This window comes from Streptomyces sp. NPDC031670, from assembly GCF_055580545.1.
Genome location: NZ_JBVILC010000005.1, coordinates 285,742 through 341,195 on the forward strand (window position 1 = coordinate 285,742; position 55,454 = coordinate 341,195).

At 71.8% G+C, this 55,454-nt stretch carries 52 protein-coding genes (1 of these 52 running past the window's edge); 21 read left to right on the top strand and 31 right to left on the bottom strand.

Annotation, left to right across the window (positions count from 1 at the left end):
* Window positions 1–233 precede the first annotated feature (233 nt).
* Window positions 234–857, top strand: coding sequence for a TetR/AcrR family transcriptional regulator (locus ACZ5ID_RS12760; protein WP_406552674.1), 624 nt, complete (start codon window positions 234–236; stop codon window positions 855–857).
* 389 nt (window positions 858–1,246) lie between these two features.
* Here the strand turns inward: ACZ5ID_RS12760 and ACZ5ID_RS12765 are convergent, their stop codons facing one another.
* Both ACZ5ID_RS12765 and ACZ5ID_RS12770 read right to left on the bottom strand, forming a co-directional pair.
* Window positions 1,247–2,233 (bottom strand): GDP-mannose 4,6-dehydratase, encoded by a 987-nt coding sequence (locus tag ACZ5ID_RS12765; RefSeq protein WP_468896725.1) that lies wholly within the window; start codon window positions 2,231–2,233, stop codon window positions 1,247–1,249.
* Window positions 2,230–3,393 (bottom strand): UDP-N-acetylglucosamine--N-acetylmuramyl-(pentapeptide) pyrophosphoryl-undecaprenol N-acetylglucosamine transferase, encoded by a 1,164-nt coding sequence (locus ACZ5ID_RS12770; RefSeq protein WP_468896727.1) that lies wholly within the window; start codon window positions 3,391–3,393, stop codon window positions 2,230–2,232. Before ACZ5ID_RS12770 ends, ACZ5ID_RS12765 begins: the two co-directional genes overlap by 4 nt.
* A 63-nt stretch (window positions 3,394–3,456) precedes the next feature.
* On the opposite strand from ACZ5ID_RS12770, the gene ACZ5ID_RS12775 reads away from it, so the two are divergent.
* Together ACZ5ID_RS12775 and ACZ5ID_RS12780 are read left to right on the top strand one after the other, a co-directional pair.
* A complete protein-coding gene (locus tag ACZ5ID_RS12775) occupies window positions 3,457–4,164 on the top strand; it encodes a response regulator transcription factor (protein ID WP_468896729.1) in 708 nt (235 codons plus the stop codon).
* Window positions 4,161–5,537, top strand: coding sequence for a sensor histidine kinase (locus tag ACZ5ID_RS12780; protein WP_468896731.1), 1,377 nt, complete (start codon window positions 4,161–4,163; stop codon window positions 5,535–5,537). Before ACZ5ID_RS12775 ends, ACZ5ID_RS12780 begins: the two co-directional genes overlap by 4 nt.
* A gap of 186 nt (window positions 5,538–5,723) precedes the next feature.
* Here ACZ5ID_RS12780 and ACZ5ID_RS12785 read toward each other — a convergent pair whose 3' ends face one another.
* From ACZ5ID_RS12785 to ACZ5ID_RS12795, 3 genes are all read right to left on the bottom strand, one after another.
* Complete coding sequence (locus ACZ5ID_RS12785) at window positions 5,724–7,424, bottom strand: acyl-CoA mutase large subunit family protein (protein WP_468896733.1); 1,701 nt, start codon at window positions 7,422–7,424, stop codon at window positions 5,724–5,726.
* 84 nt (window positions 7,425–7,508) lie between these two features.
* The gene (locus tag ACZ5ID_RS12790; RefSeq protein ID WP_468896735.1) at window positions 7,509–7,847 is read right to left on the bottom strand and encodes a DUF3817 domain-containing protein; all 339 of its coding nucleotides are present in this window, start codon (window positions 7,845–7,847) and stop codon (window positions 7,509–7,511) included.
* Between the two features lie 78 nt (window positions 7,848–7,925).
* A complete protein-coding gene (locus ACZ5ID_RS12795) occupies window positions 7,926–8,435 on the bottom strand; it encodes a MarR family winged helix-turn-helix transcriptional regulator (protein ID WP_468896737.1) in 510 nt (169 codons plus the stop codon).
* Between the two features lie 159 nt (window positions 8,436–8,594).
* On the opposite strand from ACZ5ID_RS12795, the gene ACZ5ID_RS12800 reads away from it, so the two are divergent.
* Complete coding sequence (locus ACZ5ID_RS12800) at window positions 8,595–9,635, top strand: glycoside hydrolase family 6 protein (protein ID WP_468896739.1); 1,041 nt, start codon at window positions 8,595–8,597, stop codon at window positions 9,633–9,635.
* Window positions 9,636–9,675: 40 nt separating this feature from the next.
* Here ACZ5ID_RS12800 and glxA read toward each other — a convergent pair whose 3' ends face one another.
* From glxA to ACZ5ID_RS12820, 4 genes are all read right to left on the bottom strand, one after another.
* Window positions 9,676–11,631: a radical copper oxidase GlxA gene (gene glxA, locus ACZ5ID_RS12805; protein ID WP_468896741.1), complete on the bottom strand. Its 1,956-nt coding sequence runs from the start codon at window positions 11,629–11,631 to the stop codon at window positions 9,676–9,678.
* A 3-nt stretch (window positions 11,632–11,634) separates the two neighbouring features.
* A complete protein-coding gene (locus tag ACZ5ID_RS12810; RefSeq protein ID WP_468896743.1) occupies window positions 11,635–13,464 on the bottom strand; it encodes a glycosyltransferase family 2 protein in 1,830 nt (609 codons plus the stop codon).
* A 166-nt stretch (window positions 13,465–13,630) separates the two neighbouring features.
* Window positions 13,631–13,924, bottom strand: a complete 294-nt coding sequence (locus tag ACZ5ID_RS12815; RefSeq protein ID WP_468896745.1) for an MTH1187 family thiamine-binding protein — start codon at window positions 13,922–13,924, stop codon at window positions 13,631–13,633.
* Entirely contained in the window at window positions 13,921–14,265 is a 345-nt protein-coding gene (locus ACZ5ID_RS12820; protein WP_344069882.1) for a DUF3817 domain-containing protein, read from the bottom strand. Before ACZ5ID_RS12820 ends, ACZ5ID_RS12815 begins: the two co-directional genes overlap by 4 nt.
* A 178-nt stretch (window positions 14,266–14,443) precedes the next feature.
* Here ACZ5ID_RS12820 and ACZ5ID_RS12825 point away from each other — a divergent pair, with 178 nt between their 5' ends.
* The 4 genes from ACZ5ID_RS12825 to ACZ5ID_RS12840 all read left to right on the top strand — a co-directional run bounded on the left by ACZ5ID_RS12825 (window position 14,444) and on the right by ACZ5ID_RS12840 (window position 17,123).
* Window positions 14,444–15,082 (top strand): AIM24 family protein, encoded by a 639-nt coding sequence (locus ACZ5ID_RS12825; protein WP_406556734.1) that lies wholly within the window; start codon window positions 14,444–14,446, stop codon window positions 15,080–15,082.
* Entirely contained in the window at window positions 15,082–15,732 is a 651-nt protein-coding gene (locus tag ACZ5ID_RS12830) for an AIM24 family protein (protein ID WP_406556735.1), read from the top strand. Before ACZ5ID_RS12825 ends, ACZ5ID_RS12830 begins: the two co-directional genes overlap by 1 nt.
* Complete coding sequence (locus tag ACZ5ID_RS12835; RefSeq protein ID WP_468896749.1) at window positions 15,729–16,511, top strand: AIM24 family protein; 783 nt, start codon at window positions 15,729–15,731, stop codon at window positions 16,509–16,511. The genes ACZ5ID_RS12830 and ACZ5ID_RS12835 overlap by 4 nt, the downstream gene beginning before the upstream one ends.
* 135 nt (window positions 16,512–16,646) lie before the next feature.
* Complete coding sequence (locus tag ACZ5ID_RS12840) at window positions 16,647–17,123, top strand: MarR family winged helix-turn-helix transcriptional regulator (RefSeq protein WP_406556737.1); 477 nt, start codon at window positions 16,647–16,649, stop codon at window positions 17,121–17,123.
* A 661-nt stretch (window positions 17,124–17,784) separates the two neighbouring features.
* Here ACZ5ID_RS12840 and meaB read toward each other — a convergent pair.
* Both meaB and ACZ5ID_RS12850 read right to left on the bottom strand, forming a co-directional pair.
* Window positions 17,785–18,741 (bottom strand): methylmalonyl Co-A mutase-associated GTPase MeaB, encoded by a 957-nt coding sequence (gene meaB, locus ACZ5ID_RS12845; protein ID WP_468896944.1) that lies wholly within the window; start codon window positions 18,739–18,741, stop codon window positions 17,785–17,787.
* A 52-nt stretch (window positions 18,742–18,793) separates the two neighbouring features.
* On the bottom strand, window positions 18,794–19,996 hold the full coding sequence (locus ACZ5ID_RS12850) for an acetyl-CoA C-acetyltransferase (RefSeq protein WP_468896751.1): 1,203 nt from the start codon (window positions 19,994–19,996) through the stop codon (window positions 18,794–18,796).
* A 137-nt stretch (window positions 19,997–20,133) separates the two neighbouring features.
* On the opposite strand from ACZ5ID_RS12850, the gene mce reads away from it, so the two are divergent.
* The 7 genes from mce (at window position 20,134) to ACZ5ID_RS12885 (ending at window position 30,018) form a co-directional block, all read left to right on the top strand.
* The gene (gene mce, locus ACZ5ID_RS12855) at window positions 20,134–20,562 is read left to right on the top strand and encodes a methylmalonyl-CoA epimerase (protein ID WP_468896753.1); all 429 of its coding nucleotides are present in this window, start codon (window positions 20,134–20,136) and stop codon (window positions 20,560–20,562) included.
* Window positions 20,563–20,731: 169 nt separating this feature from the next.
* Window positions 20,732–24,859, top strand: a complete 4,128-nt coding sequence (gene scy / locus ACZ5ID_RS12860) for a polarized growth protein Scy (RefSeq protein WP_468896755.1) — start codon at window positions 20,732–20,734, stop codon at window positions 24,857–24,859.
* Window positions 24,860–24,973: 114 nt separating this feature from the next.
* Window positions 24,974–25,912: a coiled-coil domain-containing protein gene (locus tag ACZ5ID_RS12865; RefSeq protein ID WP_369376280.1), complete on the top strand. Its 939-nt coding sequence runs from the start codon at window positions 24,974–24,976 to the stop codon at window positions 25,910–25,912.
* 104 nt (window positions 25,913–26,016) lie between these two features.
* Window positions 26,017–27,027 (top strand): ABC transporter ATP-binding protein, encoded by a 1,011-nt coding sequence (locus ACZ5ID_RS12870; protein WP_468896758.1) that lies wholly within the window; start codon window positions 26,017–26,019, stop codon window positions 27,025–27,027.
* A gap of 3 nt (window positions 27,028–27,030) precedes the next feature.
* Window positions 27,031–27,810, top strand: a complete 780-nt coding sequence (locus tag ACZ5ID_RS12875) for an ABC transporter permease (protein ID WP_468896760.1) — start codon at window positions 27,031–27,033, stop codon at window positions 27,808–27,810.
* 181 nt (window positions 27,811–27,991) lie between these two features.
* Window positions 27,992–29,185, top strand: a complete 1,194-nt coding sequence (locus tag ACZ5ID_RS12880) for an ABC transporter ATP-binding protein (protein ID WP_468896762.1) — start codon at window positions 27,992–27,994, stop codon at window positions 29,183–29,185.
* Window positions 29,182–30,018: an ABC transporter permease gene (locus ACZ5ID_RS12885; RefSeq protein WP_468896764.1), complete on the top strand. Its 837-nt coding sequence runs from the start codon at window positions 29,182–29,184 to the stop codon at window positions 30,016–30,018. Before ACZ5ID_RS12880 ends, ACZ5ID_RS12885 begins: the two co-directional genes overlap by 4 nt.
* Window positions 30,019–30,036: 18 nt before the next feature.
* On the opposite strand, the gene ACZ5ID_RS12890 is transcribed toward ACZ5ID_RS12885, so the two are convergent.
* Window positions 30,037–30,363, bottom strand: a complete 327-nt coding sequence (locus tag ACZ5ID_RS12890; protein WP_468896766.1) for an ATP/GTP-binding protein — start codon at window positions 30,361–30,363, stop codon at window positions 30,037–30,039.
* 216 nt (window positions 30,364–30,579) lie between these two features.
* On the opposite strand from ACZ5ID_RS12890, the gene ACZ5ID_RS12895 reads away from it, so the two are divergent.
* Complete coding sequence (locus ACZ5ID_RS12895) at window positions 30,580–31,611, top strand: LLM class flavin-dependent oxidoreductase (RefSeq protein WP_468896768.1); 1,032 nt, start codon at window positions 30,580–30,582, stop codon at window positions 31,609–31,611.
* A 108-nt stretch (window positions 31,612–31,719) separates the two neighbouring features.
* Here ACZ5ID_RS12895 and ACZ5ID_RS12900 read toward each other — a convergent pair whose 3' ends face one another.
* Window positions 31,720–32,112: an SCO5389 family protein gene (locus tag ACZ5ID_RS12900; protein ID WP_468896770.1), complete on the bottom strand. Its 393-nt coding sequence runs from the start codon at window positions 32,110–32,112 to the stop codon at window positions 31,720–31,722.
* Between the two features lie 214 nt (window positions 32,113–32,326).
* On the opposite strand from ACZ5ID_RS12900, the gene nucS reads away from it, so the two are divergent.
* Window positions 32,327–32,998 carry an endonuclease NucS gene (gene nucS / locus ACZ5ID_RS12905; RefSeq protein ID WP_468896772.1) on the top strand — a complete coding sequence of 224 codons (672 nt, stop codon included), beginning with the start codon at window positions 32,327–32,329 and terminating at the stop codon, window positions 32,996–32,998.
* A gap of 96 nt (window positions 32,999–33,094) precedes the next feature.
* On the opposite strand, the gene ACZ5ID_RS12910 is transcribed toward nucS, so the two are convergent.
* The 3 genes from ACZ5ID_RS12910 to ACZ5ID_RS12920 all read right to left on the bottom strand — a co-directional run bounded on the left by ACZ5ID_RS12910 (window position 33,095) and on the right by ACZ5ID_RS12920 (window position 37,431).
* Entirely contained in the window at window positions 33,095–35,809 is a 2,715-nt protein-coding gene (locus ACZ5ID_RS12910; RefSeq protein WP_468896774.1) for a P-loop NTPase family protein, read from the bottom strand.
* Window positions 35,810–36,099: 290 nt separating this feature from the next.
* Window positions 36,100–36,423, bottom strand: coding sequence for an STAS domain-containing protein (locus ACZ5ID_RS12915; RefSeq protein ID WP_067163978.1), 324 nt, complete (start codon window positions 36,421–36,423; stop codon window positions 36,100–36,102).
* Window positions 36,424–36,582: 159 nt separating this feature from the next.
* Window positions 36,583–37,431, bottom strand: a complete 849-nt coding sequence (locus ACZ5ID_RS12920) for a 3-hydroxyacyl-CoA dehydrogenase family protein (RefSeq protein ID WP_406555583.1) — start codon at window positions 37,429–37,431, stop codon at window positions 36,583–36,585.
* A 269-nt stretch (window positions 37,432–37,700) separates the two neighbouring features.
* Here ACZ5ID_RS12920 and ACZ5ID_RS12925 point away from each other — a divergent pair, with 269 nt between their 5' ends.
* Window positions 37,701–38,273 (top strand): cob(I)yrinic acid a,c-diamide adenosyltransferase, encoded by a 573-nt coding sequence (locus ACZ5ID_RS12925; protein WP_468896776.1) that lies wholly within the window; start codon window positions 37,701–37,703, stop codon window positions 38,271–38,273.
* A gap of 8 nt (window positions 38,274–38,281) precedes the next feature.
* Here ACZ5ID_RS12925 and ACZ5ID_RS12930 read toward each other — a convergent pair whose 3' ends face one another.
* The gene (locus tag ACZ5ID_RS12930; RefSeq protein ID WP_468896945.1) at window positions 38,282–38,833 is read right to left on the bottom strand and encodes a hypothetical protein; all 552 of its coding nucleotides are present in this window, start codon (window positions 38,831–38,833) and stop codon (window positions 38,282–38,284) included.
* Between the two features lie 174 nt (window positions 38,834–39,007).
* Here ACZ5ID_RS12930 and ACZ5ID_RS12935 point away from each other — a divergent pair, with 174 nt between their 5' ends.
* The 3 genes from ACZ5ID_RS12935 (at window position 39,008) to ACZ5ID_RS12945 (ending at window position 42,869) form a co-directional block, all read left to right on the top strand.
* Window positions 39,008–40,207 (top strand): sensor histidine kinase, encoded by a 1,200-nt coding sequence (locus tag ACZ5ID_RS12935; RefSeq protein ID WP_468896778.1) that lies wholly within the window; start codon window positions 39,008–39,010, stop codon window positions 40,205–40,207.
* Window positions 40,204–40,851, top strand: a complete 648-nt coding sequence (locus ACZ5ID_RS12940; protein ID WP_468896780.1) for a response regulator — start codon at window positions 40,204–40,206, stop codon at window positions 40,849–40,851. The genes ACZ5ID_RS12935 and ACZ5ID_RS12940 overlap by 4 nt, the downstream gene beginning before the upstream one ends.
* A gap of 161 nt (window positions 40,852–41,012) precedes the next feature.
* The gene (locus tag ACZ5ID_RS12945) at window positions 41,013–42,869 is read left to right on the top strand and encodes a glycosyl hydrolase family 18 protein (RefSeq protein ID WP_468896782.1); all 1,857 of its coding nucleotides are present in this window, start codon (window positions 41,013–41,015) and stop codon (window positions 42,867–42,869) included.
* A 209-nt stretch (window positions 42,870–43,078) separates the two neighbouring features.
* Here ACZ5ID_RS12945 and ACZ5ID_RS12950 read toward each other — a convergent pair whose 3' ends face one another.
* The 14 genes from ACZ5ID_RS12950 to ACZ5ID_RS13015 form a co-directional block, all read right to left on the bottom strand.
* Window positions 43,079–43,525, bottom strand: a complete 447-nt coding sequence (locus tag ACZ5ID_RS12950) for a DUF2550 domain-containing protein (RefSeq protein ID WP_358833297.1) — start codon at window positions 43,523–43,525, stop codon at window positions 43,079–43,081.
* A 138-nt stretch (window positions 43,526–43,663) separates the two neighbouring features.
* A complete protein-coding gene (locus ACZ5ID_RS12955; protein WP_406551625.1) occupies window positions 43,664–44,038 on the bottom strand; it encodes a F0F1 ATP synthase subunit epsilon in 375 nt (124 codons plus the stop codon).
* Window positions 44,039–44,157: 119 nt separating this feature from the next.
* Window positions 44,158–45,609 carry a F0F1 ATP synthase subunit beta gene (gene atpD, locus ACZ5ID_RS12960; RefSeq protein WP_468896785.1) on the bottom strand — a complete coding sequence of 484 codons (1,452 nt, stop codon included), beginning with the start codon at window positions 45,607–45,609 and terminating at the stop codon, window positions 44,158–44,160.
* On the bottom strand, window positions 45,610–46,527 hold the full coding sequence (locus ACZ5ID_RS12965) for a F0F1 ATP synthase subunit gamma (protein ID WP_468896787.1): 918 nt from the start codon (window positions 46,525–46,527) through the stop codon (window positions 45,610–45,612).
* Between the two features lie 20 nt (window positions 46,528–46,547).
* Complete coding sequence (gene atpA / locus ACZ5ID_RS12970) at window positions 46,548–48,143, bottom strand: F0F1 ATP synthase subunit alpha (RefSeq protein WP_406551628.1); 1,596 nt, start codon at window positions 48,141–48,143, stop codon at window positions 46,548–46,550.
* A gap of 139 nt (window positions 48,144–48,282) precedes the next feature.
* A complete protein-coding gene (locus ACZ5ID_RS12975) occupies window positions 48,283–49,098 on the bottom strand; it encodes a F0F1 ATP synthase subunit delta (protein ID WP_468896789.1) in 816 nt (271 codons plus the stop codon).
* Entirely contained in the window at window positions 49,095–49,640 is a 546-nt protein-coding gene (locus ACZ5ID_RS12980) for a F0F1 ATP synthase subunit B (protein WP_468896947.1), read from the bottom strand. The genes ACZ5ID_RS12975 and ACZ5ID_RS12980 overlap by 4 nt, the downstream gene beginning before the upstream one ends.
* A gap of 52 nt (window positions 49,641–49,692) precedes the next feature.
* A complete protein-coding gene (atpE, locus tag ACZ5ID_RS12985; protein ID WP_344069828.1) occupies window positions 49,693–49,926 on the bottom strand; it encodes an ATP synthase F0 subunit C in 234 nt (77 codons plus the stop codon).
* 81 nt (window positions 49,927–50,007) lie between these two features.
* Complete coding sequence (atpB, locus tag ACZ5ID_RS12990) at window positions 50,008–50,832, bottom strand: F0F1 ATP synthase subunit A (protein WP_468896791.1); 825 nt, start codon at window positions 50,830–50,832, stop codon at window positions 50,008–50,010.
* Window positions 50,833–51,057: 225 nt separating this feature from the next.
* Entirely contained in the window at window positions 51,058–51,492 is a 435-nt protein-coding gene (locus ACZ5ID_RS12995; RefSeq protein WP_468896793.1) for a hypothetical protein, read from the bottom strand.
* Between the two features lie 261 nt (window positions 51,493–51,753).
* Window positions 51,754–53,115, bottom strand: a complete 1,362-nt coding sequence (locus ACZ5ID_RS13000; protein ID WP_468896949.1) for an MraY family glycosyltransferase — start codon at window positions 53,113–53,115, stop codon at window positions 51,754–51,756.
* A gap of 93 nt (window positions 53,116–53,208) precedes the next feature.
* Complete coding sequence (locus ACZ5ID_RS13005; protein ID WP_468896795.1) at window positions 53,209–54,495, bottom strand: serine hydroxymethyltransferase; 1,287 nt, start codon at window positions 54,493–54,495, stop codon at window positions 53,209–53,211.
* A 133-nt stretch (window positions 54,496–54,628) separates the two neighbouring features.
* Window positions 54,629–55,276 carry an arsenate reductase/protein-tyrosine-phosphatase family protein gene (locus tag ACZ5ID_RS13010; protein WP_406551633.1) on the bottom strand — a complete coding sequence of 216 codons (648 nt, stop codon included), beginning with the start codon at window positions 55,274–55,276 and terminating at the stop codon, window positions 54,629–54,631.
* A protein-coding gene (locus ACZ5ID_RS13015; protein WP_365102388.1) for an L-threonylcarbamoyladenylate synthase crosses the window boundary here: on the bottom strand, window positions 55,273–55,454 show its end. 466 nt of this gene lie beyond the right edge of the window; the window shows 182 of its 648 coding nt (coding positions 467–648); the start codon falls outside the window, past its right edge — the gene reads right to left on this strand; it ends in the stop codon at window positions 55,273–55,275. Before ACZ5ID_RS13015 ends, ACZ5ID_RS13010 begins: the two co-directional genes overlap by 4 nt.

Below are 55,454 nucleotides of genomic sequence, written 5' to 3' on the forward strand. Positions count from 1 at the left end.
CGGCGCCCCGGGTCCCCACCCGGCGCCGCTCCCCTGCGGTCCTGCTGTCGCGTCGTCGTGCCGCGTGGTCTGTTCTGTGGTCTGTTCCGTGGTTGTCGCTCTGGGCCGCTGGAGCCTTTCGCTACGAGTCGTAGCGTAACTGGAGACGGTACGGGAGGGCCTCCCGAATGCCGTGATCTCCCCCACAGCGCGTTCCCCGGCGCTTTCCTTACTGGCCGGTATGGTCGTACGTCATGTGTGCCGAACCCAGCCCCGCCAGAGCCGTCCGCGGCCGACCTCGCAGCGCCGAGGCGGACGCGGCGATCCTGCTGGCGACCCGGCAGGCGCTGGTGGAGCTGGGCTGGTCGAAGCTGACGATGGGGGACGTGGCGACGCGGGCTGGGGTCGCCAAGACGACCCTGTACCGGCGCTGGGCGGGCAAGAACGAGCTGGTCGTGGACGCGGTGGCGGTCCTCTTCGACGAGCTCGAACTCCCCGACCTCGGCAGTCTCGCGGCGGACGTGGAGGGCGTGGTGCTCCAGTTCGCGTCCATCCTGGAGCGGCCGGAGACGAAGACGGCGCTGATGGCGGTGGTCGCGGAGTCCACGCGCGACGACGCGCTGCGCGGACGGATCCGCTCGGCGATCGTGGACCGGCAGAAACGGCTCGTACTGATCGGCCGGGAGCGGGCGCAGGTGCGGGGTGAACTGCCGTACGAGGACGACGCGGTCGCGTCCGCGCGCCACGCCGACCTCATCTTCGATGTGGTGGCGGGGGCGGTGGTGCATCGCGCTCTGGTGAGCGCGGAGCCGGTGGATCAGGAGTGGGCGCGGGAGTTCGCGGTCCTGATCTGCACGGGCCTGCAGTCGACCGCCTGATTCCCCCCTCGGTGGCTCCGCCCCCGAACCCCTGTTTGCGTTCCGTGTTCACCCGCGGCCCGGTGGGGGCTGGTCGCGCAGTTCCCCGCGCCCCTTCAGGGCCCGGACTACGTCTGCGGGTGCGTTGTGGTTGCTCGCGCAGTTCCCCGCGCCCCCAAAGGCCTGTGGCTGAGTTGAGTACCCCGGCTACGGAGGTCCCCTGAGGGGCGCGGGGAACTGCGCGAGCGGCCCCGCACGGTCCGCGGGCGAAAGAGGGGTTCGGGGCGCAGCCCGCAAGCGGGGTGCAGGGGCCGCAGGCCCCGCAACGGGGGCCCGGGGGCGCAGCCCCCGGCAGCCCCGCCTTCACCCACCCCCACCCCCGGAGGGTCTGGGGAAGGGGCGGGGCGGGGCTACACCACGTACCCCGTACCGAGCGCCCCCGCCCGCCCCCGCACCCACTCCGACGTCCGCCTCAGCCCCTCCCCCAGGGACACCTCCGGCTCCCACCCCGCCCACTCCCGCGCCCGGGAGTTGTCCGACAGCAGGCGTTCCACCTCGCTCCCGGACGGGCGCAGGCGTGCCGGGTCCGTCACGATCCGGGCCTCGCGGCCCGAGGCCGCGATCAGCGCGGCGGCCAGGTCACCGATGGCGATCTCGCGGCCCGAGCCGAGGTTCACCACCTCTCCCACCGCCCGCTCGCACTCCGCGACCGCCAGGAACCCCCGCGCGGTGTCCGTCACATACGTGAAGTCACGCGTGGGAGTGAGCGAGCCGAGCCGGATCTCGCGTACCCCCGCGTGGAGTTGGGACAGGATCGCCGGGATCACCGCCCGCGCCGACTGCCGCGGCCCGTACGTGTTGAAGGGCCGCACCACCGTCACCGGCAGCTCGAAGGCGTGCCAGTGCGACAGCGCCAGCATGTCCGCGCCGATCTTCGACGCGGAGTACGGCGACTGCGGCTGGAGCGGATGGGACTCCGGGATCGGTACGGTCCGAGCCGTCCCGTACACCTCGCTGGTGGACGTGTGCACCAGTCGCCGCACCGAGTGGCGCCGGCAGGCCTCCGCGACGTTCTCGGTGCCGACCACGTTCGTGGCCACGTACGCGCCCGGGGAGTCGTAGCTGTACGGGATACCGATCAGCGCGGCGAGGTGGAAGACCGTGTCGCACCCGGCGACCGCGTCAGACACCCGCCCGGCGTCGCGTACATCGCCCGCGATCGTCTCGACGGCCGGGTGGCCGAGCAGATGCGCGAGGTGGCCCTTCTCCGCGTACGGCTTGTAGTGCACCAGGGCCCGCACCCGTGCGCCCCGCTCGACCAGCAGGTCCACCAGGGTCGAGCCGATGAAGCCCTCTGCTCCGGTGACCAGGACGGTCCGGTTCTGCCAGCTGTTCATGCGGTGTGCTCCTCGCGGTACGCGTACGAAGGGGTGTGGGGGGTGGGGTGGGCGGCCAGTTCCAGGACCTTCGCCGCCAGCAGGTCCGCCGCGCGGGCGTGTGGTCCGGGGTCGGCCGCGCCCGTCATCGAGGCGAGCCGCGCGGGGTCGGACAGGAGCGGCTCGACCAGTTCGGCCAGCCGTTCGGGGGTGGCCTCTGCGTCCGGCAGCAGCAGCCCCGCCCCGGCGTCGACGAGCACCCGCGCGTTGTGCGTCTGGTGGTCGCCGGGCGCGTGCGGATACGGGACGAGGACCGCCGGCAGCCCCGTGCTGGCGAGCTCCGCGACGGTCGCGGAACCGGCCCGGCACACCGCCAGATCGGCTGCCGCGTACGCGAGGTCCATCCGGTCCAGATAGGGCACGGCCCGCGCGCCCCACAGCCCGGTCAGCCGCCGCCGGGTCTCCTCCAGGGCGGCGGGACCGGTCTTGATCAGCAGATGGACGTCCCCGCGGCCCTGCCAGCGCCGGGCGAGGCCGACCGCCGCCTCGGTGAGCCGGGCCGCGCCGAGGCTGCCGCCGTTGACGAGCACGAGCCGCGCCCCGGGCGGCACGTCCAGCGCCCGCCGCGCCTCGGCCCGCAGCGTCGGCCGGTCGAGCCGGGCCAGCGCCGAGGCGATCGGCATCCCGGTGGTGACGGCGTCGGCGCCGCCCGCGAGGTGGGCCCGGCTGCGGTCGAAGGCGACCGCGATGTTCCCGGTGAGCCGGGCCGCGAACTGGTTGGCCCGGCCCGGTACCGCGTTGGACTCGTGGATGAGGCTGGGCAGCCCGGCGAGTCTGGCCCCGACGATGACGGGCGCGCTGGGATAGCCGCCCATCCCCACGGCGACCTGTGCGCCCTGGGCCCGCAGGATCGTCCGGCACTGGGCGCCGGACCGCAGCAGCGCGGCGGGGAGCAGATAGCGGCGGGCGCCGAGCGCCGGGTCGAAGGGGATCATGCCGACGGTGTGCAGCCGGTAGCCGGCGGCCGGGATCAGCTCGCCCTCCAGGCCCCGTTCCGTACCGACGAACGAGATCACCGCGTCCGGGACGGCCCGGCGCAGCGCCTCGGCGAGTGCGAGTCCGGGGTAGATGTGGCCGCCGGTGCCGCCCGCACCGATCACGACAGACAGTGGTGTGCGCATGTCCCGAACGGTCGCGGGGTGGCTTAAGAGGGTTCTAAGAGCGGTGTTTGGCACGCTGTGCCCATGAGCACCAGCGCACACGCCCGGCCCCCGGCCCGCATCCTCGTCGTCGACGACGAGCCGGAGGTGCGGGCCGCCGTGGAGGACGGTCTGTCCGTGGAGGGGTACGAGGTGCGGGGCGCCGCCGACGGGCTGGCGGCGCTCACCTCGATCGCCGGCTGGCAGCCGGACGCGGTGGTCCTGGACGTGATGATGCCGGTCCTGGACGGGCTCGCCGTCTGCCGGCGGCTGCGGGCGCTCGGCGACCGCACCCCGATCCTGGTGCTGACCGCGCTCGACTCGGTGAGCGAGCGCGTCGACGGTCTGGAGGCGGGCGCCGACGACTATCTCGTCAAGCCCTTCGCCCTGGACGAACTCGTCGCGCGGGTACGGGCGTTGCTGCGCCGGGCCGCGCCCGAGGAGCCGGAGCCCGAGCGGCTGGTCTTCGCGGACCTGGTCCTCGACCCGGTGACGCGGACCGGCCACCGCTCGGGACGCCCGCTGGAGTTCAGCCGCACCGAGTCCGCGCTCCTGGAACTGCTGATGCGCCACCCCGGCCAGGTCCTGCCGCGCGAGATGATCCTGGAGCTCGTCTGGGGCCGCGACTTCGGCCCGGACTCCAACTCGCTCGCGGTGTACGTGGGTTATCTGCGCCGCAAGCTGGAGGCGGACGGCGAGCCCCGGCTCGTCCACACCGTCCACGGCGTCGGCTACCGGCTGGACACCGCATGAGCGCCCGCCACCGCCTCGGGGCCCGCTGGCGGCGCCACCGCCCGCTGCGCACCCGGCTGGCGCTGGCCGCCTCGGCGGCGGTGGCGCTGGTCGCGCTGGGCGTCTGCACGGCCGCGTTCTTCGTGATCCGCTACGAGCTGTTCCACCAGCTCGATCTGAACCTGACCCAGTCCGCGACGCTGGCCGCCCAGCAGAACCGGGGCGAGGCTCCCGGTGTGCTCAACGGCGAGTGCCGTTTCCTGGCCGCCCCGGCCTGCGCCCAGATCGTCCCCCGCGACCGCGCGGACGACCCGGCCAAGCCGTATCTGCTGCCCGTTCCGCCGCAGGCCCGGGAGGTCGCGGCCGGACAGCGCCGCCCGTACTTCACCAACATCCGGCTCTCCGGCCACCCGGCCCGGATGCTCACCACCACGCTGCCGCGCGGCGAGGCCCTCCAGGTCGCGCTGCGCGCGGACACGGTCGAGCAGGGCGTACGGCAGGCGGCCTGGTGGCTCGGCGGCGTCGGCGCGGCCGGGGTGCTGCTGGCCGCCGGCCTCGGCTACGGGGTCTCCCGCACCGGTCTCGCCCCGGTCGCCCGGCTCACCGCGACCGCCGAGCACATCGCGGCCACCCGGGACCCCGGCCACCGCATCGAGCTGCCGGCGGGCCCGGCCTACAAGGAGGACGAGGTGACCCGGCTCGCCGTGTCCTTCAACGCCATGCTGGGCGAGCTGGAGCAGTCGGTGACCGCCCAGCGCCGGCTGGTCGCGGACGCCTCCCACGAGCTGCGCACCCCGCTGACCGCGCTGCGCACCAACGCCGAACTCCTGGCCCGCGCCGACCGGCTGACCGAGGCCCAGCGGACCCGGGCGTCCTCGGCGCTGGGGCGGCAGATCCGGGAGGTGACGGTGATGGTGAACGATCTGATCGACCTGGCCAGGGACGAGGAGCCCGCCCCCCTCCTGGAGGAGGTGCGCCTCGCGCCCCTGGTCGCGCACACCGTGGACACGGCCCGCGCGCACTGGCCGGCCACGCCGTTCCGCCTGGACCTGGCGGACGCGTCCGTCACGCTCCCGGGCGTCCCGGCCCGCCTCGCCCGTCTGCTGTCCAACCTGCTGGACAACGCGGCGAAGTTCAGCCCGCCGGGCGCCGAGGTGGAGGTGGCGCTGTCGGGCGGGGCGCTGACGGTACGGGACCACGGGCCCGGCATCGCCCCGGAGGACCTCCCGTACGTCTTCGACCGCTTCTACCGCGCCGACCGGGCCCGCGCGCTGCCCGGCTCGGGCCTGGGGCTGGCGATGGCCCGCCAGATCGCCCGTGCGCACGGGGCGGAACTGGCGGTACGGAACGCCCCGGGCGGGGGTGCGGAGTTCCGGGTGACGTGGCCCGCGTAACCCCGCGGCGCGGGGAGTTCATCCGTTTTCGGCTGCGGACCGTGCGTGGCTGGTCGCGCGGTTCCCCGCGCCCCTGAATGCCTGGGGCCGAGCCGGGTTTCCCCGGTACGGCGGACTACCCGGGGGCGCGGGGAACTGCGCGAGCGACCCGCCACCGGCCCGCAGCCGGACCCCGGGCCGAGGGGCCTAGAACCCCGCCGGCTCCGTGTAGACGCCCCACTCGTCCCGCAGCACCCCGCAGATCTCGCCCAGCGTCGCCTCCGCCCGCACCGCCTCCAGCATCGGCACGATCATGTTGGACCCGTCGCGCGCGGCGGCGAGCATCGCGTCCAGGGACGCCCGCACCCGCGCCTCGTCCCGCGCGGCCTTGCGGTCGGCCAGGGCCCGCACCTGCTCCCGCTCCACCTCGTGGCTGACCCGCAGGATCTCCAGGTCACCGGTGACCGACCCGTGGTGCACGTTGACGCCCACGACCCGCTTCTCGCCCTTCTCCAGGGACTGCTGGTACTGGAAGGCGGACTCGGCGATCTCGCCGGTGAACCAGCCGTCCTCGATACCGCGCAGGATGCCCGAGGTCATGGGCCCGATGGGGTGCTGCCCGTCGGGGTGCGCCCGCCGTCCGCGCTCCTTGATCTGGTCGAAGATCTTCTCCGCGTCCGCCTCGATGCGGTCGGTGAGCTGCTCCACGTACCAGGCGCCGCCGAGCGGGTCGGCCACGTTGGCCACACCCGTCTCCTCCATGATCACCTGCTGGGTCCGCAGGGCGATCTCGGCGGCCTGCTCGCTCGGCAGGGCGAGCGTCTCGTCCAGGGCGTTGGTGTGCAGCGAGTTGGTGCCGCCGAGGATCGCGGAGAGGGCCTCCACCGCCGTCCGTACGACGTTGTTGTACGGCTGCTGCGCGGTGAGCGAGACACCGGCCGTCTGGGTGTGGAAGCGCAGCCACTGCGCCTTGTCGGACTTCGCCCCGTACACCTCCTTCATCCAGCGGGCCCAGATCCGGCGCGCGGCGCGGAACTTGGCGATCTCCTCGAAGAAGTCGAGGTGCGCGTCGAAGAAGAAGGACAGACCGGGCGCGAAGACGTCCACGTCGAGGCCCCGGCTGAGCCCCAGCTCCACGTACCCGAAACCGTCCGCCAGGGTGTACGCCAGCTCCTGCGCGGCCGTCGCCCCGGCCTCGCGGATGTGGTACCCGGAGACGGAGAGCGGCTTGTAGGCGGGGATGCCCCGGGCGCAGTGCTCCATCAGGTCACCGATGAGGCGCAGATGCGGCTCGGGCTGGAAGAGCCACTCCTTCTGGGCGATGTACTCCTTGAAGATGTCGGTCTGGAGCGTGCCGTTGAGGATGCCGGGGTCCACGCCCTGGCGCTCGGCGGCGACCAGGTACATGCAGAAGACCGGCACGGCGGGGCCGCTGATCGTCATCGACGTGGTGACGTCGCCGAGCGGGATGTCCTTGAAGAGGACCTCCATGTCGGCGGCGGAGTCGATGGCGACACCGCAGTGGCCGACCTCGCCCAGCGCGCGCGGGTCGTCGGAGTCGCGGCCCATCAGCGTCGGCATGTCGAAGGCGACGGAGAGGCCGCCGCCGCCCGCCTTGAGGATCATCTTGTAGCGCTCGTTGGTCTGCTCGGCGTTGCCGAACCCCGCGAACTGCCGGATGGTCCAGGTCCGGCCCCGGTAGCCGGTCGCGTGGAGTCCGCGCGTGTACGGGTACTCGCCGGGCCAGCCGATCCGCTCGAAGCCCTCGTAGGTGTCGCCGGGGCGGGGCCCGTAGACCGGGTCGACCGGGTCCCCGGAGAGCGTGGTGAAGTCCGCGTCCCGCTTGCGGGCCTTGTCGTAACGGGCCTGCCAGCGTCGGCGGCCCTCCTCGATGGCGTCAGCGTCCATACCCTCGAATTTACTAGGACGTCCTAGTAAATGTCGATGGCAGACCGCCCGCGGTTCTTCGCGGGCGGGGGGCCGGACCGGTTCCTACGCCTGGGCTCCGACCGGCGCCGAGTCCGTGACCAGGGGTTCCACCTCGCGGGAGACCTTGCGCTCGACGAAGAAGGCGGCGGTGGGAATCGTGCCGGCGATGAGCACCCACAGCTGCTTGCCGACCGGCCACTTCGCCTTGGAACCGAGGTCGAAGGCGCAGACGAGGTACAGGACGTACAGCCAGCCGTGCGCGATGCCCACGATCTTGGTGAAGTCGGCCGCGCCGTCCATGTCCAGCAGGTACTTGGCGATGACGCCGAGGGTCAGCAGGACGAGGAGGACGCCCGTGATGTAGGCCATCGCCCGGTACCGGGTCAGCACGCTCTTTTTCATGCCTACGAGCGTAACGGCCGCGAACCCGCGATCTTGGCCGGGCCACCCCTTCGGGGAGCGCGACGAACGGGCCGGGCCCTACTCGTCCTCGAAATCGCGCGCGGCCACCCGCAGCGGCCTCAGCAGGGCGAAGATCTCGCCGCACTCCTCAGCGTCGTACGCCCCGAGCCCGAAGTCCATCTCCATCAGGTCCCGCGTCGCGTTCTCCACGACCTCGCGCCCCTTGTCCGTGATGGAGGCGAGGGTGCCGCGCCCGTCGTTCGGGTTGGGCCGCTTGTCCACCAGCCCCGACCGCACCAGCCGGTCCACGGTGTTGGTCACCGAGGTGGGGTGGACCATCAGACGCTCGCCGATCTTGGACATCGGCAGCTCACCGGCCTTGGAGAAGGTGAGCAGAACCAGCGCCTCGTAGCGCGCGAAGGTCAGCCCGTACGGCTTGACCACCGCGTCGACCTCGGCGAGCAGGATCTGGTGCGCGCGCATGATCGAGGTGATCGCCCCCATGGAGGGGACCGGCCCCCAGCGCTGCTGCCAGAGCTCGTCGGCGCGGGCGATGGGGTCGAACGGGAGGCTGAGGGGCTTCGGCACGCGTCGACCTTACCGACTGGTCACATGCCGGTCAGCTCCGTCTCATACTTCGGCCCGCTCCGCCGTGCCCGGCCCGCCCGTGGCGCTCCCTCGCGGAGAGTGACCGATATGCCACGATTGCCCGCGTCCTGTGTTACGCCCGTGACCCCAGGGAGCCGCATGTTCCGGCACGGAAAGGCCCGGCCCGCGAACGCCCGGCACCGCGTCCTGCTCGCCGCCGCCCTGCTCACCCTGGCCGTCGGCTGCTCCTCCTCCCCCGAGGGCGCGACCTCCGCCTCCGCCGAGCGTCACTCCACCGGCGAGGGCGCCGAGCCGGCGGCCGGCGGCCCCTTCTGGGTCGATCCGGACAGCAACGCCGCCCGGCAGATCAGGATCTGGAAGGCACAGGGGCGCACCGCCGACGCCGAGGCGCTGCGGCGGATCGCGGACCGGCCCGTGGCCGACTGGCCCTCCGGGGACGACCCGGGGCCGGGGATCCGCCGGGCCGTGGCGGGCGCGGCCGGGGACCACCGCACGGTCCTGCTCGTCGCGTACAACATCCCGCACCGCGACTGCGGCGGCCTCTCGGCGGGCGGCGCTCCGGACGTGGCCGCGTACCGCACCTGGTACGGCAGGTTCGCCGAGGCGATCGGGGACGCGAAGGCGATCGTGGTCCTGGAGCCGGACGCGGTCGCCCACATGGTCGACGGCTGCACCACGCCCGAGCACCGGGACGAGCGGTACCAACTGCTCAACGAGGCGATCGACCACTTGAAGAAGCTGCCGAACACCAGGGTCTACCTGGACGCGGGCAACCCGGCCTGGGTGCCCGACCCCGGCCGGCTGGTCGAGCCGCTGACCCGGGCCGGGGTGGCCCGCGCGGACGGGTTCGCGCTGAACGTCTCCAACTTCCAGACGGACGAGTCCGTACGCGCGTACGGCGCCAGGGTCTCCCAGGGGCTCGGCGGCAAGCACTTCGTGGTCGACACCAGCCGCAACGGGGCCGGGCCGCTCCCGGAGGACCCCGAGCAGGCCTGGTGCAACCCACCCGGCCGGGCGCTCGGCATCCCGCCGACCACCGGGACCGGGGACCCGCTGCTCGACGCGTACCTGTGGATCAAACGGCCCGGCGACTCGGACGGGACCTGCCGGGGCGGGCCCCCGGCGGGCGCCTGGTGGCCCGAGTACGCCCTGGACCTGGCCCGCCGCTCCAGGGCCTGAGCCGCCGCCCTGCGCGGGCCGTTCGGTGGCTCGGGCCCGTCTAGTCGATCAGCAGCCACTTCGCCTCGGACGGCGTGCCCTGGGCGTCGGTGACGAACAGCATGTACCAGCCGGGCGGCACCAGCGCCTTGTCGCGCGGCACCTCGACGGTCACCGAATTGCTGTCCTTGGTCAGCCGTACGTCGATCGAGCGCTGCTCGACGTCGGTGGTGTGGGTGACCGCGCTCGGCCGCATCAGCCGGGCCCTGGCGATCCGCTCGGGGTGGGCGGCGGGGAAGGTGGCGCGGCGGTCCTGGCCGACCGCCTGCGGGCCGTCGCCCAGCGCCGGGCGCTTGTCCTTGTCGCGGTAGAGGTAGGGCGGGGTGTAGATCTCCATGCGCTGCTCGAACTTGCCGAGCTTGGTGTTGTTCTTGTCGCCGAAGAGCGAGTCGGAGCCGAAGGTGGCGACCCGGCCGTCGGGCAGCAGCAGCGCCTCCGAGTGGTAGTTGCGCCCGACCGTGGGGTCGGCGGCCTCGCGGAAGGCGTTGGAGGCGGGGTCGTAGAACTGGGCCCTGAGGATGTTGCTGGCGCCGCGGCCCCGGTAGTCCTTCGAACCGCCGCTGGTGAAGACGGAGTCGTCGGGCAGGATCACGCTGTTGAGGTAGCGGGTGCCCTGCGGGAGCTCGGGCCCGGCCCTGAAGACGGGGTTGTCCTGCGCGAGGTCGACCAGGGCGGTGCGGGGGGTGGACTTCTTGGACTCGCCGACCCCGCCGCCGCCCAGCAGCATGAACCGCTGGGCCTGGGCGGGCGGGAGCAGCAGCGAGCTCGCCGTCTCCAGCTGGTCGCCGTCGCCCAGGCCGCCGATCTTCTGGAAGGAGTTGGCCGTGATGTCCCACAGGCCGGGCTCGCGGCCCTTGTCGGCGGGTCCGTAGCCCGCGTTGGCGCCGGAGTAGAAGAGCTTGCCGCTCTTGGTGAGGAAGAGCGAGGGGTAGGTCGGGAAGTACCGGAACGGCCCCGTCGACCACTTCTTGGTCCTCGGGTCGTAGATCTCGTTGTCACCCGCGAGGATCGTGCCCACGTCGTCGAGTCCGGAGACGGCGAGCACCCGGCCGTCCTGGAGGGTGGTGAGCGTCGGGTACCAGCGGGCCTCGCGCATGGGCGGGACGGGGACGTACTTCTCCGCCTTCGGGTCGAACTCGTACGCCGACCGGATTCCCTGGAAGTCCTGCTTGTCCATGGTGATCTTCTCGGCGAGGCCGTACGTGTTCTCGGCGTCCTCGCCGGTGAGCCCTTCGATCGCGTACTGCGCCTGCCGGGTGGTCACCGACTTGGGCCCCTCGGCCACCGCCTCCACGAAGACCCGGGCCTCGGCCGGGGTGACCCTGGTCTTCCACGGCCTCATCTGGCCGGTGGCGTAGTAGCCGATCTCGAACTCGCGTTTGGCGGGGGGCACGGTCACGTCGAACCTCGACACGTACGCGACGCCCGTCGGGGAGCGGAAACGGGTGCCCTTCTTGAGGGTGACGGCCTTGTCCGGGTTCTCGTTCTTCACCCGCATCCCGCCGCCGGCCCGCTTCATCTGGGCGTCCAGCACCTCGTAGCGGGCGGTGCCGCCGGCCACCAGGAGACGGCCGTCGGGGAGTTGGGCGTGGCCGGAGCAGAAGAAGTCCTCGGGCGTGGGGACCTTCTTGAAGGAGTTGTCCTTGGGGTTCCACAGCACGGTGTCGAAGGAGCCCGCGTCGAACTTCTCCTGCTTGTTGCCGGACCCGGCGATGATCAGCACCTTGCCGGTGTGGAGCAGGGCCGCGTGGATCGCGTTGGTGCGGTACTCCGAGGGGATGTCGACGGTGTCCCAGGCGCCGTACTTGCGCATGTAGTCGGGTTGGCGGATCTGGTACGCGTGGTACTGCTCCTCGGCGAAGGAGAGCGCGGCCGGGGCGTTGAGCCCGGCGAGCAGCAGGACGGCGCCGCCGCCCAGGAGCGTCTTCTTGGTACGGGGGGAGAGCCGCTGGGCCATGGGTCAGTTCCCTCCGGTCGTCGAGGCGGCCGGTGCGGAGGCGGCGGCGAGCGCGGCCTCCGTCTCGGCGGGCTCGGCCGGCCGTGCCGGGGCCTGCCGCCGGACGGCCGCGCGCTCGCGCCGGACGGTGAAGGACCAGACGGCGACCGGGGCCAGCGCGATGGCGAGGGCGAGCACCGCCCAGGTCCGCATCGCCGCGTGGGTGTGGCCGTAGTGGACCGAGGCGCCGAGCGAGACGACGAGCACCGCGGCCCAGAACAGGTGGATGCGGAAGGTCCACAGCCGGTCGGGGCTGGCCGCGCCGCCCTTGGGGGTGACGACGAACCGGCCGCGGGTGCGCAGCACCGCCGAGAGGAGCGACTTGAGGTAGACGGGCGCGCAGAGCGCGGACATCCCCATGCCGGCGAGGCCGCCGGAGCCCTGCGGTTCGTGGGGCGAGACGTTGTGGCGGCGGTTCCAGAGGTAGAGCCCGATCTGGAGGGCGGCGGCGTCGCTGTAGAGCATCAGCCAGACGGAGGCGGAGACCTGGGTGCCGGAGGCCCCGAACCACAGGAACAGCACGCAGCTGACGATGCCGAGCAGCCAGTTGACGGCGGTCATCGGGTAGTAGACGAGCATCAGCGAGTACGACAGGAGCCGCCCGGGCGGCACCCGGAACAGGGCCTTCCAGTACTGCTTGAGGAGCGTCTCGTACGTACCGCGCGACCAGCGCGTCTGCTGGGTGAAGAAGTCGGTCCAGGACTCGGGGCCCTCGCCGACGGCGAGCACGTCCGGGGTGTAGACGGACCGCCAGAAGCGGCCGGTCCCGGGGTTGCGGTGGCGGTGCAGCTCGAAGCCGGTGGCCATGTCCTCGGTGACAGAGTCGTGGAGCCCGCCGACCTGGCGCAGCGCGCTGATCCTGACGATGTTGTTGGTGCCGACGAACATCGGGGCGCGGTAGCGGTTGCCGGCCCGCTGGATCAGCGCGTGGAAGAGGAACTGCTGGGACTCGGCGGCCTTGGTGACGGGCGAGTCGTAGTTGCCGTAGACCTGGGGGCCGACGACGAACGCCACGTCGGGGTCGCGGAAGTACCCCATCATCCGCTCCAGGAAGTTCGGCAGCGGTACGTGGTCGGTGTCGACGGAGGCGAAGAAGTCGTAGTCGGCGCCGTGCATGGCGAGCCAGGCGTTGTAGTTGCCGTGTTTGGTACGGGCCTTGTGCGGGCCCTTGCGGCGGTTCCACTCGGGGACGCCCCTGCGGGTGAAGTGGTGCACCCCCAGCTCCTCGCAGAGCGCCCTGGCCCGGTCGTCGTCGCCCTCGTCCAGGAGCCAGATGTCGAGGGGGCCCGCGTGGTGCAGGCGGACCGCGCCCTGGAGGGTGGCCCGGACCATGGACATCGGCTCCTTGCCGGGCACCCAGGTGGTGAGGAAGGCGACCCGGGTACCGGGCTCGGGATACACCGGTACGGGGTCCTGGGCGACCATCGTGGCGTGGGCGATCGAGACGACGTTGACGAGCATGAAGAGCTCGATCAGGCCGATCGCGACGAGCATCGCGATGTCCAGTGAGACCAGCCACTCGTCGCCGCCCTCGCGCTCCACCCAGTGGGTGGGCCACACCAGGTAGACGAGGAGGACCGCGGTGAGCACGGGCGCCAGTGCCATCAGCAGGACGGCGCGTATTCGGTGCGGTTCGGCGGAGAGGAGACTGCGGTACCGCACCCGGTAGCCCGTCCTGTCGGCCTCCGTGAGCGGTCCGGCGAGCCGGCTGTGGGCCTCGTAGTCGTAACGCTCCGACGGACTCTCCGACCGCACTGTGCCCTCCAGCTGATCGAGACAGGTAGATATCCCCACAGAAGTGGAGATTCTTCGGCGTGTCGACTGGAGTACTCCGAGCGAGCGGTTCTTGTTTGAAGCGGTGGCGGGCGGTCTTCTCGCCGCCCGGGGCACGACAGGGCCCCCGGTGCCGCGCGGGGCGGCCGGGGGCCTGGGAGGGGGCCTGAGGGGCCTGGGGGGCCGGTCAGGCGGAGAGGTGGCGCTCGACCGTCTCCACCTTGGCGGTGAGCCCGTCGGTGACACCCGGCCGGATGTCGGCCTTCAGGACGAGCGAGACGCGCGGGGCGCGGGACTCGACGGCGGCGACGGCGCGCCGGACCACGTCCATGACCTCGTCCCACTCGCCCTCGACGGAGGTGAACATGGCGTCGGTCCGGTTCGGCAGACCGGACTCGCGTACGACGCGTACGGCGTCGGCGACGTACTCCCCCACGTCCTCGCCGACGCCCAGCGGGGTGACCGAGAAGGCGACGATCACGCTCCGACCACGCCTTCCTTGCGGGCGCGCGCGGCGATCAGGGCGTCCTCGGCCTGGCGCTTGAGCCTGCGCTCGGCCACGAAGCCGCCGAAGGGCAGCACCGACAGGACGAAGTACAGGGCGGCGGTCTTCACCGGCCACTTCGCCTTGTTCCAGGCGTCGGCCCAGAAGATCACGTACAGGATGAAGAGGATGCCGTGGATCGCGCCCATCACCGGGACGGCGTTGACGTCGGTCGTCCGCTTCAGTACCGAGCACACGAGCAGCAGCAGGAAGGAGACGGCCTCCGGGGCGGAGACCAGCCGGAGACGGTGGAGGGCGGATGCGGTCTTGATGTCCACGGGGGCACCTTCGGTGGGAGGGTCGGAGGGTGTTGCTTGTGAACGCAAGCACAAACGTTCCCCATTGTGACACCGCCGGCGCCGGGATCTTGGCGGGGGTCCCGGCGGACCGCCGCGTCCGGGGGCCCGTGGTCCCGAAGCCTGGCCGGGGCCGCGGCCGGGCGGCTAACGTCAGCCCGTGGCAACGTTCCGACTCCAGGGCAGCAAAGTGCTTGCCGTCGACATGACCGGCGACGCCGTCAAGGCGAAGAACGGCTCGATGGTCGCCTACGACGGCCAGATGGCCTTCAAGAAGATGTCCGGCGGCGGTGAGGGCATCCGCGGCATGGTGACCCGCCGCCTGACCGGCGAATCCATGACCGTGATGGAGGTGAAGGGCAACGGCACCTGCTACTTCGCCGACCGGGCCTCCGAGATCAACCTCGTCTCGCTCCAGGGCGACCGGCTCTGGGTGGAGGCGAGCAACCTGCTCGCCACCGACGCGGGGCTGCGCACCGGTACCACCTTCACCGGGCTGCGCGGGGCGACCCAGGGCAACGGCCTGTTCACGACCACCGTCGAGGGCCACGGCCAGGCGGCGATCATGTCGGACGGGCCGGCGGTGGTGCTGCGGGTCTCCGCGCAGTACCCGCTCTCGGTGGACCCCGGCGCCTACATCGCCCACCAGGGCAACCTCCAGCAGCACTTCCAGTCCGGGGTGACCTTCCGCACCCTGCTCGGCGAGGGCTCGGGCGAGGCGTTCCAGATCCGCTTCGAGGGCGAGGGACTGGTGTACGTACAGCCCAGCGAGCGCAACACGATCGGAGGGGACGTCTGATGCCCTTCCGCGAGATCAACTCCAAGATGGTCGAGGCCGTGGTGGCCCCCGGCCAGAAGATGTTCAGCCAGCGCGGCGCGATGCTCGCGTACAAGGGCGAGGTGTCCTTCACCCCCAACATGCAGGGCGGCCAGGGCGGGCTGATGTCGATGATCGGCCGACGGGTGGCCAACGAGGCGACCCCGCTGATGACGGTCGAGGGCAGCGGTACGGTGCTGTTCGGCCACGGCGGCCACCACATCCAGGTCATCAACCTCGCCGGGGACACGCTCTACGTGGAGGCGGACCGGCTGCTCGCCTTCGACGGCACCCTCCAGCAGGGCACCATGTTCATGGGCTCGCAGGGCGGGGTCATGGGCATGGTCCGGGGCCAGGTGACCGGGCAGGGCCTGTTCACCACCACGCTGAAGGGCCATGGCGCGGTCGCCGTGATGGCGCACGGCGGCGTGATCGAGCTGCCGATCTCCCCGCAGCGCCCGGTCCACGTCGACCCGCAGGCGTACGTGGCGCACCACGGCGACGTACGCAACAAGCTGTCCACGGCGCTGGGCTGGCGGGACATGGTGGGCCGGGGCTCCGGAGAGGCCTTCCAGCTCGAACTGTCCGGCAACGGCGCGGTGTACGTCCAGGCCTCGGAGGAGAAGCTGTGAACGCCCCCGTGATCTTCGACCCGCACTCGCTGCCCGCCGACGACAACGTCAACAAGTACACCTTCTGCGTGGAGCTCAAGTCGAGCCAGTGGTTCCTGCAGAAGGGCAAGATGATCGCCTACTACGGGCGGATCGACTTCAACGGCATCGGCCACGGGCGTCTGGACCGGCTGCTGCGCACCAGCTTCCACTCGCCGCTGCACGCGAGCGACTGGGTGGTGGCGGAGGGGTCCGGGAAGATGCTGCTGGCGGACCGGGCGTTCGACGTCAACTCCTACGACCTGGACGAGGGCAACCTGACGATCCGGGCCGGGAACCTGCTGGCCTACCAGCCGACGCTGGCGCTGAAGCAGTCGATCGTGCCGGGATTCCTCACGCTGATCGGAACCGGGAAGTTCGTGGCCGCGTCCAACGGGCCGGTGGTGTTCATGGAGCCGCCGATCCGGGTGGACCCGCAGGCGCTGGTCGGCTGGGCCGACTGCCCGTCGCCCTGCCACCACTACGATCACGGCTACATGACGGGCGTACTGGGCGGAATCCGGTCACTGACGGGGCTCGGCGGGACGTCCGGCGAGGAGCACCAGTTCGAATTCGTGGGCGCCGGCACGGTGCTGCTCCAGTCCACCGAGGTCCTGATGGCCGAGCAGCCAACGGGGCAGGTGCCGGCGGAGCCGGGCGTTCCGGGCGGTGGGGCGGCGGGCGGGGCGCACGGTCCGGCGGGGTCGGCACCGCGTCTTCCCGGCCAGCTCGGGGACCTCCAGCGTCGCTTCGGCCTGTGAGCGGTAGTCTGCGGAGTGTGACGTCGAACGCGTGCACCCCTGCCGGGCGCTGACCACGACCCTTGTGCCGGTGCGTGCGGGGCGTCACATCCCGAGGCTTCGTTCAGAATTCAACTTCTTAGGTAGAATCCACATATGGAGACCGAGACGGCCACCAACTGGCTGACCGATAGCGAGCAGTGCGCCTGGCGTACCTATCTGGACGTCAACAGGATGCTGACGCACCAGATGGAAAAGGACCTGCAGCCGTTCGGCCTGACCAACAACGACTACGAGATCCTGGTCAACCTCTCGGAGGCCGAGGGGCAGCGGCTGCGCATGAGCGACCTCGCCGCCGCGACCCTTCAGTCCAAGAGCCGCCTCTCGCACCAGATCACGCGGATGGAGAACGCGGGGCTGGTGCGGCGGGAGAACTGCGAGTCCGACCGGCGGGGGCTGTTCGCGGTGTTGACCGAGGCGGGGGTGGAGACGATGGAGAAGGTGGCGCCGCACCATGTGGCGTCGGTGCGGAAGCACTTCATCGACCTGCTGTCGAGTGAGGCGCTGGCGGATCTGCGGGCTTCGCTGACGCCGGTGGCGGAACATCTGCGGGGGCACCGCGGCAAACTCTGATTCCCCCCACCCCGCCCCTTCCCTGAACCCTCCGGGGGTGGGGGAGGGCGAAGGTGGTTCTTTTCCGGGGGCTACGCCCCCGCCCCCCCATCCGCGGGGCCTGCGGCCCCTGCACCCCGCCACGGGGCTCCGCCCCGAACCCCGGCCTGGGACGTGCGGCCACCCTGCACCCCGGGCTGGGGCCTGCCTGCGGCCACCTTGTACCCCGAGCTGGGGCCTGAGCCCACCTTGCACCACCCCTGCACAGGGCCTGCGGCCACCTTGCACCCCGGCCTGGTACCTGAGCCCGCCTTGCACCCCGGGCTGGGGCCCGCGCCCACCCTGCACCCCTGTCGGGGCCTGCGGCTCCTGCACCCCGCTATGGGGGTCCGCCCCGGACCCCGCCACCCCGCTTCTCAAGCGCCGGAGGGGCCGTTTCCGCCGCCGGACCGGATTGGCGTCCGCCACCCCGAGCGCCTGCAAGGTGCGGCGGCCGGAGGTGCCTCAAGGGGCGCGGGGAACTGCGCGACCAGCCCCCCACCGGCCCGCAGGCGAAAGACTCACCGGGGCCCGGGGGCGCAGCCCCGAAGCGGGGCGCGGGGGCCGCAGGCCCCGGTGTCGGACCACCCGCGCCGGGTGCGGACCCCCGCGACACCCCCGGCCCGGGGCGGAGCCCTGGGGGCTACTCCCCCGTCAGCCCCGCCACCAGCTCGTCCGCCGCCGCGTACGGATCCAGCTCGCCCCCGACGATCCGGGACGCCAGCGCGTCCAGGCGGCGGTCTCCCCGCAGGTCCCCGATCCGCTCCCGCAGCGCCGTCACCGCGATCGTCTCCACCTCGCGCGAGGCGCGGGCCAGCCGGCGTTCCGCCAGGACGCCCCGCTCCTCCATCCACGCCCGGTGCTTCTCCAGCGCCTCCACCAGCTCCTCGATCCCCTCGGAGCGGGCCGCCACCGTCTTCACGATCGGCGGTCGCCAGTCACCGGGGCCCCGGGACTCGCCCAGGCCCAGCATGTGGTTCAGCTCCCGGGCCGTCGCGTCCGCGCCGTCCCGGTCCGCCTTGTTCACCACGTACACGTCGCCGATCTCCAGGATCCCGGCCTTGGCCGCCTGGATGCCGTCGCCCATGCCCGGCGCCAGCAGCACCACCGACGTGTCCGCCTGGGAGGCGATCTCGACCTCGGACTGGCCGACGCCGACCGTCTCCACGAGGATCACCTCGCAGCCCGCCGCGTCCAGGACCCGGATCGCCTGCGGGGCCGACCAGGCGAGGCCGCCCAGATGGCCGCGGGTCGCCATGGAGCGGATGTAGACACCGGGGTCGGAGGCGTGGTCCGACATCCGGACGCGGTCGCCCAGCAGCGCGCCCCCGGAGAACGGCGAGGACGGGTCGACCGCGAGGACGCCGACCCGCTTGCCCGCCCGCCGGTACGCCGTCACCAGCGCCGACGTCGATGTCGACTTGCCGACACCCGGCGAGCCCGTCAGACCCACCACGTACGCCCCGCCCGTCAGCGGAGCCAACTGCGCCATCACCTCGCGCAGTTGCGGGGACGCCCCCTCGACCAGCGAGATCAGCCGGGCCACGGCCCGCGGCCGGCCCTCCCTCGCCTGTGCCACCAGTTCGGGGACGTCCACTATTGCCGCTCCGTTCGGTTCAGGGGTCGTTGCGTACGTACAGCGGGAGCGGCCTCTACTTGCCGGGGACCTTGATGATCAGGGCGTCGCCCTGGCCGCCGCCGCCGCACAGCGCCGCCGCGCCCGTACCGCCGCCGCGCCGCTTGAGCTCCAGCGCCAGGTGGAGCACCACGCGCGCGCCCGACATGCCGATGGGGTGGCCCAGGGCGATGGCGCCACCGTTGACGTTCACCCTTTCCGGGGAGACGCCGAGGTCCTTCATTGACTGCACGGCGACCGACGCGAACGCCTCGTTGATCTCGATGAGGTCGAGGTCCTCGACGCCGATGCCCTCCTTCGACAGGGCGTGCCGGATCGCGTTGGACGGCTGCGACTGGAGCGAGTTGTCCGGGCCCGCCACATTGCCGTGCGCGCCGATCTCGGCGATCCACTCCAGGCCCAGCTCCTGCGCCTTGGCCTTGGACATGACCACGACCGCGGCGGCGCCGTCGGAGATCTGCGAGGAGGTGCCGGCCGTGATCGTGCCGTCCTTGGCGAAGGCCGGGCGCAGCTTGCCGAGGGACTCCGCGGTCGTCTCCGGGCGGATGCCCTCGTCCTTGGCGAAGACCACCGGCTCGCCCTTGCGCTGCGGGATCTCGACCGGGGTGATCTCGGCCTCGAAGAGCCCGTTCTTCTGGGCGGCGGCGGCGCGCTGGTGGGAGGCGGCGGCGAAGGCGTCCTGCGGGGCGCGCTCGATGCCCAGGCGGGTGTTGTGCTTCTCCGTGGACTCGCCCATGGCGATGTTCTCGAAGGCGTCGGTCAGACCGTCGTACGCCATCGCGTCGAGCATCTCGATCGCGCCGTACTTGTAGCCCTCGCGGGACTTCGGCAGCAGGTGCGGCGCGTTGGTCATCGACTCCTGGCCGCCCGCGACCACCACGTCGAACTCGCCGGCGCGGATCAGCTGGTCCGCGAGCGCGATGGCGTCGAGGCCCGAGAGGCAGACCTTGTTGATCGTGAGCGCGGGCACGTTCATCGGGATGCCGGCCTTGACGGCGGCCTGGCGGGCGGGGATCTGGCCCGCGCCGGCCTGGAGCACCTGGCCCATGATCACGTACTGCACCTGGTCGCCGCCGATGCCGGCCCGGTCCAGCGCGGCCTTGATGGCCACGCCGCCGAGGTCGGCGCCCGAGAAGGACTTGAGGGAGCCGAGCAGTCGGCCCATGGGCGTGCGGGCGCCCGCGACGATCACTGAGGTGGTACCGGTCGTTCCAGACATGAGGCACGGCCCCTTGGGGATGAGGAGTGAACGAGGGTTTACATGAATGTACTGAGCGGTACGCGGGGCGTCACCGGGCAGCCGGTGTGATCGCGCGCACGTTGCGTAACCACCTCCCGGAGCGGTGCACTGGTCCCATGCTGACGCGCATCGACCACATCGGGATCGCCTGTTTCGACCTCGACAGGACCGTCGAGTTCTATCGTGCTACCTACGGATTCGAGGTGTTCCACACCGAGACCAACGAGGAGCAGGGCGTGCGGGAGGCCATGCTCAAGATCAACGATACGTCGGACGGCGGCGCCTCCTACCTCCAGCTCCTGGAGCCCACCCGGGAGGACTCCACGGTCGCCAAGTGGCTGGCCAAGAACGGCGAGGGCGTGCACCACATCGCCTTCGGCACGGCCGACGTCGACGGGGACGCCGAGGCCGTCCGCGGCAAGGGCGTACGGGTCCTCTACGACGAGCCGCGCACCGGTTCGATGGGCTCCCGCATCACGTTCCTGCACCCCAAGGACTGCCACGGCGTACTGACCGAACTGGTCACCTCGGCGGCCGAGCACTGACCCCCGGATTCCGGGGCCGGTACAGTGGGCCCTTCCGGGCCGGGGTCGGGTCGGGGCCTGGGACCCACGCCCCCTTGTCGATCTGACACCATTCACCGGGGGCCCGTCCGTCGTCGGACGGTGCTCGTACGGGCAGTGTTCGCGACCAGGGGACGGATGGGACCGCGCAGTGCGGGGCTACGAACGCCAGGACAGCCACCGGCCTGACGACCACCTCTCGCGGTTCGAGGCCGAGATGGACCGGCTGAAGACCGAGCGGGAGAAGGCCGTCCAGCACGCCGAGGACCTCGGCTACCAGGTCGAGGTGCTGCGCGCCAAGCTGCACGAGGCGCGCCGCAACCTCGCGACGCGTCCTGCCTACGACGCCGCGGACATCGGCTACCAGGCCGAACAGCTGCTGCGCAACGCGCAGATGCAGGCCGAGCAGTTGCGCAACGACGCCGAGCGCGAGCTGCGCGAGGCCCGTGCCCAGACCCAGCGGATCCTTCAGGAGCACGCCGAGCACCAGGCCAGGCTCCAGGCCGAGCTGCACGCGGAGGCGGTCAACCGCCGCCAGCGGCTCGACCAGGAGCTGGCCGAGCGGCGCGCGACCGTGGAGTCGCACGTCAACGAGAACGTGGCGTGGGCCGAACAGCTGCGGGCCCGGACCGAGTCGCAGGCCCGCCGCCTGCTGGAGGAGTCCCGCGCCGAGAGCGAGGCGGCGCTCGCCGCCGCCCGCGCGGAGGCCGCGCGGCTGGCCGAGGAGACCCGTCAACGCCTCGGCGCCGAGGCCGAGTCGGCCCGTACCGAAGCCGAAGCGATCCTGCTGCGCGCCCGCAAGGACGCCGAGCGGCTGCTCACCGCCGCCTCCACACAGGCCCAGGAGGCCACCTCCCACGCCGAGCAGCTGCGCTCGTCGACCACCGCCGAGTCCGACCAGGCGCGCCAGCAGGCGGCCGAGCTGAGCCGGGCCGCCGAGCAGCGGATGCAGGAGGCCGAGTCGGCGCTGCGCGAGGCGCGCGCCGAGGCCGAGAAGGTGCTGGCCGAGGCGAAGGAGTCGGCGGCCAGGCAGCTCGCGGGCGCCGAGTCCGCCAACGAGCAGCGCACCCGTACCGCCAAGACCGAGATCGCCCGGCTGGTGGCCGAGGCGACCAAGGAGTCCGAGGCACTCAAGACGGAGGCCGAGCAGGCGCTCGCCGACGCCCGCGCCGAGGCCGAGCGGCTGGTCGCGGAGGCCGCCGAGAAGGCCCGTACCAGCGCGGCCGAGGACACCGCCGCCCAGCTCGCCAAGGCCGCCCGGGCCGCCGAGGAGGTGCTCTCCAAGGCCTCCGCGGACGCCCAGGAGACCACCCGCAAGGCGTCCGAGGAGGCCGAGCGGATCCGCCGCGAGGCCGACGCCGAGGCGGAGCGGCTGCGCGTCCAGGCCGAGGAGCGGGCCGACGAGCTCAAGGGCGCGGCCAAGGACGACACCAAGGAGTACCGCGCCAAGACGGTCGAACTCCAGGAGGAGGCGCGCCGGCTGCGCGGCGAGGCCGAGCAGCTGCGGGCCGAGGCGGTCGCCGAGGGCGAGCGCATCCGGGGCGAGGCGCGCCGCGAGGGCGTCCAGCAGATCGAGGAGGCGGCCAGGACCGCCGAGGAGCTGCTGACCAAGGCGAAGGCCGACGCGGAGGAGCTGCGCACCTCGGCGGGCGCCGAGTCGGAGCGGGTCCGCGGCGAGGCCATGGAGCGCGCCACGACCCTGCGCAAGCAGGCCGAGGAGACCCTGGAGCGCACCCGCGCCGAGGCCGAGCGGATGCGGGCGGAGGCCGAGGAGCAGGCGGAGGCCGTCCGGGCCGCCGCCGAGCAGGCCGCGGCGACGCTGCGCGAGGAGACCGACCGGGCCGTCGCGGCCCGCCAGGCCGACGCCGCCGCCGAGTTGACGCGGCTTCACACGGAGGCCGAGCAGCGGCACGCCTCCGCCGAGCGGGCGCTCGCCGAGGCGCGCGGCGAGAGCGAGCGGATCCGGCGCGAGGCCGCCGAGGAGACCGAGCGGCTGCGCACCGAGGCCGCCGAGCGGGTGCGTACGCTCACGGCGCAGGCCGAGCAGGAGGCCGAGCGGCTGCGTACCGAGGCCGCCGCCGACGCCGCGACCGCCCGCGCCGAGGCCGAGGGCGCCGCCGTACGGCTGCGGTCCGAGGCGGCGGCGGAGGCCGAGCGCCTCAAGTCCGAGGCGCAGGAGACCGCCGACCGGATGCGCGCGGAGGCCGCCGCCGCCGCCGAGCGGGTCGGTGCGGAGGCCGCCGAGGCGCTCGCCGCCGCCCAGGAGGAGGCCGCTCGCCGGCGCCGCGAGGCGGAGGAGACGCTGGACTCGGCGCGTACCGAGGCCGGTTCGGAGCGGGCCCAGGCCCGCGAGCAGAGCGAGGAGCTGCTCGCCTCCGCCCGTAAGCGGGTGGAGGAGGCGCAGGCCGAGGCGGTGCGGCTCGGCGAGGAGGCCGACCGGCGCGCCACCGAGCTGGTGGCCGCCGCCGAGCAGACCGCCCAGCAGGTCCGGGACTCGGTCGCGGGGCTGCGCGAGGAGGCCGAGCAGGAGATCGCCGGGCTGCGCTCCACGGCGGAGCACGTGGCGGAGCGTACGAAGACGGAGGCGCAGCAGGAGGCGGACCGGGTCCGCGCCGACGCGCACGCCGAGCGCGAGCGCGCCGCCGAGGACGCCCAGCGGCTGCGGGCGCGGGCCCAGGAGGAGACCGAGGCCGCCCGGGAGCTCGCCGAGCGGACCGTCGCGGACGCCATCGCGGAGGCGGAGAAGACGCGTTCGGACGCCTCCGAGTACGCGCAGCGGATGCGTACCGAGGCCTCCGACGCGCTGGCCTCCTCCGAGCAGGACGCCGCCCGCACCCGGGCGGACGCCCGCGAGGACGCCAACCGCATCCGCAGCGACGCCGCGAGCCAGGCCGACCGGCTGGTCGGCGAGGCGACCGCGGAGGCCGAGCGGCTCGCCGCCGAGTCGACGGCGACCGCCGAGCGGCTGGTGGCGGAGGCTCAGCAGCTGCGCGACGAGGGCCAGTCGGAGCACGACCGGCTGCTCGCGGAGGCCACCGCGCACGCCGAGCGCACCACCTCCGAGGCCGACACCTACGTCGAGCTCGTCACCACCGAGGCGCGCGCGGACGCGGGCGCGGTCCTGGCCGCCGCGGCGGCCGAGGCCGAGCAGACGGTCAGCGACGCCCGCGAGCAGGGCGAGGAGCTGCTGAGCGAGGCGCGTACGGAGGCGGAGCGGCTCCTCGACGAGGCGCGCAAGGCCGCCGACAAGCGGCGCGCGGACGCGGCGGCCCAGGTGGACCAGCTCGTCACGGAGACGACCGCCGAGGCCGAGCGGATGCTCGCCGAGGCGAACGGGGAGGCGGAGCGGCTGCGCGCCGAGGCCGCCGAGACCGTGGGCTCGGCCCAGCAGGCCGCCGAGCGGATCCGCGCGGAGGCCGAGAAGAGCCGCGCCCGGATCGAGGAGGCGGCCGAGCAGACCCGTACCGAGGCCCGCGAGGAGGCCGACCGGCTGCTCGACGAGGCGCGTACCGCCGCGGCCAAGCGCCGGGCGGACGCGGCCGAGCAGGCGGACCAGCTCATGGCCAAGGCCCAGGAGGAGGCGCTGCTCGCGGCCACGCTGGCCGAGGAGCAGGCCGACACGATGGTGGGCGCCGCCCGCAAGGAGGCCGAGCGGATCGTCGCGGAGGCCACCGTGGAGGGCAACACGCTGGTGGAGAAGGCGCGTACGGACGCGGACGAGCTGCTCGCCGGGGCGCGCGCGGACGCGACGGCCATAAGGGAGCGCATCGAGGAGATGCGCGCGCGGACCGAGGCGGAGATCGAGGAGCTGCACGAGCGGGCCCGCCGCGAGAGCGCCGAGCAGATGAAGACGGCGGGCGAGCGCGTCGACAAGCTGGTCAAGGCCGCCACCGAGCAGACGGAGCAGGCCGAGGCGAAGGCCAAGGAGCTGCTCTCGGACGCCAACTCCGAGGCGAGCAAGGTGCGGATCGCGGCGGTGAAGAAGGCCGAGGCGCTGCTCAAGGAGGCGGAGACCAAGAAGGCCGAGCTGATCCGCGAGGCGACCAAGCTGCGCGACGAGGCGGCGGCCGAGGCGCGGCGCACGGTCGACGAGGGCAAGCGGGAGCTGGACGTGCTGGTCCGGCGCCGGGCGGACATCAACGCGGAGATCTCCCGTGTCCAGGACGTCCTGGAGGCGCTGGAGTCGTTCGAGGCTCCGGCCTCCGGCGGCAAGGAGGCGGCCAAGGCGGGGGCGGCGGCCGGAGGAACCCGTTCGAGTGGCAAGTCTTCGGAGGGGTAGCCACTCAAAAGGCTGGACATTCTCCAGATCAAACGGGCATACGCTCGATGCCGCGCCGCCTGGGCCCCTAGGATTCCCCCTATCACCTCACCGGTCTCATTCGACAGGAACCCCATGAGCGACACTTCCTCCCCCTTCGGCTTCGAGCTCGTGCGGCGTGGTTACGACCGCGGTCAGGTGGACGACCGCATTACCAAGCTCGTCGCCGACCGTGACAGCGCTCTGGCACGGATCACTTCTCTGGAAAAGCGCATCGAGGAACTGCACCTCGAAACGCAGAACGCCCAGGCCCAGGTGAGCGACGCGGAGCCGTCGTACGCCGGTCTCGGCGCGCGGGTCGAGAAGATCCTGCGTCTCGCCGAGGAAGAGGCGAAGGACCTGCGCGAGGAGGCGCGCCGCGCCGCCGAGCAGCACCGCGAGCTGGCCGAGTCGGCGGCCCAGCAGGTGCGCAACGACGCCGAGTCGTTCGCCGCCGAGCGCAAGGCGAAGGCGGAGGACGAGGGCGTCCGGATCGTCGAGAAGGCGAAGGGTGACGCCTCCACGCTGCGCTCCGAGGCGCAGAAGGACGCGCAGTCCAAGCGCGAGGAGGCGGACGCCCTCTTCGAGGAGACCCGCGCCAAGGCCGCGCAGGCGGCGGCGGACTTCGAGACGAACCTCGCCAAGCGCCGTGAGCAGTCCGAGCGCGATCTGGCCTCGCGTCAGGCGAAGGCGGAGAAGCGTCTCGCCGAGATCGAGCACCGCGCCGAGCAGCTCCGCCTGGAGGCCGAGAAGCTGCGTACGGACGCGGAGCGCCGGGCCCGTCAGACGGTCGAGACGGCCCAGCGCCAGGCCGAGGACATCGTGGCGGACGCCAACGCCAAGGCCGACCGCATCCGTTCGGAATCCGAGCGCGAGCTGGCGGCGCTCACCAACCGCCGCGACTCGATCAACGCGCAGCTGACCAACGTCCGCGAGATGCTGGCGACCCTCACGGGCGCGGCGGTCGCGGCGGCCGGCTCCCCGGTCGACGACGAGCCCGTCTCGCGCGGCGTCCCGGCGCAGCAGTCCCGCTAGTCCTCCCGGTGCCGCAGCCCCTCCCCCGTGGGCTGCGTCGGTGACGTCGAAAGCCCCTCGCCACTCCGGTGGCGGGGGGCTTTGTCGGCCCCTATCGTGGCCGCATGATCGAGCTGGCCGGTCTCACCAAGCGCTTCGGTTCCAAGACCGCTGTCGACGACCTGTCGTTCCGGGTCCGGCCGGGCGTGGTGACCGGCTTCCTGGGCCCCAACGGCGCCGGCAAGTCCACCACCATGCGGATGATGCTCGATCTCGACAACCCGACCAGCGGTACCGTGCGCATCGACGGGCGGCACTACCGCGACCTGGACGAGCCGTTGAAGTACATCGGCGCGCTCCTGGACGCCAAGTCGATGCACGGCGGTCGCAGCGCGTACAACAACCTGCTGTGCCTGGCGCAGTCGAACCGGATCCCCGAGCGGCGGGTCGCGGAGGTCCTGGACACGGTCGGTCTGACGGCGGTGGCGAAGAAGAAGTCGAAGGGGTTCTCGCTGGGCATGGGCCAGCGGCTGGGAATCGCCTCCGCGCTGCTCGGCGACCCGGAGATCCTGATGTTCGACGAACCCGTCAATGGTCTGGACCCCGAGGGAATTCACTGGATCCGCAATCTCATGAAAGCCCTCGCGGCCGAGGGCAGAACGATCTTCGTCTCGTCTCATCTGATGAGCGAAATGGCGTTGACGGCCGATCATTTGATCGTCATCGGCCAGGGCCGACTGCTCGCCGATACATCGATGGCGGATTTCATTCGGCAGAATTCACGGAGTTACGTACGGCTGCGCTCCCCTCAATGGGAACACCTGCTCGATGTGCTGGCCGGGGCCGGGATCGCCGCCACCCAGACCGGCGACGGCGCCCTGGAGGTCGACAACGGCAGGATCGAGCGGCTCGGCGAGCTGGCCGCGCAGCACCGGATCGTGCTGCACGAGCTGTCGGGCCAGCAGGCCTCGCTGGAGGAGGCGTTCATGCGGATGACGGCCGGATCGGTGGAGTACCACGCGCACTCGGACACCCCCCACGGCCCGCCCCCGGCGGCGACCGCGCCGAACTGGGGCGCGGGCTACCGGGCGCGGACCCGGGGCGGCGCCGGGGACAGCACGGACCAGGGGGTCTGAGCCATGGCGTCGGTACCCGCGGTCCTCAGGTCGGAGTGGACCAAGATCCGTACGGTCTCCTCCACCTCCTGGACGCTGATCTGCGCGTTCGTCGTCACGGTGGCGGTGAGCGCGGCCCTGTGCGCGCTGATGAGGTCGCAGTTCGACGACCTCAAGCCGGCCGAGCGCATGACGTTCGACGCGACCTACGTCAGCTTCTCCGGGATGGTGCTCGGCCAGCTGGCGATGGTGGTGTTCGGTGTCCTGGTGGTCGGCACCGAGTACAGCTCGGGCATGATCCGCACCTCCCTGGCCGCCGTGCCGCAGCGGGCCACCTTCCTCTTCGCCAAGCTCCTGGTCGCCACCGCGCTCGCCCTGGTCGTGGGCATGGCGACCAGCTTCCTCTCCTTCTTCCTCGGCCAGGCGCTCCTGGGCCCGCACCGCACCACCATCGGTGAGCCGAACGTGCTGCGGGCGGTCGTCGGGGCGGGGCTCTACATGGCGCTGATCGCGCTGTTCTCGATGGGCGTGGCCACGATGCTGCGCAGCTCGATGCTGTCGCTCGGCATCCTGATGCCGTTCTTCTTCCTGATCTCGCAGATCCTCTCGGCGGTGCCGGGCGCCAAGAAGGTGGCCCGCTACTTCCCCGACCAGGCGGGCTCCAAGATCATGCAGGTGGTGCCGAACGCAATGAACAGCGAGCCGCCGCCGTACGGGCCCTGGGCCGGGCTCGGGATCATGGCGCTGTGGGTGGCGGCGGCGCTCGCGGGCGGCTACCTCGTGCTCAGGAGGCGCGACGCATGAGCCCCGAGGCGGGACAACCGACCTGCGAGAACCCCAGAACATAGAGGGCAAAAGGCGACGTAACCCAACTGTCATCGCTTGGCCGGAACCGTAAAGTCCTGGATAAGCTCCTCACTCATACGGGGGCACCCTGGCGATCGGCCACCGCCCCGACGACCCACACCGTCGATGGGGCTGGAGAATGATCGAGGCAGTCGGCCTGACGAAGCGCTACGGCGCCAAGACAGCCGTGTACAACCTTTCCTTCCAGGTGAGGCCGGGCGCCGTCACCGGCTTCCTGGGGCCCAACGGCTCCGGCAAGTCGACGACCATGCGCATGATCCTCGGCCTGGACCAGCCCACTTCCGGCCATGTCACCATCGGCGGCCACCCCTTCCGCTCGCTCCCCAACGCGCCCCGCCAGGTCGGCGCCCTGCTCGACGCCAAGGCCGTGCACGGCGGTCGCAGCGCCCGCAACCACCTGCTCTCGCTCGCCCAGCTCTCCGGCATCCCGGCCCGCCGGGTCGACGAGGTGCTCGGGGTCGTGGGGCTCCAGGAGGTGGCGGGCAAGCGCTCCAAGGGTTTCTCGCTCGGCATGGGCCAGCGGCTGGGCATCGCCGCGGCCCTGCTCGGCGACCCGCAGGTGCTGCTCTTCGACGAGCCGGTCAACGGCCTCGACCCCGAGGGCATCCTGTGGGTGCGCAACCTCATGAAGCGGCTCGCCGCCGAGGGCCGTACCGTCTTCGTCTCCTCGCACCTGATGAGCGAGATGGCGCTGACCGCCGACCACCTGATAGTGATCGGCCGCGGGCAGCTGCTCGCCGACATGAGCGTCAAGGACTTCATCTCCCACAACTCCGCCGACTTCGCGCGCGTGCGCACCCCCGAGCCCACCGGCCGGGAGAAGCTGACGGCCACGCTGACCGAGGCCGGCGGCCAGGTCATGCCGGAACCGGACGGCGCCCTGCGGGTGACCGGCCTCGCGCTGCCGCGCATCAGCGACCTCGCCCACGACGCGGGCGTACGCCTGTGGGAACTCTCCCCGCACCAGGCCTCGCTGGAGGAGGCGTACATGCGGATGACGCAGGGCGCGGTGGACTACCGCTCCACGGCCGACCAGAAGGCCGGTCTGATGCAGCCGCTGCCGCCCGGCCACCAGCCGCCCCCGGTGATCCCCGAGGTGCCGACGCAGGGCTGGTACGCCCCGCCGCCGCCCGGGCAGAACCCGTACGCGACCCCGCACGCCCCCGCGCAGGCCCCGGCGGCGCCCCCCGTGGCCCCCGCCGCCCCGGCGCAGGTTCCCGTGCCGCAGACGCCCGCCGCGGCCCCGCAGCAGCCCGCTCCGCCCGCCCCCGCGACCGCTCCCTCCCTGACCGAGCCCGAGGACGCCCGATGACCACCCCCTACCAGCAGCAGGCACCGGGCGCGCCCCTGGGGACGTACACCTCGCCGATCCCGGTGCGGCCCGCCTCCCTCGGCGACGCGATCGCCTCGGAGTGGACGAAGATCCGCTCGGTGCGCTCCACGATGTGGACCCTCGGCGTGCTCGTCGTCCTCGTGATCGGCATCGGACTGCTCGCCGCCGTCGCGGTCAACGCCTCCGACTCCAACCTCGGCGACACCCCGCTGCTCTCCCTCGGCTTCTACGGCGTCCTGCTCGGCTCGATCTGTGTGATCACGCTCGGCGTGCTGACCATCGCCTCCGAGTACGGCACCGGCATGATCCGCACCACGCTGACGGCGTGCCCCAGCCGGGCCCGTATCCTCGCCGCCAAGTCGATCGTCTTCTTCCTGCTGTCCTTCGTCATCGTCACGCTCACCACCGGTCTGGTGGCGCTGGCGCAGATGGGGATGGTGGACGCGGGCACGCAGCCCACCGGCTCCGAGCTGTTCAAGGCGACGGTCGGCGTCGCCCTGTACGTCTCCACGCTCGGCCTGCTGGCGCTCGCGGTCGGCGCGCTGATCCGGCACTCGGCGGGCGCGATCACGGTCATGATCGGCCTGGTGCTGCTGCCGCTGGTGCTGGCCCTGTTCATGTTCTCGCCGTCGCTGGAGTCGGTGCGCAACGCCCTGTTCGAGTACTCGATCCCCAGTCAGCTGGCCGTCTTCTACGGCTCCACGGTGAGCGACTCCGGCCCCACCGGCTGGACCCCGCTGCTGATCCTGGGCGCCGTCACGGCGGCGGCGCTCGGCGGCGCCTTCGCGGCGCTGAACAGCCGGGACGTGTAAGGGCGGGTCTTCCGCTTCCTAGTACCTGGGCGCGTTCCTGGACCGCTGCACCCTGCTGGTGCGGCGGTCCTTCGCGTTCCAGCAGGCCTTGTGCCAGTGGCGGCGGTCGTCGACGCCGCCGTACTCGGGCCAGGCCACCACGTGCGGGACGCCGGAGGGGATCTCCTGGTCGCAGCCGGGGCAGCGGTAGCGCTTGCCCTGGGCGCTCGCGCCGGCGACGTGCCGGACGCACCACTCCTCGCCCTGGTACGTCTCGGTGCGCTGGAGACCGAAGCGGTCCCCCGACCCGCCGGTCGGTGCGGTCGGCTGGTCGCCGCCCTTGGGGCGGTTGCGGCGCGGGGACACGGAAACACCTCACGGGGCCGGGCGGACGGGCTGCCTCCAGCGTAGAGGTACTTGCCCCGGGTACCCGAGCCGAACAGGGGCGGCACGGTAACTCGTACGGGGGACACTTACCGGACTATCGCAAGAAGTTCGCTTCGGGCCGTGCCCTTGGCACTTGTCAGACGTTGTTGCCGGTAAGAGGGGGAACCGCGTCGGCCGCGAGGAGGCATGAAGGCGATGCGTGTCGGAACTTTTGTACTGGCGGCCCAATTCCCGGGCCAGGGCCAGGGGGAGGCGCTGCACCGGGCGGTGCGGTCCGCCGAGGTGGCCGAGGAGGCGGGCCTGGACTCGGTGTGGCTGGCCGAGCACCACTTCGTCCCGTACGGGGTGTGTCCCTCGGCGGTGACGCTGGCGGCGCTGCTGCTCGGGCGCACCCGCCGGATCCGTGTCGGGACGGCGGTCAGCGTACTGCCGAGCGCGCACCCGGTGGCGCTGGGCGAGCAGGCGGCGCTGCTGCACGTGACGTCCGGTGGCCGGTTCTCGCTGGGGGTCGGCCGGGGCGGTCCCTGGGTCGACCTGGAGGTCTTCGGCGCGGGCCTGCGGGCGTACGAGGAGGGCTTCGGGGAGTCGCTGGACCTGCTGCTGAGATGGCTGTCCGAGCCCCGGGTCGCCTCCATGGGCGAACGTTTCGTCTTCCGGGAGGTCCCGGTGGTGCCGAGGCCCGAGGAGTCGCTCGTGGACGGTCCGGCCGGCCCCGAGGTCATCGTGGCGTGTACCTCGCCGAAGAGCGTGCGGCTGGCGGCCGGGCGCGGTCTGCCGATGCTGCTCGGGATGCACTGCGGCGACGAGGAGAAGGCGGAGATGGTCGCGCTGTGGAGGTCGCACGCGCTGGCGTCCGGGGTGGCGCCGGAGGCGGTGGCCGCCGCGCCGCATGTCTCGGCCGGGGTGGCACAGATCGAGGACCACAGCTCCCAGGCCGCCGAGACCCTGCTGAAGGCGATGCCGGGCTGGCTGAAGCAGGGGCTCGACGCGCATGTGACGGTCGACGGCCGCCACCGGGCCATGCGCGACCCGGTGCAGTACACGGAGTTGCTCTGCGCCCTCCACCCCGTCGGCACCCCGCGGCTCGCGGCGGACCGCATCGCGGCGACGGCGGAGAAGACCGGCATCACGCGCTTCGCCTTCCTGGTGGAGGGGTCGGGGGACCTGGCCGCGACGGAGGAGAACGTGCGAAGGCTCGGCGCGGACGTGCTGCCGCTGCTGGGGTGAGAGGGGCCCGAGGGGGAAGGCGCCCGAGGGGGCGCGAGGGGCCGGGGCCGAAGAGCCCCCGCTCCGCATCAGTTGCACCTCCCGCGATGCGGAGCGGCGGCGAAGACCTCAGCAGTCCCTCAACTCCGGAGACTGGTTGAGCAGTTGCCCCCGGATCGAGGTGAAGCGGGCGAGCCGCTCGTCGACCGACGGGTCCAGCGGGAAGACCGCCACGCGGTGGCAGTTCTGGAACGCCAGGCGGACACCGAAGTGCCGCTGCAGCGAACCGCGGATGGCGTCACTCGCGAGCGCGCGAAGGAGCTGACCGCGCGCCTGCTCGTCCGGCGGAGGCGTCTGGTTGTCGGCGAACTCGCCACCGTCCACCTTCAGCTGGGCCACCAGAGAGCTGATCATCTCCCACGCGTACGGCAGGGAGGTCCGGACGCAGTCGACGAAGTCAGCTTCGTCGACCTCGCCTCGCTCGGCCTGTTCGAGTAGGGCCGGTGAGACGTCGAGCGACATGGTTTCTCCTCTCGCGACCCCGGGGAGGGGGTCTTACGGCCAGGGAAGGGAACGAAGTCGGCCACGCTGTGTGCCTGACCGACGACCTCCCGCTTACACGGTAGGCGCGGCATGGTGGCTGCGACAGGTACTTGGCACGTAACCGGCCAATAACGAACAGTGCTTTGCCGGACGAATCGCGTTCGGCGGGGGGATTCGAGTAGCGTTGCCGACCATGCGTCTCGTCATCGCCCGCTGCTCCGTCGACTACGCGGGCCGCCTCACCGCCCATCTGCCCTCCGCCACCAGGCTGATCCTGGTGAAGGCGGACAACAGCGTCTCCATCCACGCGGACGACCGGGCGTACAAGCCCCTCAACTGGATGTCTCCGCCGTGCACCCTCAAGGAGGGGACCGCGGACGGCGTCGACGTCTGGACCGTGGTGAACAAAGCGGGCGAGAAGCTCATCATCACGATGGAGGAGATCCTCCACGACTCGTCCCATGAGCTGGGTGTGGACCCGGGCCTCATCAAGGACGGCGTGGAAGCGCACCTCCAGGAACTGCTCGCGGACCGGATCGAGACGCTGGGCGAGGGATACACCCTGATCCGCCGCGAGTACCCGACGGCGATCGGCCCGGTCGACATCCTGTGCCGGGACGCGTCCGGCGGGACGGTGGCGGTGGAGATCAAGCGGCGCGGTGAGATCGACGGGGTCGAGCAGCTCACGCGCTACCTGGAGCTGCTGAACCGCGATCCGCACCTGGCTCCCGTACGGGGGGTGTTCGCGGCGCAGGAGATCAAGCCGCAGGCGCGGGTGCTGGCGACGGACCGGGAGATCGGGTGCGTGGTGCTGGACTACAACGCACTGCGCGGCATCGAGGACGACAAGCTCCGCCTGTTCTGACGGGCCTGGCTTCCCGGGCTGCACCCCGAATCACCCGCGGGCCGGTGGGGGCCGGTCGCGCAGTTCCCCGCGCCCCTGAAGGGCGGGGCGGGGGGCCTACGCCGTGGGCGACGCCGCCGGGGAGGACGCGCTGGCGCTCGGGGTCGCACCGCCGGACGCCGTAGTACCCGACGTCGTGGTACCGGACGTCGTGGCGCCGGTCGCACCCGCCGAGGACGTACCGCCCGAGGGCGTACCCCCCGAGGACGTGCCGCCCGTAGACGTACCCCCCGTGGACGACCCGCCCGAGGTCGTGGAATCCCCGCCGCTCTGCCCGCCCGTCGTGGTCGACCCGCCCGTCGGCGACCCGGTGCCGCCGCTGGTCCCGGTCGTCGTACCGCCGGACGTCCCGCCGGTGGAAGACGTACCACCGGTGGAGGACGTACCACCGGACGAGGAAGTACCACCGGTCGTCGACCCCGTCGTGGACCCACCTGTCGACGTACCCCCCGTCCCCGTGGTCCCCCCGCTCGTGGACGACCCCCCGGAAGTCGACGGCTTCCCGCTCTTCGACGGCGTCCCCGACGGCGTGGACGGCTTCCCCGAGGACGTCGAAGGCGACGAGGGGACCGAGGACGGAGACGTCCCGGGCACGCCCTGGTGGGCCGGGGACGAGGACGGCGGGGTGTGGGAACCGCCCCCGGACCCAGGGCGCGTGGTCGCCGGCGGCGTCGGGCTGTCCGCCGGAAGGCCCGCCTCCCCGCCGTCCCCCTCGTTCACCGACTGCCGCTGCTGCTCGACCTTGTCGCCGGGCGTGTCCGAACCGGACGTCGCGCTCAGCGTCACCACCGTGCCGAGGACCGCCGCCAGCACCGCGCCCGCGCCCGCGGCCACCAGGTTGCGGCGCGTACCGGTGAACAGCGTCCGCTTCGCCGCGCGGGGCGTCGCGCCGGGGATCAGCACCGTCGCCGCGGCCTCCGGGGCCGGAGCGGGAGCCAGGGCCGGGAACGGCACCGGAGCCGGGACGCCCGCGGGCGGCGACTGGGACTCCTCGTGGCGCGCCGCGGGGACCTCGTCGCCGGAGGGGGTGCGCCCGCCCGGGAGCACCGGTCCGCCGGAGCGGTCCTCGACCAGGGCCAGCGCGCGCCGGCCCGCGACCGTGCCGCGCTTGTCGGAGAGCGCCCCCTTGAGCCCGATCGACGCCTCCAGTTCGGCCCGCGCGCGGTCGATGTTGCCGGCGCACAGCGCGAGGACGCCGAGCTCGTGGTGGAAGTAGGCCTCCTCGGCCACCTCACCGGTGAGCCGGGCCGCGGCCGAGCCGATCCGCAGCGCGCGCTCCCACGCCCCCCAGTGCAGCCCGGCCGCGAACGCGGGCGCCGCGCTGCGGGCGAGCCGCACCGCCGTGGCGGGGTGCTCGGTGTCGCCGCCGGGCACCAGCGCGGTCAGGGCCGCGAGCACCGCGTCCGCCTCGGCCGCCGCGCGCTCGGGCGTGACCGAGGGGTGGCCGGTCCACCAGGCGTAGTGCCGGGCGGCGGTGTGCGCCCGCTCCTGCGCCTCCTCCGCGTATCCGGCGGCCTCCAGCTGGGTGAGCACGCCCGCCGCGAGCCGGTAGCGCGTACCGACCGGGGAGAGCAGTCCGCAGCCGAGCAGTTCGCCGAGGGCGGCGTCCGCGTGGGTGTCGTTGACGAGCGCGGGCAGATGCGCCTGGTGCGGCACTTCGCCGCCCAGGGCGACGGCGAACCGCAGGGTCTCCCGGGCGGCCTGCCCGAGCCGGGCCGCGAGCGGCGCGGCGGGTGCGGCGCCCTCGCCCAGCGACGGCAGCGGCATCTCGCGGCCCTCGGCAGAGAAGACCGACAGGTCCTCGGGCCCCTCGACCGGCAGCCCGAACTCGTCGAGCACGGTGCCCTCGCCGCGCAGCCCGTCCCGCTGCCGCAGCAGCGCGCCCGCCTGCACGAACCGCAGCGGCAGGCCCTCGGACTCGAACCAGAGGTCGCCGGCCCAGTTGGCCTCGTCCTCGGTGAGCGGCCGGTCCACGGCCTGCTCCAGGAGTTCCAGGGAGGCGGCGCGCCCGAGGCCGGTCAGGAAGAGCTCTTCGAGGGAGGACTCGGGGAGCGGCGCCGCGACTTCGGGCGTCGCGGCGAACAGGAAGGCGCATTCCGGGGTCGCGGCGAGCAGTTCCTCCAGGGCGGCGCCGCCGAACTCCAGGTCGTCGACGACGACGACCGCCCCGATCTCGCGGACCCGGTCGTGCAGCCCGGCCCGGTCGGGCCGGTGCAGCGGGGAGCGGTAGACCGTCGCGTACAGCTCGTGCAGGAGTTCCTGGGGGGTGCGGCGGTGGCCGCTGAGGCGGACGACGCCGTCGGGCGCGAGCTGGGCGCAGTCGGTGGCCACCGCGTCGAGCAGGGCCGTGCGCCCGGAGCCGGCGGGGCCGGTGAGCCGCACCGAGCGGCCCCGACCGAGGAGGCGCACCAGTCGCTCCCGCTCCTCGCCGCGCTCCAGCAGGACCGGAGCGGGCGCCGCGGGCCCGGCGGGCAGCGGGGGCTTGAGCGTCCGCTCCCGCTCGGTGCGTTCGGTGGCGGACCGGCGTTCGGGCCGGCCGGGTATCTCGCCCGGCGGGCAGGCCTCGATCTCGCTGCCGTCGACGGGGTTGACGGTGAGCAGGAAGTCGCCCGAGACGAGCCGGACCGTGCGCGCGAGTGAGGCGGCGCGCGGGCCGGGTTCGGGGGTGACGGCGGCCCGGTCGCGCTCCTTGCGCGGGGCGGCGGCCCCCTGACCCGGTGCGTCCTGCTCGTCGTCGAACTCGTCCGGTCCCCGGGTGTCCATCGGGTTCATGGTGAAAGCCCCCCAGATGCGCCTGCGTAACCTTGCCCCACCCGGCCGCTACGCACTGCGCTGTCGCTCTGGTCCGGTCCCCGCCGCAGGGATGTCGACCGGCGGGAGACCGCACCCTAAACCTTCGCCCAGTATCGCCGAACGGGCGGGGTGCCAACCCGCCCAGAGCGTCACAGTCCGGTGAGGATTGCGTGCGGAGGACCGGCTTCCACATGATCTGCACCAGTGCCGCACAGGCTGCGCTCAAGTCGGTCGGAAAGAACCGGGGGTACGGCGGAGGTGCCGCGCGCTCACACGCGCGGCAGGGCCTCCGCGGCGATGCCGCCCTCGATGGCGAGGATGCGGTGCAGTCGGGTGGCCACCAGCAGGCGCTGCATCTGGGGCGGGACGCCCCGCAGCACCAGCCGCCGGCCGCAGCGGCCGGCCCGCCGGTGGGCGCCCATGATCACCCCGAGGCCGGTGGCGTCCCAGGAGTCCAGCTCGGTCAGGTCGAGCACCAGGTCGCCGGCTCCGTCGTCGACGGCCGAGTGCAGGACCGTACGGGCGTCCGCCGCGCTGCGGACGTCGAGGCGGCCCCCGACGACCAGCTCGACGTGGTCGCCCCTGATGTGCATATGAACTCCCCGGAGTGCTCCGTATGCCTGTCTGCCTGTCGTCTCTTACTGCACCAACTGACTGCACAGACCGCAGGGAAGTTGCCGTCTGTAAGCGAACCGATACCTAATTCACCCCATGGAGTGATTCCGGGGCAAGGGGAGGTGAGGGCGCGTCAATCAGTGCTTGTAGAAGCCCTGCCCGCTCTTGCGGCCGATGTCACCGGCGTCCACCATCCGGCGCATCAGCTCCGGCGGCGCGAACTTCTCGTCCTGCGACTCGGTGTAGATGTTGCTGGTGGCGTGGAGCAGGATGTCCACGCCGGTGAGGTCCGCGGTGGCCAGCGGGCCCATCGCGTGGCCGAAGCCGAGCTTGCACGCGAGGTCGATGTCCTCGGCGGTGGCCACGCCCGACTCGTACAGCTTCGCCGCCTCGACGACGAGCGCCGAGATCAGGCGGGTGGTGACGAAACCGGCGACGTCGCGGTTGACGACGATGCAGGTCTTGCCGACGGACTCGGCGAACTCCCGGGCGGTGGCCAGGGTTTCGTCGCTCGTCTTGTAGCCGCGCACCAGCTCGCAGAGCTGCATCATCGGGACCGGCGAGAAGAAGTGCACACCGACGACCCGCTCGGGGTTCTCGGTGGCCGCCGCGATCTTGGTGATCGGGATGGCGGAGGTGTTGGAGGCGAGCACGGTGTCCGCGCGCACGATCTTGTCGAGCGTACGGAAGATGTCGTGCTTGACCTCCAGCTTCTCGAAGACGGCCTCGACGACGATGTCGGCGTCGGCGGCGGCGTCCAGGTCGGTGGTGGTGGTGATGCGGCCGAGCGCGGCCTCCGCGTCCTCGGCGGCCAGCCTGCCCTTGCTCACGAACTTGTCGTACGAGGCCTTGATGCCGTCGGTGCCCCGGACCAGCGCCTCGTCGGTGACATCACGCAGCACGACGTCCCAGCCCGCCTGGGCCGAGACCTGCGCGATACCCGAACCCATGAGTCCGGCCCCGATGACGGCGAGCTTCCTGGCCACTTCACACCCCTTTGACGGCTTACTGATACGGCTCTCCGGCGGAGGCTATCGGCCGTGAGGCGTCTTGGGAGCCGTAAGAGATGCGCGTCACGTCTCAGATGACGGACATCACACCAAGACGGGTGAGCGGCGTCTCACCGACGGCCCCCACGGCCCCACCGCTCGTCCCGTACCGCGTACTTGGGCGGGGAATGTCCGTGGCGCCGCGCGGGCGGTGACGGTCGGCACACAGAGGCGGCGGACGGCCTCCGCGTAACTAGGCTGACCCCATGGTCAATCTGACGCGCATCTACACCCGCACCGGCGACAAGGGCACCACCGCCCTGGGCGACATGAGCCGTACCGCCAAGACGGATCTGCGGATCTCGGCGTACGCGGACGCCAACGAGGCGAACGCGGTCATCGGCACGGCGATCGCGCTGGGCGGTCTCGACGAGGAGCTCGTCCAGGTCCTCACCCGGGTGCAGAACGATCTGTTCGACGTGGGCGCGGACCTGTCGACGCCCGTGGTCGAGGAGCCGGCCTACCCGCCGCTGCGGGTCGAGCAGTTCTACGTCGACCGGCTGGAGGCGGACTGCGACCGGTTCAACGAGCGGCTGGAGAAGCTCCGCAGCTTCATCCTGCCGGGCGGCACCCCGGGAGCCGCGCTGCTGCACCAGGCCTGCACCGTGGTGCGCCGCGCCGAGCGCTCGACGTGGGCGGCCCTGGAGGCGCACGGCGAGACGATGAACCCGCTGACCGCCACCTATCTCAACCGCCTCTCGGATCTGCTCTTCATCCTCGCGAGGACGGCCAACCAGGAGACGGGCGACGTGCTGTGGGTGCCGGGCGGCGAGCGGTAGGCCGCCGGTCAGTGGCGCGAGGGGGCCGCGCCGGCCTTCTTCGGGAAGAGCGTGTAGCTGAGCGCGATGACCAGGTTGATGCCGATCACCCACACCATCCGCTGCTGCCACATCCGCAGGGAGCTCACGTCCCCGTCGCCGCCCACGTACCAGATGCCGCCCTGGAGCAGGCCGATCGCGAGGGCGGCGGCGAGCACCCAGCGGCCCGCCGTCCGCCACTCGTGGACCGTACGGGCCGGGCCGCCCGCCGGGGCCTTGGCGGGGCGCGGCCCGCCCGCGAAGCGGTGCGCGAACCAGGCGTCGCACCACCGCACCGTCCAGCGGCCCATCGCCACCGAGAAGCCCAGGTAGACGGCGGCGAGGCCGTGCTTCCAGTCCGGTTCGGCGCCGTTGCGCAGGTCGATCACGGTGGCCACGAGGAGCAGCACTTCGAGCAGCGGCTCGCAGAGCAGCACCGCCACCGAGGTCCTGGGCATCTTCGCGAGGTAGCGCAGCGCCAGACCGCCGGCGAGCAGCACCCAGAAGCCCACCTCGCAGACGACGATCAGTGTCACGATCACGGCGTTCCCCTCGCTCGGCTCCTCGTCCTCACTCCCTCTAGCGTCGGCCCGTGATCGCGCCCGCTCGTCGTCGGCGGTGAGGAAACGGCACTGCATCCTTCGATGTACCCGGGGAGGCCGCGGCTCGGCCGGTGCGCGGACGCCCAGAGCCGTGGCCACGTGTTTCATGGGTACGTGAAACGCTTCCCCCGCCCCCACCGCGATGACGTCCTGATCGCCGCCGTCGGGCTGACCGGCGGGCTGGTGCTGTGGGCGCTCGGGCTGTTCTCCCAGGGCAGCGGACCGCTCGGCCGGGGCTGGACGCTGGTGCCGCTGGTGGTGACGGCGGCGCTGGAGCTGGTGCGCCGCACCCGTCCGCAGGCCGCCATTCTCGGCGGTACGGCCGCGGTCGTCGGCGACCAGTTCACCTCGGGCAGCCTGGCGACGGTCCTGATGTTCACGGACCTCGTCTACGCCGCCGTCCTCTACGGCACCCCGGCGGCGGCCCGCCGCATCCCGGTGACCACCGGTCTGATCACCGTGGCCACGACCCTCGGCTACCTCGCGTGGTTCCGCACCCCGCAGGCCCTGCTCCTCGGCATCCTCACCGGGATCGTCTGCTTCGCGCCCGCCACCACCGGCGCCCTGGTGCGCAACCACCGCGACACCGCCGAGGCGGCCACCCTGCGCGCCGAGCAGACGGCGCTGCTCGCCGAGATGGACCGCACCCAGGCGGTGGTGGCCGAGCGGGCCCGGATGGCCCGCGAGCTGCACGACCTGGTCGCGGGCCACCTCTCGGCGATCGCCATCCACTCCACGGCGGCGCTCTCGCTCGACGAGCCCGCCACCACCCGCCGCGCCCTCGCCGTGATCCGGGAGAACAGCGTGGACGGGCTCGCCGAGATGCGCCGCCTCATCGGGCTGCTCCGCGACAGCGGCGCCGCCACCGAGCCCGCCGCCGCGCCGACGCTGGCCGGGCTGGACACCCTCCTCGCCCAGGCCCGTACCACCGGCGCCGCCGGCGGACTCGGCTTCACGCTCGTGGACGACCGTCCGGCGGGGGCCGCGCTGCCCGCCCCGGTCGAGCTCGCCGCGTACCGGATCGTCCAGGAGTCGCTGACCAACGCCCTCAAGCACGCCTCCCCCGGCACGGTCACCGCCTCGCTCGGGCACACGGGACGCGCGCTCACCGTCGAGGTGAGCAGCCCGTACGGTGAGGGAGGATGTCCGGGGCCGCGTGCGCCGGGGTCGGGGGCGGGTCTGGTGGGGATGCGGGAGCGGGTGGTACTGCTCGGCGGGACCTTCGCCTCGGGGCCCGAGCCGGCGGCGGACGGCCGTGAGATCTGGCGGGTACGGGCCGAACTGCCCATCGGGGAAAGCGAGTCGCGGCGATGACGATCCGGGTGCTGGTCGCGGAGGACCAGTCGGCGGTACGGGCCGGGCTGGTCCTGATCCTGGGCAGCGCCCCGGACATCGAGGTGGCCGGGGAGGCCGCGGACGGCGAGGAGGCGGTGCGCCTGGCCCGGGAGCTGCGGCCCGATCTGGTGCTGATGGATGTGCAGATGCCCCGGCTGGACGGGGTCGCGGCGACCCGCCGGGTGGTCGCGGAGCGGCTGGCGGACGTGCTCGTGCTGACGACGTTCGACCTCGACGCGTACGTGTTCGGGGCGCTGCGGGCGGGGGCCGCGGGGTTCCTGCTGAAGAACGCCGAGGCCCGGGATCTGATCGAGGCGGTGCGGACGGTGGCGCGCGGCGAGGGCACGATCGCCCCGGCGGTGACCCGGCGGCTGATCGCGGAGTTCGCCGCCCCCTCGACGGCGCGGCCCGCGGCCGAGCGGCCGGCCGCGCTGGACACCCTCACCCGGCGGGAGAGCGAGGTGCTGTCCTGTCTGGGCGAGGGGCTGTCGAACGCGGAGATCGCCGAGCGGCTGGCGATGGCGGAGGCGACGGTGAAGACACACGTCAGCCGGCTGCTCGGCAAGCTGGAGCTGCGCAGCCGGGTCCAAGCGGCCGTGCTGGCCCAGGAGTTGGGCATCTGAGGACGGTTCCCGGCCGCTGGTCTGGACCTCTTGACGCTTGGTCCAGACCTTTCTACGCTCACGGCACTGCTGTGTGAGCGTGCCCACACCGTGGCCGTGCGTTCACCGGGCGGAGCAAGGTCCCACCCCCACACCCGTCGGACCTCACTCGAGGAGCCTCCTTGAGCACTCCCACGCGCATCCGCACCCGTACCCGCCTCAGAACCCGAGCCGCCGCCACCCTCACCGCGCTGGCCCTTCCCCTGGCCGCGCTCGTCGGCCTGGCCGGCGCCTCCCCCGCCGTGGCCGCCGCCTCCGCGACCGCCACCTACACCAAGACCCAGGACTGGGGCTCCGGCTTCGGCGCCCAGTGGACGGTGAAGAACACCGGCACCACGACCCTCAGCTCCTGGACCGTGGAGTGGGACTACCCCTCGGGTACGTCCGTGACCTCGGCCTGGGACGCGGACGTCACCCATGACGCCAACCACTGGACCGCCAGGAACAAGTCCTACAACGGCACGCTCGCGCCCGGCGCCGCCGTCACCTTCGGCTTCAACGGCGCGGGCTCCGGCTCCCCCTCGGCCTGCAGGCTCAACGGGGGCTCCTGCGACGGCGGGACGACCCCGCCGGGCGACAGCCCGCCGTCGGCGCCCGGCACCCCGAGGGCGAGCGGTGTCACCGACACCTCGGTGAGCCTGGCGTGGACCGCCGCCACCGACGACAAGGGCGTCAAGAACTACGACGTCTACCGGGGCTCCGCGAAGATCGCCACGGTCACCGGGACCACGTACGCCGACTCGGGGCTGACCGCCGGGACGGCCTACACGTACAGCGTGACCGCGCGCGACACCGCCGACCAGACCGGGCCCGCCTCCGGCTCGGTCACCGTCACCACCACGGGCGGCGGCAACCCCGGCCCGGGCTCCACGGTCAAGCTCGGCTACTTCGCCGACTGGGGCGTCTACCAGCGCAACTACCACGTGAAGAACATCGTCACCTCGGGCTCGGCGGCCAAGCTGACCCACATCAACTACGCCTTCGGCAACGTCACGGGCGGCCAGTGCGCCATCGGTGACGCCTACGCCGACTACCAGAAGACGTACGACGCCTCCTCCAGCGTCGACGGCACCGCGGACACCTGGGACCAGCCGGTCGCGGGCAGCATCAACCAGCTGCGCGAACTGAAGAAGAAGTACCCGAACATCAAGATCCTGTGGTCGTTCGGCGGCTGGACCTGGTCGGGCGGCTTCGGCGCGGCGGCGGCCAACCCCACGGCCTTCGCCGACTCCTGCTACCGCCTGGTCGAGGACCCGCGCTGGGCCGATGTCTTCGACGGCATCGACATCGACTGGGAGTACCCCAACGCCTGCGGGCTCTCCTGCGACACCAGCGGCCCGGCCGCGCTGAAGAACCTGCTGGCCGCGGTACGCGCCAAGTTCGGCTCCTCGAACCTGGTGACGGCGGCCGTGACGGCCGACGGCTCCGCGGGCGGCAAGATGGACCAGGCCGACTACGCCGGGGCGGCGAGTTACGTCGACTGGTACAACGTGATGACGTACGACTTCTTCGGCGCCTGGGACGCGAAGGGACCCACGGCCCCGCACTCCCCGCTCACCTCGTACAACGGCATTCCGATCGCCGGCTTCGACACGGACGCGGCGATCCAGAAGTACCGGGGCAAGGGCGTCCCCGCGAGCAAGCTCAACTTGGGGATCGGGTTCTACGGCCGCGGCTGGACCGGCGTCACCCAGGACGCCCCGGGCGGCACGGCGACGGGGCCGGCGCCGGGCACGTACGAACAGGGCATCGAGGACTACAAGATCCTCAAGAGCGCCTGCCCGGCGACCGGCACCATCGCGGGCACGGCGTACGCCCACTGCGGCTCCAACTGGTGGAGCTACGACACGCCGTCGACGATCGCGGGCAAGATGGCGTACGTGAAGTCCCAGGGCCTCAAGGGGGCGTTCTTCTGGGAGTTCAGTGGGGACACGTCCGGCGGTGAGCTGATCTCGGCGATCGACTCCGGGTTGCGGTAACCCGCCCGGCCGACATCGGGGCGAGGGCCCGTCCCCCTCCCCCGGTGTTGCCCCTTCGTCCGCGGGCCGGTGGTCCGCTGTGCCCACCCGTTCCGCCCCAGCGGAACGACTGCCCACAGCGGGGGTGCACAAGGGGCGCGGGGAACTGCGCGACCGGCCGACCACGGCCCGCGGACGAAACGAAACAGGGGTCCGGGGCGAAGCCCCGGTTACGCCACGTTGACCCGCTGGCCCGGTGGCGCCGCCTCCAGCCACGCCAGGAAGCCCGTGAGCGCGTCCTCGCTCATCGCCAGCTCCAGGCGCACCCCCCGGTGCGTACAGCCGAGCACGATCGCGTCGGACAGGAGCGCCAGCTCCTCCTCCCCCGCCGGCTTGCGCCGTGTCACGACCTCGATCGCGGAGCGCTCCAGGAGCCGCCGCGGCCGAGGCGCGTAGGAGAAGACCCGGAACCATTCGATCCGGTCACCGCTGTACCGCGCGACTCCGTACACCCAGCCCTTGCCGCCCGGATCGCCGCCCTCGGGCACGTCCCAGCGCAGACTGCAGTCGAAGGTCCCGCCGGAACGCTGGATCAGCCGCCGGCGCAGACCGAAGACGAAGAGTCCCACCAGTACCAGCGCGACGACCAGGCCGCCCACAAGCAGAACGAGGGTCATCTACACCGACCTCCTCGCTCCATTCGGGGCCGGGGGATCGCCCCGGTCACTCGTGCCTGCATCGACCTCAGCCGCGGCCGGGTCCGGAAGACTCCAGACCCGTGACCGCGGCTGAGGGCAAAACTCTTCGGCGGGGTGCTAGCGCACCGACACCGTACGCAGCCGGACCTCGGCGCGACGCTCGGCGGCGCCGTCCTCGACCGACTTGGCGCTCTCCAGCGCACGCTCGGCGCGCTGGACGTCGATCTCGTCCGCGAGCTCCGCGATCTCCGCCAGCATGGAGAGCTTGTTGTCCGCGAACGAGATGAACCCGCCGTGCACAGCGGCGACGACGGTGCCGCCCTCGCTCGTACGGATGGTCACCGGGCCGGACTCCAGCACTCCGAGGAGCGGCTGGTGACCGGGCATGACGCCGATGTCGCCGGACGCGGTACGCGCGACGACCAGGGTGGCCTCGCCGGACCAGACACTGCGGTCCGCGGCGACGAGCTCGACGTGCAGCTCAGCAGCCAAGGTGGGCTCCTCGGGTCACCACCCGGCGGTTGCTGCCGGGTGTTGGGTCAAAGTCTAGTGGGCGTGAGCGAGGGGGCGGGACGCACCCGCCCCCTCGTCGTCACGGAAACCGGCTCGGGTCAGGAGACGCCGAGCTCCTTGGCGTTGGCCTTCAGGTCCTCGATGCCACCGCACATGAAGAACGCCTGCTCGGGGAAGTGGTCGTACTCACCGTCACAGATCGCGTTGAACGCGGTGATCGACTCGTCGAGCGGCACGTCCGAACCGTCCACGCCGGTGAACTGCTTGGCGACGTGGGTGTTCTGCGACAGGAAGCGCTCGACACGGCGGGCACGGTGGACAACGAGCTTGTCCTCCTCGCCCAGCTCGTCGATACCGAGGATCGCGATGATGTCCTGGAGGTCCTTGTACTTCTGGAGGATCCCCTTGACACGCATGGCGGCGGCGTAGTGGTCCGCCGCGATGTACCGCGGGTCGAGGATGCGGGACGTCGAGTCCAGCGGGTCCACGGCCGGGTAGATGCCCTTCTCGGAGATCGGACGGGAGAGAACCGTCGTCGCGTCGAGGTGGGCGAAGGTGGTGGCCGGGGCCGGGTCGGTCAGGTCGTCCGCGGGGACGTAGATCGCCTGCATCGAGGTGATCGAGTGACCGCGGGTCGAGGTGATGCGCTCCTGGAGGAGACCCATCTCGTCGGCCAGGTTCGGCTGGTAACCCACCGCGGAGGGCATACGGCCGAGCAGGGTCGACACCTCGGAACCGGCCTGGGTGTACCGGAAGATGTTGTCGATGAAGAAGAGGACGTCCTGCTTCTGGACGTCACGGAAGTACTCCGCCATCGTCAGACCGGCCAGCGCGACCCGAAGACGGGTGCCCGGGGGCTCGTCCATCTGGCCGAAGACCAGGGCGGTCTTGTCGATGACGCCCGAGTCGCCCATCTCCTCGATGAGGTCGTTGCCCTCACGGGTACGCTCACCGACGCCCGCGAACACCGACACACCGTCGTGGTTGTTGGCGACGCGGTAGATCATTTCCTGGATCAGCACGGTCTTGCCGACACCGGCACCACCGAACAGACCGATCTTTCCACCCTTGACGTACGGGGTGAGGAGGTCGATGACCTTGACGCCGGTCTCGAACATCTCGGTCTTCGACTCGAGCTCGTCGAATCGGGGGGCCTTGCGGTGGATCGGCCAGCGCTCGGTCACCTCGGAGTTGGCCTCCGGGTAGTTGAGCACCTCGCCCAGGGTGTTGAACACCTTGCCCTTGGTGAAGTCACCGACGGGGACGGTGATGCCCTCGCCCGTGTCGGTCACCGGGGCCTGGCGGACCAGACCGTCGGTGGGCTGCATCGAGATGGTGCGGACCAGGCCGTCACCCAGGTGCTGGGCGACCTCCAGGGTCAGCGTCTTGAGCTTGCCGTCCTCGGCCGGGTCGGCGACCTGGACCTTGAGGGCGTTGTAGATCTCAGGCATCGCGTCGACGGGGAACTCCACGTCGACGACCGGGCCGATGACCCGGGCGACGCGGCCCGTGGCGGCGGCCGTCACAGCGTTCTCGGTAGTCGTCGTCACTTACTTGTCACTCCCCGCGGTCGCGTCGGCCATGGCGCTCGCGCCACCGACGATCTCGCTGATTTCCTGGGTGATTTCGGCCTGGCGGGCCGCGTTGGCAAGCCGGGAGAGGCTCTTGATGAGATCCCCGGCGTTGTCGGTCGCCGACTTCATCGCGCGGCGGCGGGCGGCGTGCTCGGAAGCGGCCGACTGCAGCAGTGCGTTGTAGATACGGCTCTCGACGTAGCGCGGCAGCAGGGCGTCGAGGACGTCCTCCGCCGACGGCTCGAAGTCGAACAGCGGAAGGATCTCGCCCTTCGCGCCGGTCTCCTCCTCGGGCTTGTCGAGGCTGAGCGGCAGCATCCGGCCGTCGACCGCGTTCTGCGTCATCATCGACACGAACTCCGTGTAGACGATGTGCAACTCATCGACGCCACCCTCGGCCGTGTCCAGCTGGATGGCCTCGATCAGCGGCGCCGCGACGCGCTTGGCGTCGGAGTAGGCCGGGCTGTCGGTGAAACCGGTCCACGACTCCATGATCTTGCGCTCACGGAAGCCGTAGTACGCCACGCCCTTGCGGCCGACGACGTACGCGTCGACCTCCTTGCCCTCGCCGCGCAGCCGCTCGGTGAGCCGCTCCGCCTGCTTGATGGCGTTCGAGGAGTAGCCGCCGGCCAGACCGCGGTCGCTCGTGATGAGCAGGACCGCGGCCCGGGTCGGCGTCTCGACCTCGGTGGTCAGGGCGTGGTTGGTGTTCGAGCCGGTCGCCACCGCCGTCACCGCGCGGGTGAGCTCGGTCGCGTACGGCATCGAGGCCGCCACCTTGCGCTGCGCCTTGACGATGCGCGAGGCGGCGATCATCTCCATCGCCTTGGTGATCTTCTTGGTCGCCGTGACGGCACGGATGCGACGCTTGTAGACCCGGAGCTGCGCTCCCATGAGTCAGGTCCCTTCCGTCGTCACTTGGAGACGTTGACGGCCGGCGCGTCGTCGCCCAGGAGCTTGCCGTCCGAGGTCTCGAACTGCCGCTTGAAGGCCGTGATGGCGTCGGCGATCGACTGCAGGGTGTCGTCCGACATCTTGCCGCCCTCGGCGATGGAGGTGAGGAGCTCCTTGCGCTCGCGGCGCAGGTACTCCAGCAGCTCCGACTCGAAGCGGCGGATGTCGGCGACCGGGACGTCGTCCATCTTGCCGGTGGTGCCGGCCCAGACGGAGACGACCTGCTCCTCGACCGGCATCGGCTGGTACTGGCCCTGCTTCAGCAGCTCGACCATGCGCTTGCCGCGCTCCAGCGAGGACTTCGAGGCCGCGTCCAGGTCGGAACCGAAGGCGGCGAACGCCTCCAGCTCGCGGTACTGGGCGAGGTCCACGCGAAGCCGGCCGGAGACCTGCTTCATGGCCTTGTGCTGGGCCGAGCCACCGACGCGGGAGACCGAGATACCGACGTTCAGGGCCGGGCGCTGGCCGGCGTTGAACAGGTCGGACTCCAGGAAGCACTGGCCGTCGGTGATGGAGATGACGTTGGTCGGGATGAACGCCGACACGTCGTTCGCCTTGGTCTCGACGATCGGCAGACCGGTCATCGAACCGGCGCCCATGTCGTCGGAGAGCTTGGCGCAGCGCTCCAGCAGACGCGAGTGCAGGTAGAAGACGTCACCCGGGTAGGCCTCGCGGCCCGGCGGGCGGCGCAGCAGCAGCGACACGGCGCGGTAGGCGTCGGCCTGCTTCGACAGGTCGTCGAAGATGATCAGGACGTGCTTGCCGGCGTACATCCAGTGCTGGCCGATGGCCGAACCGGTGTACGGCGCCAGGTACTTGAAGCCGGCCGGGTCGGACGCCGGGGCGGCGACGATCGTCGTGTACTCGAGCGCGCCGGCCTCTTCCAGGGCGCCGCGAACGGACGCGATGGTCGAGCCCTTCTGGCCGATGGCGACGTAGATGCAGCGGACCTGCTTGTTCACGTCGCCCGAGCGCCAGTTGTCGCGCTGGTTGATGATCGTGTCGACGGCCAGCGCGGTCTTGCCGGTCTGGCGGTCGCCGATGATCAGCTGACGCTGGCCACGGCCGATCGGCACCATCGCGTCGACGGCCTTGTAGCCGGTCTGCATCGGCTCGTGGACCGACTTGCGGACCATGACGCCCGGGGCCTGCAGCTCAAGGGCGCGGCGGCCTTCGGTCGCGATCTCGCCGAGACCGTCGATCGGGTTGCCGAGCGGGTCGACGACGCGGCCGAGGTAGCCCTCGCCGACGCCTACGGAGAGGACCTCACCGGTGCGCTGCACCGGCTGACCCTCCTCGATGCCGTTGAATTCGCCGAGGACGATCGCACCGATCTCGCGCTCCTCGAGGTTGAGGGCGAGACCGAGGGTGCCGTCCTCGAACTTCAGCAGCTCGTTCGCCATGGCGGAGGGCAGGCCCTCCACCTTCGCGATGCCGTCGCCGGCAACGCTGACCGTTCCGACCTCCTCGCGCGAGGCCGCGTCCGGCTGGTACGACTGGACGAAGTTCTCCAGTGCGTCCCGGATCTCCTCCGGCCGGATCGTGAGCTCCGCCATCTGGGTTCCCTGCTCTCCTTGTTGGGCCTGAAGCTTCTTAGGGGGTCTGGGGGCGACCCCCAGGAATCTTCTGCAAGTTCTGCACGGCCCAACCGGGCCGCTGTGTTGCCTGTGTTGTTGGTGACGCTGCCGAGGCAGGTCAGCCGGCCAGTCGCCGGCTCGCCTCGTCGAGACGCTGCGCGACGGTGCCGTCGATGACCTCGTCGCCGACCCGCACCGAGATCCCGCCGAGGACCGTCGGGTCCACGTCCAGGTTCAGGTGCATCGGGCGGCCGTACACCTTCGCCAGAGCGGCGCCGAGGCGCTGCTTCTGTACGTCGGTCAGCGGTACCGCCGAGGTGACCACGGCGACCATCCGCTGCCGGCGCTCCGCGGCGAGCTTGGAGAGGGACTCGAGTCCCGACTCCAGGCTACGTCCACGCGGCTTGGTCACAAGACGCGTGACGAGCCGCTCGGTGGCCGGGTTCGCCTTGCCGCCGAGCAGGCTGCGCAGCAGCTCGCCCTTGGCGGACTCGGTGGCGGCGCGGTGGGTCAGCGCGGAGCGCAGGTCGGCGTTGGAGGTGACGATCCGGCCGAACCGGAACAGCTCGTCCTCCACGTCGTCCAGCGCGCCCTGCTGCTGCGCCGCGGTGAGGTCGGCGGTGTTCGCCAGGTCCTCCAGCGCGTCCACCAGGTCGCGCGACCGCGACCAGCGGGCGCGGACCATGCCGCTCACCAGGTCGGTGCTCTCGCCGCCGACCTGGCCGGCGAGGAGGCGCCCGGCCAGCTCGGCCTTGGCCTCGGTGGGCTGCGACGGGTCGGTGAGGACCCGACGCAGCGACACCTCGCGGTCGAGCAGCGCGGTGACGGCCGCCAGCTCCCCGGCGAGCTTCGCCGCGTCGACGGACGTGTTGTCCATCAGCGCGTCGAGACGCTCGCGCGCGGCAGCCAGCGCCTCGCGGCTCGCTCCGTTCATCGCGTGGCCTCGGCCTTCGGAGCGCTGTCCTCAAGACCCTCGAGGAAGCGGTCGATCGTGCGGCTCTGCCGGGCGTGGTCCTCCAGGGACTCGCCGACGAGCTTGCCGGCCAGGTCGGTGGCGAGCTTGCCGACGTCCTGGCGGAGCGCGTGCGCGGCGGCCTTGCGGTCGGCCTCGATCTGAGCGTGTCCGGCAGCGATGATCTCCTCACGCTGCCGCTGGCCTTCCGCCCTCATCTCCTGGATGAGCGCGGTGCCCTGCTCGGTCGCCTCCTGGCGCAGGCGGGCGGCCTCGTGGCGGGCCTCGGCGAGCTGGGCCTTGTACTGCTCCAGCACGCTCTGAGCCTCGGTCTGCGCGGCCTCGGCCTTCTCGATACCGCCCTCGATGGCCTCGCGACGCTCGTCCAGAACCTTGTTGATGTTCGGGAGGAGCTTCTTGGCGAGGAAGCCGAAGACGATGACAAAGGCGATCAGGCCGATGACGAGCTCAGGCCACGGCGGAACGAGGGGGTTTTCCTTGCCCTCGGCCGCCAGCTGAACCATGGTGAGGTTCACATCAGTGCCTTTCGTCGGATCGGTCTAGTCGTCGTTCGTCTTAGTAGACGAACGGCATGACGAGGCCGATGAGGGCCAGCGCCTCACAGAACGCGAAACCGAGGATCTGGTTGGCGCGGATCAGGCCGGCCGCCTCGGGCTGACGAGCCATGGCCTGGGTGCCGTTACCGAAGATGATGCCGACGCCGACGCCGGGGCCGATCGCGGCGAGGCCGTAACCGACGGAGCTGAGGGAGCCGGTGACGCCGTCGGAGGCAGCGAGGATCTGGGACATGCCAGTTCTTCCTTCTCTTTCACGGACCGGTGGGGGTTGGCCACCGGACGACTTGGGGGGTGGTGAGGTGCGGGCGGCCGGTCAGTGGTGCTCGGCGACGGCGCCCTGGATGAAGCTGCAGGCCAGAAGCACGAACACGTACGCCTGGACGGCCTGGATGAAGAGCTCGAAGCCGGTCATCACGATGACCATCACGAACGAGACGCCCGAGTACGCGATGCCGATGCCGTTGAGCATGTACCAGCTGGCGATCGTGAAGAGCAGCAGCAGGGTGTGCCCGGCGAACATGTTCGCGAACAGTCGCACCGCGTGCGTGAACGGGCGGACCAGGACGTTCGAGAAGAACTCGATGACCATGACCAGCGGCAGGACGCCGCCGAGGCTCTTGTCGTAGCCCGTGAGGTTCTTGAAGCCGCCGACGAAACCGTGGCGCTTAAAGGTGACGCTCATCCAGATGACGTAGACGATCGCCGCGAGAACCGCCGGGTACGCGATGATCGACGTCACCGGGAACTGGGCGACCGGGACGATCGACCAGAGGTTCATCATCCAGACGAAGAAGAAGATCGAGACCATGAGGGGGACCCACTTCTCGCCCTCCTTCTTGCCCAGCGTCTCGTAGACGATGCCGCGGCGTACGAAGTCGTAGCCCGCCTCGGCGACCATCTGGAGCTTGCCGGGGACGACCTTCGGCTTGCGGAAGGCGGCCCAGAAGAAGCCCACAATGATGAGCGAGCCCAGCAGGGCGAGCAGCATCGGCTTGTTGAAATAGGCGCCGTTGCCGTCCGCGTCGCCCCAGAGAGGCTTGAACAGGAACGAGTGCAGGCCCGGACCCTCGAAGCCACCGCAGTCCTGGAACAGGTGGCAACTGGTGTCGAAAGCGAGCTGCGTCGGGTCAGCACTCACCGCGGGCTCCTTCAGCGTGGCGCATAGGTACGGCAACCTCGTTGTGTCGGCGCGGCGCGCAGCCGCGGTTCGGCACTGGACTGGTGTTACGGATGATGGGGCGGCGGTCGGGCATCAAGCCTCGCGTTCGAGCAGGCGTCAGCTCAGATGCCCGCGCCCGCAGTGCCGCAGTTGGCACCGGACGATAGCAGGGTCTCGAACTCGCTTTTATTCCGCCCCTACCTTTCACGACGAAGACCCGGATTTCTGGGGCTTCTGAGCCTCCGAATCCGGCTCGACGTAAAGGATCTTGGCCTTCATGTACGCACGCGCCTGCATGCCGATCCAGATGAGGGTCAGCGCGACGAGCGTGGCGGCGAACGCCTTGGGGTTGAACAGTGTCGTGTCCTTGAAGACCGCGACGAAGATGAAGAGCAACAGCAGTTGGGCCGTGTACAGCATCAGCCCCATGGCCTGGAACAGGTGGGGCAGGTTCTTCGCGGTGCGCTCCAGGACGAGCAGCCCGATGCCCATGAAGCCGATGACCACGACCGTCGCGATGGCGGCGCCGATGGCCCCCTTGCCGCCCGCGACCCCGGCGCTGACGGCGACGGCGATCGCGCCGGCGGCAGCGGTGGGTACGGCGGTCCGAAGGAGGGTGCGGGCGTCGTTGGACGGCATGGCGGCAGCTCCGCTTACTGGTGGGGGCAGGGTGTCGTCATGGACGAGCGTAGGCCCCGGCCGAGGTGGTCCCTCGGGCCAATGGGCCGTCGCACTACGGTCCTTCGGCTCTGTTGCCGGGTCTCGTGAACGGTATCACAAACTATTTGATGAGGTCTTTACCAAGATGATGTGCTGCCCGTCACACATGAGAGTGAACGCGCGCGCATGTGCAAGAACGGCCGCAACTTGTCTGGTATTGGGATGCGGTGCGGCAATTCGTCAGCGTGACGCGCCGGTCTTCCGCCGGTCGGGGAAGCGCGAACGTGGGCCGATGGCGGTCGCTCCGTTGACGCCGGAGACGCCCGCGACGACCGGCGTGCGCTCCTCCTCGCCGTCCTCGCCGTCCCGCTCCTCACCGGCCTCCTCGGCCGCCGTCTCCCCGGCCGGCCGCGTACGGCGGCGGTAGCGCGGCGGGACGAACGCCTCCGCCCAGCGCGGGGCGCGCGGGGTGAAGCGCGGGAGCAGCAGCAGGACCAGACCGACCGCGCTCAGCGCCACGATCACGAAGACGATCCACATCGACGCCGAGTGCACCGAGTACGCCAGCGTCCCGAAGGCGATCAGCGCCGCCCAGAAGTACATGATCAGCACCGCGCGGCTGTGGCTGTGGCCGATCTCCAGCAGCCGGTGGTGCAGATGACCGCGGTCGGCGGCGAACGGCGACTGGCCCTTCCAGGTGCGCCGCACGATCGCGAGCACCAGGTCGGCCATCGGGATGGCGATGATGGTCAGCGGCATCAGCAGCGGGATGAAGACCGGGAGCATCGCGTGCGTCGCCTCGCGCTCACTGCCGCTGAGGCTGAGGTTCATCCGCAGCGCGTCCGGGTCGACCTGGCCGGTGATGGAGATCGCGCCGGCCGCGAGGACCAGCCCGATGAGCATCGAGCCCGAGTCGCCCATGAAGATCCGCGCGGGGTGCATGTTGTGCGGCAGGAAGCCCAGGCACATCCCCATCAGGATGGCGGCGAAGAGGGTCGCCGGGGCCGCGGCCTCGATGCCGTACCCGAACCAGATCCGGTACGCGTACATGAAGAACGCCGCGGCGGCGATGCACACCATGCCGGCGGCCAGGCCGTCCAGGCCGTCCACGAAGTTCACCGCGTTGATGGTGATCACCACCAGGGCCACCGTGAGCAGCGTGCCCTGCCAGGAGGTGAGCGAGACCGCGCCGACGCCCGGGATGGGCAGCCACAGGATCGTCAGGCCCTGTACGACCATGACACCGGCGGCGATCATCTGGCCGCCGAGCTTGATCAGGGCGTCGATCTCGAACTTGTCGTCCAGGACGCCGATGATCCAGATCAGCGCGGCGCCGGAGAGCAGCGCGCGCGGTTCGTTGGAGCGCTCGAAGACCCCGTTGAGGCTGTCGAGGTGGTCGGCGACGAGCAGGCCCGCGCACAGTCCGCCGAACATGGCGATGCCGCCGAGCCGCGGCGTCGGTTCGCGGTGCACGTCCCGGGCGCGGATCGCCGGCATCGCGCCGGCCGCGATGGCGAACTTCCGCACCGGCCCGGTGAGCAGGTAGGTCACCGCGGCCGTGACGCACAGCGTCAGCAGGTATTCACGCACGGGCTGCCCCAGAGGTATCGCTGGCCATCTCAGCCCCACACACTAGCTTCGCGCTTACGTGGTTGAGGACACGCGGGTACACGAGATGGTTGCAGACGACCCCCTCTAGTGCGGATAGGGGGGAAATCTCCCTGCCAGTTCCCGCACTTCGGCCCGCACCTGCGCGAGACCGTCGCCGTCCGCGCCGCCGCCCTCGCGCAGCGCCGCGGAGAAGAGCACCGCGAGCCTGGCCATCTCCGCCTCGCCCATCCCCTGGGTGGTCACCGCGGCCGTACCGAGCCGGATGCCGCGCGCCCCGTCGTACGGCAGGGCGCAGGCGTCCAGGACGATTCCCGCGCCCGCCAGACGGCCCCTGGCGGCCTTTCCGTCCGGGCCCAGGGGGGCCGGGTCGGCCAGGATGAGGTGGGTGTCGGTGCCGCCGGTGACGACGGCGAAGCCCTCGGCGGCCAGCCCGGCCGCGAGCACGCGCGCGTTGGCGACCACCTGATGGGCGTACCCCGTGAACGCGGGGGTGGCCGCCTCCCCGAAGGCGACCGCCTTGGCGGCGATGGTGTGCATCTGGGCGCCGCCCTGGGTGAACGGGAAGACCGCCCGGTCGACCCGGGCCGCCAGCTCCGCGCCGCACAGCAGCATCCCGCCGCGCGGCCCGCGCAGCACCTTGTGGGTGGTCGCGCACACCACGTCCGCGTACGGGACGGGGCTGGGCGCCGCTCCCCCGGCCACCAGGCCCATGGGGTGCGCCGCGTCCGCGATGAGGTACGCGCCGACCGCGTCCGCGATGGCGCGGAACGCCTCGTAGTCGGGGTGGCGCGGGTAGCAGATCGAGCCGCAGACGATCGCCTTGGGGCGGTGGCGCTCGGCGAGGGCGGCGACCTCCTCGTAGTCGATGAGGCCGGTCTCCGCGTCGACGCCGTAGCCCACGAAGTCGAACCACCGGCCGGAGAAGTTGGCGGGCGAGCCGTGGGTGAGGTGTCCCCCGTACGGGAGCCCCATGGCCAGCACGGTGTCACCCGGCCGCAGCAGCGCCGCGTAGGCCGCCAGGACCGCCGAGGAGCCGGAGTGCGGCTGTACGTTGGCGTGCTCGGCCCCGAAGAGCGCTCTGGCCCGGTCCACGGCGATCCGCTCGGCCACGTCGACGAGCTCGCAGCCGCCGTGGTGACGGGCGCCGGGGTAGCCCTCGGCGTACTTGTTGCCGAGCGGGGAGCCGAGCGCCGCGAGCACGGCGGGCGACGTGAAGTTCTCGGCGGCGATGAGCTGGAGCGAGGTGGCCTGCCGCCGGGTCTCGCCGAGCAGCACGTCGGCGATCTCGGGGTCCTGCCGCCGCAGGGCGTCGAGCGCCCCCTCGGGGGCGGCGGCGCGGGCGGCGGACGCGGCTGCGGTGGTGGCCGTCATCGGGGTCTCCGGGCCTGGCAGGAGGTGGTGGTGGGGCGTCGGATCCAATGTAGGCCGACGCGCCCCGCGGCGCCCGGCGGATTCCCGTCAGCCCCTCCGGCGCGCCGCCGGCGCCGCTCGTCCCCCGCAGGGCTCAGTGCGGCGCGGCCACGCCCGTCAGGGCCGTGACCACCGGCTCCAGGGCCGTGTTGATCTCGTCCCCGATCGAGCGGAAGAAGGTGATCGGGGCGCCGTAGGGGTCGTTCACCTCGTCCGCCTCCGCGCTGGGCGCCAGCAGCCAGCCGCGCAGGGCCGCCGCCGCGCGGACCAGGGCGCGGGCGCGCTCGACCATGCCGTCCTCGGAGGGGTCCGGCAGGGTCGTGGGGTCTATGGCCCGCACCAGCCGGGTGAACTCCTTCAGCGTGAAGGTGCGCAGCCCCGCCGAATGGCCCATGGAGATGACCTGGGCGCGGTGGTCGCGGGTGGCCGTGAGGACCAGGTCCGCGGTGATGACGTGCTCGTCCAGGAGCTCGCGCCCCGTGAACCCGGAGGCGTCCGCGCCGAAGTCCGCCAGGACCGCCGCCGCGTTCGCCTCCATCGGGGCGCCCTCGTGGCCCCAGGTGCCCGCGCTCTCCACGATCAGGCCGCCGGTGTACGGGTCGCCGAGGCGGTCGTACAGGGCATGCCGGGTCAGCCGCTCGGTGATGGGCGAGCGGCACACGTTGCCGGTGCTGACGTGGAGGATGCGGAAAGTGCCGGTGAGCCCGGTGCCTATGCCACGCCCCGTCTCAGGGGCTGTCAATTCGCCACCTCGAGGTCGGGTACCACCTTGCGCAGCTCGTCGGCGTCGAGCGCGCCCGCGCGCAGCAGCACCGGCACCTTCCCCGTGACGTCGACGATCGACGACGGGACGATGCCCGGGGTGGGGCCGCCGTCCAGGTACACCGAGACGGAGTCGCCCAGCATCTCCTGCGCGGCGT

What these genes read in the sequence shown, in the direction of transcription:
- ACZ5ID_RS12760 (WP_406552674.1), top strand. Translation starts at nt 234, where the DNA reads ATGTGTGCCGAACCCAGCCCCGCCAGAGCCGTCCGCGGCCGACCTCGC.
- ACZ5ID_RS12765 (WP_468896725.1), bottom strand. Translation starts at nt 2,233, where the DNA reads ATGAACAGCTGGCAGAACCGGACCGTCCTGGTCACCGGAGCAGAGGGC.
- ACZ5ID_RS12770 (WP_468896727.1), bottom strand. Translation starts at nt 3,393, where the DNA reads ATGCGCACACCACTGTCTGTCGTGATCGGTGCGGGCGGCACCGGCGGC.
- ACZ5ID_RS12775 (WP_468896729.1), top strand. Translation starts at nt 3,457, where the DNA reads ATGAGCACCAGCGCACACGCCCGGCCCCCGGCCCGCATCCTCGTCGTC.
- ACZ5ID_RS12780 (WP_468896731.1), top strand. Translation starts at nt 4,161, where the DNA reads ATGAGCGCCCGCCACCGCCTCGGGGCCCGCTGGCGGCGCCACCGCCCG.
- ACZ5ID_RS12785 (WP_468896733.1), bottom strand. Translation starts at nt 7,424, where the DNA reads ATGGACGCTGACGCCATCGAGGAGGGCCGCCGACGCTGGCAGGCCCGT.
- ACZ5ID_RS12790 (WP_468896735.1), bottom strand. Translation starts at nt 7,847, where the DNA reads ATGAAAAAGAGCGTGCTGACCCGGTACCGGGCGATGGCCTACATCACG.
- ACZ5ID_RS12800 (WP_468896739.1), top strand. Translation starts at nt 8,595, where the DNA reads ATGTTCCGGCACGGAAAGGCCCGGCCCGCGAACGCCCGGCACCGCGTC.
- glxA (WP_468896741.1), bottom strand. Translation starts at nt 11,631, where the DNA reads ATGGCCCAGCGGCTCTCCCCCCGTACCAAGAAGACGCTCCTGGGCGGC.
- ACZ5ID_RS12830 (WP_406556735.1), top strand. Translation starts at nt 15,082, where the DNA reads ATGCCCTTCCGCGAGATCAACTCCAAGATGGTCGAGGCCGTGGTGGCC.
- ACZ5ID_RS12840 (WP_406556737.1), top strand. Translation starts at nt 16,647, where the DNA reads ATGGAGACCGAGACGGCCACCAACTGGCTGACCGATAGCGAGCAGTGC.
- ACZ5ID_RS12850 (WP_468896751.1), bottom strand. Translation starts at nt 19,996, where the DNA reads ATGTCTGGAACGACCGGTACCACCTCAGTGATCGTCGCGGGCGCCCGC.
- mce (WP_468896753.1), top strand. Translation starts at nt 20,134, where the DNA reads ATGCTGACGCGCATCGACCACATCGGGATCGCCTGTTTCGACCTCGAC.
- ACZ5ID_RS12865 (WP_369376280.1), top strand. Translation starts at nt 24,974, where the DNA reads ATGAGCGACACTTCCTCCCCCTTCGGCTTCGAGCTCGTGCGGCGTGGT.
- ACZ5ID_RS12870 (WP_468896758.1), top strand. Translation starts at nt 26,017, where the DNA reads ATGATCGAGCTGGCCGGTCTCACCAAGCGCTTCGGTTCCAAGACCGCT.
- ACZ5ID_RS12875 (WP_468896760.1), top strand. Translation starts at nt 27,031, where the DNA reads ATGGCGTCGGTACCCGCGGTCCTCAGGTCGGAGTGGACCAAGATCCGT.
- ACZ5ID_RS12880 (WP_468896762.1), top strand. Translation starts at nt 27,992, where the DNA reads ATGATCGAGGCAGTCGGCCTGACGAAGCGCTACGGCGCCAAGACAGCC.
- ACZ5ID_RS12885 (WP_468896764.1), top strand. Translation starts at nt 29,182, where the DNA reads ATGACCACCCCCTACCAGCAGCAGGCACCGGGCGCGCCCCTGGGGACG.
- ACZ5ID_RS12895 (WP_468896768.1), top strand. Translation starts at nt 30,580, where the DNA reads ATGCGTGTCGGAACTTTTGTACTGGCGGCCCAATTCCCGGGCCAGGGC.
- ACZ5ID_RS12900 (WP_468896770.1), bottom strand. Translation starts at nt 32,112, where the DNA reads ATGTCGCTCGACGTCTCACCGGCCCTACTCGAACAGGCCGAGCGAGGC.
- nucS (WP_468896772.1), top strand. Translation starts at nt 32,327, where the DNA reads ATGCGTCTCGTCATCGCCCGCTGCTCCGTCGACTACGCGGGCCGCCTC.
- ACZ5ID_RS12910 (WP_468896774.1), bottom strand. Translation starts at nt 35,809, where the DNA reads ATGAACCCGATGGACACCCGGGGACCGGACGAGTTCGACGACGAGCAG.
- ACZ5ID_RS12915 (WP_067163978.1), bottom strand. Translation starts at nt 36,423, where the DNA reads ATGCACATCAGGGGCGACCACGTCGAGCTGGTCGTCGGGGGCCGCCTC.
- ACZ5ID_RS12925 (WP_468896776.1), top strand. Translation starts at nt 37,701, where the DNA reads ATGGTCAATCTGACGCGCATCTACACCCGCACCGGCGACAAGGGCACC.
- ACZ5ID_RS12940 (WP_468896780.1), top strand. Translation starts at nt 40,204, where the DNA reads ATGACGATCCGGGTGCTGGTCGCGGAGGACCAGTCGGCGGTACGGGCC.
- ACZ5ID_RS12950 (WP_358833297.1), bottom strand. Translation starts at nt 43,525, where the DNA reads ATGACCCTCGTTCTGCTTGTGGGCGGCCTGGTCGTCGCGCTGGTACTG.
- ACZ5ID_RS12965 (WP_468896787.1), bottom strand. Translation starts at nt 46,527, where the DNA reads ATGGGAGCGCAGCTCCGGGTCTACAAGCGTCGCATCCGTGCCGTCACG.
- atpA (WP_406551628.1), bottom strand. Translation starts at nt 48,143, where the DNA reads ATGGCGGAGCTCACGATCCGGCCGGAGGAGATCCGGGACGCACTGGAG.
- ACZ5ID_RS12975 (WP_468896789.1), bottom strand. Translation starts at nt 49,098, where the DNA reads ATGAACGGAGCGAGCCGCGAGGCGCTGGCTGCCGCGCGCGAGCGTCTC.
- ACZ5ID_RS12980 (WP_468896947.1), bottom strand. Translation starts at nt 49,640, where the DNA reads ATGGTTCAGCTGGCGGCCGAGGGCAAGGAAAACCCCCTCGTTCCGCCG.
- atpE (WP_344069828.1), bottom strand. Translation starts at nt 49,926, where the DNA reads ATGTCCCAGATCCTCGCTGCCTCCGACGGCGTCACCGGCTCCCTCAGC.
- ACZ5ID_RS12995 (WP_468896793.1), bottom strand. Translation starts at nt 51,492, where the DNA reads ATGCCGTCCAACGACGCCCGCACCCTCCTTCGGACCGCCGTACCCACC.
- ACZ5ID_RS13005 (WP_468896795.1), bottom strand. Translation starts at nt 54,495, where the DNA reads ATGACGGCCACCACCGCAGCCGCGTCCGCCGCCCGCGCCGCCGCCCCC.